39 protein-coding genes, 3 tRNA genes and 1 pseudogene (1 of these 43 running past the window's edge) are annotated in these 57,671 nt (G+C 63.9%); 24 read left to right on the forward strand and 19 right to left on the reverse strand.

Annotated features, from left to right (window positions below; translation table 11 throughout):
* The 5 genes from dnaA to gyrB all read left to right on the forward strand — a co-directional run bounded on the left by dnaA (position 1) and on the right by gyrB (position 7,541).
* Entirely contained in the window at positions 1 to 1,578 is a 1,578-nt protein-coding gene (gene dnaA, locus CAFEL_RS00005; RefSeq protein WP_194559922.1) for a chromosomal replication initiator protein DnaA, read from the forward strand.
* Between the two features lie 766 nt (positions 1,579 to 2,344).
* Positions 2,345 to 3,529: a DNA polymerase III subunit beta gene (dnaN, locus tag CAFEL_RS00010; protein ID WP_194559923.1), complete on the forward strand. Its 1,185-nt coding sequence runs from the start codon at positions 2,345 to 2,347 to the stop codon at positions 3,527 to 3,529.
* Between the two features lie 3 nt (positions 3,530 to 3,532).
* Complete coding sequence (recF, locus tag CAFEL_RS00015) at positions 3,533 to 4,714, forward strand: DNA replication/repair protein RecF (protein ID WP_194559924.1); 1,182 nt, start codon at positions 3,533 to 3,535, stop codon at positions 4,712 to 4,714.
* A complete protein-coding gene (locus CAFEL_RS00020; RefSeq protein ID WP_194559925.1) occupies positions 4,698 to 5,294 on the forward strand; it encodes a DciA family protein in 597 nt (198 codons plus the stop codon). Before recF ends, CAFEL_RS00020 begins: the two co-directional genes overlap by 17 nt.
* A 147-nt stretch (positions 5,295 to 5,441) precedes the next feature.
* Complete coding sequence (gene gyrB, locus CAFEL_RS00025) at positions 5,442 to 7,541, forward strand: DNA topoisomerase (ATP-hydrolyzing) subunit B (RefSeq protein WP_194559926.1); 2,100 nt, start codon at positions 5,442 to 5,444, stop codon at positions 7,539 to 7,541.
* Positions 7,542 to 7,562: 21 nt separating this feature from the next.
* Here gyrB and CAFEL_RS00030 read toward each other — a convergent pair whose 3' ends face one another.
* From CAFEL_RS00030 to CAFEL_RS00040, 3 genes are all read right to left on the reverse strand, one after another.
* The gene (locus CAFEL_RS00030; RefSeq protein ID WP_194559927.1) at positions 7,563 to 7,997 is read right to left on the reverse strand and encodes a DUF6918 family protein; all 435 of its coding nucleotides are present in this window, start codon (positions 7,995 to 7,997) and stop codon (positions 7,563 to 7,565) included.
* Between the two features lie 159 nt (positions 7,998 to 8,156).
* Positions 8,157 to 8,594 carry a hypothetical protein gene (locus CAFEL_RS00035; protein WP_194559928.1) on the reverse strand — a complete coding sequence of 146 codons (438 nt, stop codon included), beginning with the start codon at positions 8,592 to 8,594 and terminating at the stop codon, positions 8,157 to 8,159.
* Between the two features lie 10 nt (positions 8,595 to 8,604).
* On the reverse strand, positions 8,605 to 10,461 hold the full coding sequence (locus tag CAFEL_RS00040) for a YPDG domain-containing protein (RefSeq protein ID WP_194559929.1): 1,857 nt from the start codon (positions 10,459 to 10,461) through the stop codon (positions 8,605 to 8,607).
* A 123-nt stretch (positions 10,462 to 10,584) separates the two neighbouring features.
* On the opposite strand from CAFEL_RS00040, the gene CAFEL_RS00045 reads away from it, so the two are divergent.
* Positions 10,585 to 11,580, forward strand: coding sequence for a putative endonuclease domain-containing protein (locus CAFEL_RS00045; protein ID WP_194559930.1), 996 nt, complete (start codon positions 10,585 to 10,587; stop codon positions 11,578 to 11,580).
* A gap of 55 nt (positions 11,581 to 11,635) precedes the next feature.
* Here CAFEL_RS00045 and CAFEL_RS00050 read toward each other — a convergent pair whose 3' ends face one another.
* Entirely contained in the window at positions 11,636 to 11,908 is a 273-nt protein-coding gene (locus CAFEL_RS00050) for a TetR family transcriptional regulator (protein ID WP_194559931.1), read from the reverse strand.
* Entirely contained in the window at positions 11,905 to 12,117 is a 213-nt protein-coding gene (locus tag CAFEL_RS00055) for a hypothetical protein (protein WP_063937092.1), read from the reverse strand. The genes CAFEL_RS00050 and CAFEL_RS00055 overlap by 4 nt, the downstream gene beginning before the upstream one ends.
* Before the next feature lie 60 nt (positions 12,118 to 12,177).
* Here CAFEL_RS00055 and gyrA point away from each other — a divergent pair, with 60 nt between their 5' ends.
* Together gyrA and CAFEL_RS00065 are read left to right on the forward strand one after the other, a co-directional pair.
* Positions 12,178 to 14,727, forward strand: a complete 2,550-nt coding sequence (gene gyrA, locus CAFEL_RS00060) for a DNA gyrase subunit A (RefSeq protein ID WP_194559932.1) — start codon at positions 12,178 to 12,180, stop codon at positions 14,725 to 14,727.
* A 3-nt stretch (positions 14,728 to 14,730) separates the two neighbouring features.
* Positions 14,731 to 15,075 (forward strand): DUF3566 domain-containing protein, encoded by a 345-nt coding sequence (locus tag CAFEL_RS00065; RefSeq protein ID WP_194559933.1) that lies wholly within the window; start codon positions 14,731 to 14,733, stop codon positions 15,073 to 15,075.
* A 431-nt stretch (positions 15,076 to 15,506) separates the two neighbouring features.
* Here the strand turns inward: CAFEL_RS00065 and CAFEL_RS00070 are convergent, their stop codons facing one another.
* The gene (locus CAFEL_RS00070; protein ID WP_194559934.1) at positions 15,507 to 16,607 is read right to left on the reverse strand and encodes a zinc-dependent metalloprotease; all 1,101 of its coding nucleotides are present in this window, start codon (positions 16,605 to 16,607) and stop codon (positions 15,507 to 15,509) included.
* A gap of 387 nt (positions 16,608 to 16,994) precedes the next feature.
* On the opposite strand from CAFEL_RS00070, the gene CAFEL_RS00075 reads away from it, so the two are divergent.
* The 7 genes from CAFEL_RS00075 to CAFEL_RS00105 all read left to right on the forward strand — a co-directional run bounded on the left by CAFEL_RS00075 (position 16,995) and on the right by CAFEL_RS00105 (position 30,488).
* Positions 16,995 to 17,068, forward strand: a tRNA-Ile gene (locus tag CAFEL_RS00075).
* 18 nt (positions 17,069 to 17,086) lie between these two features.
* Positions 17,087 to 17,159, forward strand: a tRNA-Ala gene (locus tag CAFEL_RS00080).
* A gap of 166 nt (positions 17,160 to 17,325) precedes the next feature.
* Positions 17,326 to 19,071, forward strand: coding sequence for an RNA/DNA-binding domain-containing protein (locus CAFEL_RS00085; protein WP_194559935.1), 1,746 nt, complete (start codon positions 17,326 to 17,328; stop codon positions 19,069 to 19,071).
* A gap of 153 nt (positions 19,072 to 19,224) precedes the next feature.
* Entirely contained in the window at positions 19,225 to 20,034 is an 810-nt protein-coding gene (locus CAFEL_RS00090) for a phytoene/squalene synthase family protein (protein ID WP_194560174.1), read from the forward strand.
* Complete coding sequence (crtI, locus tag CAFEL_RS00095; RefSeq protein WP_194559936.1) at positions 20,031 to 21,560, forward strand: phytoene desaturase family protein; 1,530 nt, start codon at positions 20,031 to 20,033, stop codon at positions 21,558 to 21,560. The genes CAFEL_RS00090 and crtI overlap by 4 nt, the downstream gene beginning before the upstream one ends.
* Positions 21,561 to 21,825: 265 nt before the next feature.
* Positions 21,826 to 25,836, forward strand: coding sequence for a hypothetical protein (locus CAFEL_RS00100; protein ID WP_194559937.1), 4,011 nt, complete (start codon positions 21,826 to 21,828; stop codon positions 25,834 to 25,836).
* 323 nt (positions 25,837 to 26,159) lie between these two features.
* Positions 26,160 to 30,488 (forward strand): hypothetical protein, encoded by a 4,329-nt coding sequence (locus tag CAFEL_RS00105; RefSeq protein ID WP_194559938.1) that lies wholly within the window; start codon positions 26,160 to 26,162, stop codon positions 30,486 to 30,488.
* Between the two features lie 295 nt (positions 30,489 to 30,783).
* On the opposite strand, the gene CAFEL_RS00110 is transcribed toward CAFEL_RS00105, so the two are convergent.
* From CAFEL_RS00110 to CAFEL_RS00120, 3 genes are read right to left on the reverse strand one after another with little or no spacing between them, the layout of a single operon-like run.
* Positions 30,784 to 31,221 carry a hypothetical protein gene (locus CAFEL_RS00110; RefSeq protein WP_194559939.1) on the reverse strand — a complete coding sequence of 146 codons (438 nt, stop codon included), beginning with the start codon at positions 31,219 to 31,221 and terminating at the stop codon, positions 30,784 to 30,786.
* Positions 31,222 to 31,274: 53 nt separating this feature from the next.
* Positions 31,275 to 33,368 carry a YhgE/Pip domain-containing protein gene (locus CAFEL_RS00115; protein WP_194559940.1) on the reverse strand — a complete coding sequence of 698 codons (2,094 nt, stop codon included), beginning with the start codon at positions 33,366 to 33,368 and terminating at the stop codon, positions 31,275 to 31,277.
* Entirely contained in the window at positions 33,365 to 33,979 is a 615-nt protein-coding gene (locus CAFEL_RS00120) for a hypothetical protein (RefSeq protein ID WP_194559941.1), read from the reverse strand. The genes CAFEL_RS00115 and CAFEL_RS00120 overlap by 4 nt, the downstream gene beginning before the upstream one ends.
* 96 nt (positions 33,980 to 34,075) lie before the next feature.
* Between CAFEL_RS00120 and CAFEL_RS00125 the strand changes: the two genes are divergently transcribed.
* Positions 34,076 to 34,630, forward strand: a complete 555-nt coding sequence (locus tag CAFEL_RS00125; RefSeq protein WP_194559942.1) for a TetR/AcrR family transcriptional regulator — start codon at positions 34,076 to 34,078, stop codon at positions 34,628 to 34,630.
* 12 nt (positions 34,631 to 34,642) lie between these two features.
* On the opposite strand, the gene CAFEL_RS00130 is transcribed toward CAFEL_RS00125, so the two are convergent.
* Positions 34,643 to 35,413, reverse strand: a complete 771-nt coding sequence (locus tag CAFEL_RS00130) for a hypothetical protein (protein WP_194559943.1) — start codon at positions 35,411 to 35,413, stop codon at positions 34,643 to 34,645.
* Between the two features lie 304 nt (positions 35,414 to 35,717).
* Here CAFEL_RS00130 and CAFEL_RS00135 point away from each other — a divergent pair, with 304 nt between their 5' ends.
* From CAFEL_RS00135 to CAFEL_RS00155, 5 genes are all read left to right on the forward strand, one after another.
* Positions 35,718 to 36,668 (forward strand): methylenetetrahydrofolate reductase, encoded by a 951-nt coding sequence (locus CAFEL_RS00135; protein WP_194559944.1) that lies wholly within the window; start codon positions 35,718 to 35,720, stop codon positions 36,666 to 36,668.
* The gene (gene metE / locus CAFEL_RS00140; RefSeq protein WP_194559945.1) at positions 36,665 to 38,923 is read left to right on the forward strand and encodes a 5-methyltetrahydropteroyltriglutamate--homocysteine S-methyltransferase; all 2,259 of its coding nucleotides are present in this window, start codon (positions 36,665 to 36,667) and stop codon (positions 38,921 to 38,923) included. The genes CAFEL_RS00135 and metE overlap by 4 nt, the downstream gene beginning before the upstream one ends.
* Positions 38,924 to 39,143: 220 nt before the next feature.
* Positions 39,144 to 40,109, forward strand: a complete 966-nt coding sequence (locus CAFEL_RS00145; RefSeq protein WP_194559946.1) for a DUF559 domain-containing protein — start codon at positions 39,144 to 39,146, stop codon at positions 40,107 to 40,109.
* Between the two features lie 154 nt (positions 40,110 to 40,263).
* On the forward strand, positions 40,264 to 40,785 hold the full coding sequence (locus tag CAFEL_RS00150) for a peptidylprolyl isomerase (RefSeq protein ID WP_194559947.1): 522 nt from the start codon (positions 40,264 to 40,266) through the stop codon (positions 40,783 to 40,785).
* 73 nt (positions 40,786 to 40,858) lie between these two features.
* Entirely contained in the window at positions 40,859 to 41,527 is a 669-nt protein-coding gene (locus CAFEL_RS00155; RefSeq protein WP_194559948.1) for a rhomboid family intramembrane serine protease, read from the forward strand.
* 220 nt (positions 41,528 to 41,747) lie between these two features.
* Here the strand turns inward: CAFEL_RS00155 and CAFEL_RS00160 are convergent, their stop codons facing one another.
* From CAFEL_RS00160 to CAFEL_RS00200, 9 genes are all read right to left on the reverse strand, one after another.
* Positions 41,748 to 43,157: a hypothetical protein gene (locus CAFEL_RS00160; protein ID WP_194559949.1), complete on the reverse strand. Its 1,410-nt coding sequence runs from the start codon at positions 43,155 to 43,157 to the stop codon at positions 41,748 to 41,750.
* A 359-nt stretch (positions 43,158 to 43,516) separates the two neighbouring features.
* Positions 43,517 to 43,792 carry a cell division protein CrgA gene (crgA, locus tag CAFEL_RS00165; RefSeq protein ID WP_194559950.1) on the reverse strand — a complete coding sequence of 92 codons (276 nt, stop codon included), beginning with the start codon at positions 43,790 to 43,792 and terminating at the stop codon, positions 43,517 to 43,519.
* A gap of 42 nt (positions 43,793 to 43,834) precedes the next feature.
* Positions 43,835 to 45,910 carry a Stk1 family PASTA domain-containing Ser/Thr kinase gene (gene pknB / locus CAFEL_RS00170; protein WP_194559951.1) on the reverse strand — a complete coding sequence of 692 codons (2,076 nt, stop codon included), beginning with the start codon at positions 45,908 to 45,910 and terminating at the stop codon, positions 43,835 to 43,837.
* Positions 45,911 to 47,452, reverse strand: a complete 1,542-nt coding sequence (locus CAFEL_RS00175; RefSeq protein ID WP_194559952.1) for a serine/threonine-protein kinase — start codon at positions 47,450 to 47,452, stop codon at positions 45,911 to 45,913.
* Entirely contained in the window at positions 47,453 to 48,907 is a 1,455-nt protein-coding gene (locus tag CAFEL_RS00180) for a penicillin-binding transpeptidase domain-containing protein (RefSeq protein WP_194559953.1), read from the reverse strand.
* Positions 48,904 to 50,256 (reverse strand): FtsW/RodA/SpoVE family cell cycle protein, encoded by a 1,353-nt coding sequence (locus tag CAFEL_RS00185; protein ID WP_194559954.1) that lies wholly within the window; start codon positions 50,254 to 50,256, stop codon positions 48,904 to 48,906. The genes CAFEL_RS00180 and CAFEL_RS00185 overlap by 4 nt, the downstream gene beginning before the upstream one ends.
* On the reverse strand, positions 50,253 to 51,608 hold the full coding sequence (locus CAFEL_RS00190; RefSeq protein ID WP_194559955.1) for a PP2C family protein-serine/threonine phosphatase: 1,356 nt from the start codon (positions 51,606 to 51,608) through the stop codon (positions 50,253 to 50,255). The genes CAFEL_RS00185 and CAFEL_RS00190 overlap by 4 nt, the downstream gene beginning before the upstream one ends.
* Entirely contained in the window at positions 51,605 to 52,054 is a 450-nt protein-coding gene (locus tag CAFEL_RS00195) for an FHA domain-containing protein FhaB/FipA (protein WP_194559956.1), read from the reverse strand. Before CAFEL_RS00195 ends, CAFEL_RS00190 begins: the two co-directional genes overlap by 4 nt.
* 10 nt (positions 52,055 to 52,064) lie before the next feature.
* On the reverse strand, positions 52,065 to 52,949 hold the full coding sequence (locus tag CAFEL_RS00200) for an FHA domain-containing protein (RefSeq protein WP_063938651.1): 885 nt from the start codon (positions 52,947 to 52,949) through the stop codon (positions 52,065 to 52,067).
* 179 nt (positions 52,950 to 53,128) lie between these two features.
* On the opposite strand from CAFEL_RS00200, the gene CAFEL_RS00205 reads away from it, so the two are divergent.
* The 3 genes and pseudogenes from CAFEL_RS00205 to CAFEL_RS00210 form a co-directional block, all read left to right on the forward strand.
* A tRNA-Leu gene (locus tag CAFEL_RS00205) sits at positions 53,129 to 53,212 on the forward strand.
* Positions 53,213 to 54,341: 1,129 nt separating this feature from the next.
* Positions 54,342 to 55,403: pseudogene (locus tag CAFEL_RS11265) on the forward strand (DUF6923 family protein); the annotation flags it as partial.
* A 21-nt stretch (positions 55,404 to 55,424) separates the two neighbouring features.
* Positions 55,425 to 57,671 carry the beginning of a hypothetical protein gene (locus tag CAFEL_RS00210; protein WP_194559957.1) on the forward strand. It continues 6,288 nt past the right edge of the window, so the window shows 2,247 of its 8,535 coding nt (coding positions 1-2,247); its start codon is at positions 55,425 to 55,427; the stop codon falls past the right edge of the window.

The following is a 57,671-nucleotide window of genomic DNA, read 5'->3' on the forward strand; positions in this document are numbered from 1 at the left end:
TTGGCGGACCAACACCTCGAGGACCTGTGGCGCGGCGTCGTCGACGAGCTGCTGCGCCTCTCGGAGCAGGCCACCTCGTCCGTACCCACGCTTACCCCCCAACAGCGCGCCTACCTGCGGCTGATGAAGCCGGTCGTGCTTGTCGACGGCTACGCCCTCCTCTCCGCACCCCACCAGGCCGCGAAGAATGTCATTGAGGAGTCCCTGTCTCCCCACATCACCGCGCTGCTGTCGTCCCACACCGGCCAGCCCTACGCCCTGGCCGTCTCCGTGGCCGCGCCCGAGCCGGAACCCGAACCAGAGCCTGAACCCGTTCAGTCGCCAGCACCCTCGCCGGAGCCGAGCTGGCAGCCCACCCAATCCCACGTCGAAGCGCCGGCGGCGGGGGAGCAGATCCCCATGGGCCTTGACGAATTGGCGCAGATGCATGCTGCACAGGTGGCGGGGCGTCGTCGAGAAGCAACTGCGCACCCCACCGTGGACCCAGTGGACCGCCGCATCCCCCGCGAGAAACCAGCGCACGACCCGGACCGCGAAGCTAGCCTGAACCCGAAGTACACCTTTGAAAACTTCGTCATCGGCTCGTCCAACCGCTTCGCCAACGGCGCCGCCGTCGCCGTCGCCGAAAACCCCGCCAAGGCCTACAACCCCCTGTTCATCTGGGGCGGCTCCGGCCTCGGCAAAACCCACCTTCTGCACGCCGCAGGCAACTACGCGCGCGTGCTGCAGCCGGGACTGCGCATCAAGTACGTCTCCTCCGAGGAATTCACCAACGACTACATCAACTCCGTGCGCGACGACCGCCAGGAATCCTTCAAGCGGCGCTACCGCAACCTGGACATCCTCATGGTCGACGACATCCAGTTCCTCGAGGGCAAAGAAGGCACCCAGGAAGAGTTCTTCCACACCTTCAACGCTCTGCACCAGGCAAACAAGCAGATCATCCTGTCTTCCGACCGGCCGCCGAAGGAGCTGACCACGCTCGAGGACCGGTTAAGGACACGCTTCATCAGCGGCCTGATCACCGACGTGCAGCCGCCGGACCTGGAAACCCGCATCGCCATCCTGATGAAGAAGGCGGCCGCGGACGGCACCCAAGTCGACCACGCAGTGCTCGAGCTCATTGCCTCCCAGTTCGAGTCCTCCATCCGCGAGCTCGAAGGCGCGCTGATCCGTGTGTCGGCGTACTCGTCGCTGATCAACGAGCCGATCACCATGGAAGTCGCCCAAGTAGCGCTGCGCGACATCCTTCCCGACGAAGGCGACGTCAACATCACCGCCGACGCCATCAAGGATGCCGCCGCCGAGTACTTCCAGGTCTCCCTGGACCAGCTCACCGGAGCCGGAAAGACCAGGCAGGTCGCCCACGCGCGCCAGATTGCTATGTACCTGTGCCGCGAGCTGACCGAGCTGTCCCTGCCGAAGATCGGCGACGAGTTCGGCGGCAAGGACCACACCACCGTCATGTACGCGGACCGCAAGATCCGCAAGGAAATGACCGAAAACCGCGGCACCTACGACGAGATCCAGGAGCTCACGCAGGTGATCAAGAACCGCGCCCGCATGCGCGCGCGGTAGGTCGGGGCCAGCGGTCGACGGTTCTCCGGCAGTTTCGCACCTCACGCACGAGTTTCCAGCTACAAGGACCCAGCTAATCGCCTTCTGAGGGCGAAAATCGAGGTGCCACTAGCTGGATCCGTGGATTGGGGGACACCAGGGGAGGGGAGGAACGGCCCCGGGACCTACATTTCCGCAGACCCTGGGATCCAAAGCCTGGGAATGCGCAAAAATCGCACGATCCCAGGCTTTGGGTCCCAGGGTTTGTGGTTTCGGCCTGGCGGGAAGCAACAACAACCACTTCTGTACCACTCTCCACAGGCCTGTCCACACCTGTGTAATTACACTGATGTAGTTTGGCCAAGTAGATCACAGTGTAACCGGCATCACACGCTCGAAGGTTGGGGACAGCGTGTGCATAACCGGTGGATGAACGCGGTTCCGCTTGTGTAATTTCGACCGCCCCGGAAAACAATCCACAGGGGACCCGACTTATCCACAAGTTATCCACAACCCAAATCACACAGGCGACACGCCGTGCGACCGGCACAAAACCGGTCCAATCCACAGATTCCCCAAGACCTACTGTTGTTCCCCTCTTTACTTCTTGTAATTCAATCTGGAGAAAGAGAGGGTGTGCAATCTTCGGCGCGGCCCTGACATTCGGCGGCGAACCGGAGGTGAAGCGTCGATAGGCAGAGTGCGCGCGGGTGAATCACAAATGTAGAGTGGTGTCCGATCTGGCTCTGCCCGAAATGCCAAACATGCCAAAGGAGACTGCGCAGTCATGGACAACAATGTGTCGTTTCGCGTCCATAAGGATGAGCTCGCGGACGCTGCGGCGTGGGTCGCGCGCAGCCTGCCCACCAAGTCGACGCAGCCGGTGCTGCGCGCGGTTGTGATTACGGCCGACGACAACGGCCTGGAGTTCGCGGGCTTCGACTACGAGGTCTCCACCCGCGTGCGCATCGGCGCTGAGGTCAACGAGCCGGGCCGCGTGGCGGTGGCCGGCAAGCTGCTCGCTGACATCGTAGGCACCATGCCTAACGACGCCATCGAGGTCTCCACCGATTCCAAGGTGATGACGCTGAAGGCGCGTTCCTCCCGCTTCGAACTGCCGCTGATTGCGTTGGACGATTACCCGCAGTTGCCGCACCTGCCGGAGGTCACGGGCCGAATCTCTCCGGCGGCGCTCACGGGCGCGGTGACCCAGGTGGCCTCCGCCGCCGGCCGCGACGACACGCTGCCGATGCTCACCGGCATCCACCTGGAAATCGACGGCGAGAATGTCACCCTGACGGCCACGGACCGTTTCCGTCTGGCGCAGCGCCACCTGACCTGGGAGCCGACCAGCCCGGACGTCAAGGCGGACTTGCTCGTCCCGGCGAAGACGCTGCTCGACAACGCACGCACGCTGGACACGTCCATCGACGATCCGGTGGAGCTCGCCGCGGGCGCTGCCGACAACATCGGCGGCGACGGCCTGTTCGGCCTGCACACCGGCAACCGCGAAACCACCACCCGCATGCTGGACGCGGATTTCCCCAACGTTGCGCCGCTGCTGCCGAAGACGCACACGGCGATCGCGTCGGTGGAGGTCGCGCCGCTTTTGGAGTCCATCCGCCGCGTCAGCCTGGTCGCGGACCGCAACGCGCAGCTGCGCATGCACTTCAAGGAGGGTGAGCTGACGCTGTTTTCCTCCGGCGCGGATTCGGGCGCCGCCCAGGAAACGCTCCAGGCAGCGTTCACTGGGGTGGATGAGCTGCTCATCGCGTTCAACGCGGGCTATCTTCGCGACGGCCTGTCGGTCATCGGCACCGACCGCGTCGTGTTCGGCTTCACGGAAGCCTCCCGCCCGGCGATCATGATCCCGCAGCCGGAGGAGCTTCCGGAGCGCGGCGAAGACGGCACGTTCCCCACACCGGACACGCACTTCACTTACCTGCTCATGCCGGTTCGCCTGCCGGGCTAGCCCATGCACGTCCGCGAGCTTGATCTGCGTGATTTCCGCTCGTGGCCCGAGCTGAATCTCAAGCTTGAGCCGGGCGTGACGGTTTTCGCAGGCCGCAACGGCCACGGCAAAACCAACATCGTCGAGGCGGTCCATTACTCGTCGAAGCTGTCGAGCCATCGCGTATCGACGGATGCTCCGCTCATCCACGCCAACGCCGAGAACGCCCGCGTGTCCGCCACCACCGTCAACGACGGTCGCGCACTGACCACGCACCTGCTGATCAAGGCGCACGGGGCGAACCAGGCCCAGATCAACCGCACCCGGCTGAAATCCGCCCGCGAGCTGCTGGGCGTTTTGCGCGTGGTGATGTTCTCCCCGGAGGACCTGCGCCTGATCACCGGCGAGCCGGCGGAACGCCGAAAGTTCTTGGACGACCTCGCAGCACTGAGAACCCCGCGCCTCGGCGGGGCCCGCGCGGACTACGAGAAGGTGCTGCGCCAGCGAAACGCTTTGCTGAAAAGCTCGAACATGGCGCTGCGCCGCGGCTACGACGACGAAGACGGCGCCAGCGCGCTTTCCACGCTGGACGTGTGGGACGGTCAGCTCGCGGCGCTCGGCGCGCAGGTGGTGGCGGGCCGGCTCAGCCTCGTCGATGAGCTGTCCGAGCGCATCACCGAGTCCTACCAGTCCGTCGCGCCCGAGTCGCGCCCCGCATCGGTGGCGTACAGCTCCACTCTTGACCGCGCGGTGACCGAGCTCGCTGGCGGGCCCTCGCGCGACCCGGCGGTGTTTGAGGCCGCCATGCTCGCTGAGCTGGGCCGTCGCCGCAAGGACGAGATTGACCGCGGCGCCACCCTCGTGGGCCCGCACCGCGACGACCTGGCGCTCAAGCTCGGCGACCAACCCGCCAAGGGCTACGCCTCCCACGGCGAAACCTGGTCCTACGCGCTGGCGCTCCACCTCGCCGAATACCAGCTTCTGGCCAGCGAGGGCACCGACCCGGTGCTGATCCTCGACGACGTCTTCGCCGAGCTCGACGCCAAGCGCCGCGAGCGCCTCGTGCATGTCGCCGCCGACGCTGAGCAGGTCCTGGTCACCGCCGCGGTGGGCGACGACCTGCCCGGTAACCTCGACGACGCCGTCGCCGCGCGCTACGCCGTGACCATGCAGGACGGGGTGAGCGCCATTGAGCGATCTGATTAAGCGCAGCTTCGACACCGTGCGCGCCACCGCCCGCAAACGCGGCCGCCCCCTGCCGGACCTCTCCCACCAGGGCACCAGCACCATCCCGCGGCGCAACAAGCCATCGCTTCACGACGGACCAAAGGCGGGCATCACCGTGCCGGGATTAGATGTGCCGGAGGAACGTCGCAAAGCAAATGTGCGAGGCATCCCCACGGGCCTGGACGGGCGCGCATTGCCGCGCAGCTACAAGGTCTCCTCCTTTTCCAACCTGCTGGGCTCAGAAATCCGCAAACGCGACTGGACCGAGAAGATGGCGCACGGCTGGGTCATGGGGCACTGGGCCGAGCTGGTGGGCGAGAAGATCGGCCAACACACGCACGTGGAGATGATCAAGGGCGGCGAAGTGCACGTCAGCTGCGATTCCACTGCCTGGGCGACGCAGATGAAGTACATGCAGCGCGAAGTGCTCGCGGCGATCGCGGCGCAGGTCGGGCCGGACGTGGTGACCAAGCTGCACGTCTACGGGCCGAAGACGAAGAGCTGGCGGTATGGCCCGCTGCACGTGAAAGGCCGCGGGCCGCGCGACACGTACGGGTAACGGCCAAGCGAAAAACGCGCGTGAAACGCCCTCTCGCGCGTTGGACACCTCCCCGTTATGGCCCCCTCACCGTGTAATATAGGACGGGTTCAACGGGCCTGAATTACACATTCGGCCCACATTTACGCATGGAGGAGCTTCCCGAAAGTGGCAGAGCAGCAACCCCATTACGACGCGTCATCGATCACCATCCTCGAAGGCCTGGAGGCGGTGCGCAAGCGCCCGGGCATGTACATCGGTTCCACCGGTGTGCGCGGCCTGCACCACCTGGTGTGGGAGGTCGTGGACAACTCGGTCGATGAGGCGATGGCGGGCTACGCCGACCGCGTCGACGTCACCCTGATGGAGGACGGCGGCGTCGAGGTCGTGGACAACGGCCGTGGTATCCCGGTGGAGATGCACCCGACCGGCGCCCCGACGGTGCAGGTGGTTATGACCCAGCTGCACGCCGGCGGCAAGTTCGACTCGGAGTCCTACGCGGTCTCCGGCGGCCTGCACGGTGTGGGCATTTCCGTGGTCAACGCGCTGTCCACCCGCGTAGAAGCGGACATCAAGCGCGACGGCAAGCACTGGTACCAGCGCTTCAACATGGCCGTGCCGGACGAGCTGGAGGAGGGCGGCAACGCCCGCGGCACCGGCACCACCGTCCGTTTCTGGCCGGACGCGGAGATCTTCGAGACCGTCGATTTCAACTACGACACCATCTCGCGCCGCCTGCAGGAAATGGCCTTTTTGAACAAGGGCCTGACCATCACGCTGACGGACCAGCGCGTCACCGACGAGGAGCTTGAGCTCGAGGCGATCGCCGAGGAGGGCGACACCGCAGCGGCTATCGACGGCGACTCGTTCGACGACTCTACCGAGACCGTCGACGCCACCGAGGTGGACCAGGACGGCGACGGCGACACGGTGGAGCCGGGCGACGAAGTCGCGCCGGACGTGAAGAAGAAGCGCGAAAAGAAGGTCACCTTCTACTACCCGGACGGCTTGGTCGACTACGTCAAGCACCTGAACAAGTCCAAGACGGCGATCCACCCGACCATCATCGGCTTCGACCAGAAGGGCGACGGCCTGGAGGCAGAGGTGGCGATGCAGTGGAACGGCTCCTTTAAGGAGTCTGTGCACACGTTCGCCAACACGATTAACACGCACGAGGGCGGCACCCACGAGGAGGGCTTCCGCGCCGCGTTGACGTCGTTGATGAACCGCTACGCGCGCGACCACAAACTGCTCAAGGACAAGGAGCCCAACCTCACTGGCGACGACTGCCGCGAGGGCCTCGCCGCCGTCGTCTCCGTGCGCGTGGCCGACCCGCAGTTTGAGGGCCAGACCAAGACCAAGCTGGGCAACACCGAGGTCAAGGGCTTTGTCCAGCGCGCGGTGAACGAGAACATCTCCGACTGGTTCGACGCCAACCCGGCCGAGGCCAAGGTCATCGTGAACAAGGCCGTGTCCTCCTCCCAGGCCCGCCAGGCGGCCCGCAAGGCCCGCGACCTGGTGCGCCGCAAGTCCGCCACCGACCTGGGCGGCCTGCCCGGCAAGCTCGCGGACTGCCGCTCCAAGGACCCCACAAAGTCCGAGCTGTTCATCGTGGAGGGCGACTCTGCAGGCGGCTCCGCCAAGGGCGGCCGCGACTCCATGTACCAGGCCATCCTGCCGCTGCGCGGCAAGATCTTGAACGTGGAGAAGGCCCGCATGGACCGCGTGCTGAAAAACGCCGAGGTCCAGGCCATCATCACCGCGCTGGGCACCGGCATCAACGACGAGTTCGACATCGCCAAGTTGCGCTACCACAAGATCGTGCTGATGGCCGACGCCGACGTGGACGGCCAGCACATCGCCACCCTGCTTCTGACCCTGCTGTTCCGCTTCATGCCGGAGCTGGTGGAAAACGGCCACGTCTTCTTGGCCAACCCGCCGCTGTACAAGCTGAAGTGGGGCAAGGGCGAGCCGGGCTACGCGTTCTCCGACCGCCAGCGCGACGAGCTGCTTGCGGAAGGCCTGGAGGCCGGCCGCAAGATCAACACCGACGACGGCATCCAGCGCTACAAGGGCCTGGGCGAGATGAACGCCAAGGAGCTGTGGGAGACCACCCTGGATCCGGACACACGCATCCTGCGCAAGGTAGAGCTTGAGGACGCCCAGCGTGCCGACGAGCTGTTCTCCATCCTCATGGGCGACGACGTTGCGGCCCGCCGCAGCTTCATCACCCGCAAGGCGAAGGACGTGCGCTTCCTGGACGTCTAAGCGGGAGCGCTTTAGACGTCGTTAAGCAAAACGCTCCACGATCTCGCCGAGCTGCGGCAACGACGGGCCCACGATCTTCGCGGCCTTGCCGCGCAGCGTGGAGTACACCTTCTTGATGGCGCCGGGCATGGAATCCGCCTGCTTGTCGCCTGCGTCGAGCATCGCCTTGACCACGTCGTCCTCGCGGCCGGAGAGGAACTCGCCGAAGCCCTGCTGGCCGCTGGCCTGGTAGGCGGACCAGTAGGGGTTGAGCTCCTCGACGATCTGCGGGAGGAACTTGTTCACGCCCTTGGAAATGGCGTCCGCGTCGGCCTTCTTACCTGCGGCGACAGCCGACTTTAAGGCCATGCCGGTGAGGCCGGACTGGCGGGCGACAGTGTCGTCCACAAGAGTGGTGATCTCCTGGACAACCTGGGGGCGCTTGGCTGCGTCGAGCAGCTGGGAAAGATCAGTCATGGCCATCAGTTTAACGGGAAAAACGGCCGGTGCGGGACCGGCCGTTTTCGGTTGCAGCTCTTCCACCGCAGCACCTCTCTTGCCACATGTGTCACATGGCTCTCGTGGGTTCACTGCAACCACAACGGGCACAACCGTAACACAGGGTGTGTGGCGGAGCTAACGCTGGGGGAGGTACTCCTCGAGCTGCGGCAGGTACTGATCCGCGTAGGACTGCACAAACGCCGTGATCTCCTTCGCAGGAATCAGGCGGTTGCCTTCCGACGAGCCGGGCACATGCGTCAGATTAAACTGCTCCGCCAAGTTGTCCACCGCCTCGCGCGCCTCGGGCACAAAATCGACGATGAGCTGCACCGCGACCGCCGTCGCCGCAAACGCGATAGCCAGGGAGATCGGAGCCGAGCCCGTGTAGGACCCCTCCAGCGCGCGCTTTTCCGGCGGGTTGATGTCCTTGTCATAGTCCGGGCGGTAGTTCGGCTTGGACGAACCTTTCGAGCTTGCCGAGGACAACTGCGAAATAGCGGTGTCCTGCGCAAAGGCGGGGGAGGGGGCGGCGAGCAGGGCGGCGGCCGCCAGCGCCGCAACAGTTTTCTTCATGGGGAACATGTTAGGCGGTGGGGAAAGGCAAGTCGGGCCAGAGTCCCATCTGTTCCAACTGAGGCTTGGCGGCGAACGCCAACCCGCCCAGCGCCGCCAGGACACCAATCACAATGGCGATGATGCCGGCGGTGCTGGAGCCCTCGTCGGCTGGGGTCGGCGATGGGGTTGTGGGTTCTGGTTCCGAGGTGGTCTCCGGGGCCGGTTCGGGTTCTGGCTCCGGTGTGGATTCCGGCTCGGGCGTGATCTCCGCTTCCGGCGCGGTGACCTTGAAGTTCGCGCCGACCATGGTGTCGGAGCCGTCCTCGAATACGACCGCCAAGACCAAGTGGTGTGCGCGTATGGAGGTTACGGCGTCGGGTTTTGCGGAAATGGTCAGAGCACCGGTGCGGGAGTCGACGCTGACGTCGTTGCCGTCCCGGTCGGCACCATTGAGATGTTTAAGAGTGACTACGCTGCCCTCCGGTAGGCCATCTGGGGAGTAGCTGACGGTCTCGCCGGGGTGCAGCTCCACATCCGGGTAAGTCACATGAGCGGTCTCGGACTGCGGGTTCTCCGGTTTCACCAGGAGGAACGGAGCCACGAGGTACTTGACGGAGCCGTCCGGGAAGTGTGCAGCCACATCGGCCTCGAAAGCGATGTTGGGCTTGGTGTTGTTCGGGGGAGTCACGGTGAGCTCACCGGTGGTGCGCGCGACGTCGACAGTCCAGCCCGGCACGAATTCCCCATAGTGCTCGAACCAGGTGCCCTCCGGGAAGTCGCCTTCGAGCTTCGCAGTGAATGGCCCCGGCGTGGGTGCCTCCACCTTCTGGTACTCCAACTCGGCCCGCTCGTTGTCCCACAACCCAGGCTCACCGATCTCGAACACCGCGGAACCCAGGCCCACGCTTTCGTCGTCGTAGGTAACCTCCACCGGGACGAAAAATTGCGAACCCGAGGTCTTAATGGGCCGCTTCGGGGTCATCGTCACTTGGCCTGTTTGCTTATCGACGTCCACGTCGAAGCGCTGGGTCAGGCTCGGCACTAAGTCGTCGCGAAGCTTGAAGCTGTCAACGCCTCGGGTTGAGCCCAAGAACTCCGCGAACTCGGACTCGTCGCCAGGCATGATGCGGTACTGCCACTGCGGCCGGATCCGGTTGTCATAGAGGTAATTGAAGAAGTCAGAGAGATCCTCGCGTCTAAGTTCCTCGAACGACTGCTCATCAACGTCCATCGTTAACAGCAGCACAGGCAGGGTGGCTTCCGATCCATCTGGGTAGTGCACCGTCACAGCCGCAGCGGTGTTGGAGCGGAAACGCAGGGAGTCTGTCTGCGTCACGGTGAGGGTGCCCTTGTCGTCCACCTCGACGGAGTAGTGCTCCGGCGCGACGACGGAGAACGTGGTGCCCTCGGGGACCTCACCCTGAAGGGGCTCCGCAACCTCCTGGTCAAGCGATGTGTATACCGCGTAGTACTCCACCGGGTACTTCTGGGCCATCTCGCCGAGCTGATCCACCACGTCCACCTGCACCGTGCGCTGTACGGTGCGAAAGCCGTCGCTGACCGCGACGGTGAGCATCGTGCGCTCGCCGGGGGAGACGTCGTCTGCGACACGGATGGTGACTTCGCCGGTGCGCGGTTCCGTCGTAAAGCTATAGCCCAAGTAGTCACGTTCGCCGGAGAAGCGCACGTCGCTCGAGAACTCGCCCTCCGGCTTTACCTTCACCTCCCCGCCCGGGGTGATGCGGACGTCGGGCCAGCTCAGGGAATCGATGCTCTGGACCTGGGTGGTCTCCGCGAGCGCGTGGGGGACCGTTGCGCCGCCGCACACCAACGAGGCGGCGGTGGCGAAGGCGACGGCCGCACGGCCGATCTTTTTGGCAGACATGGGAAGCCTTTCGGGAAACAATGCGGGATGCGCAGCAGTATACGCCTTGAGCTGGGGAAAGCACGACAACTCAGTCCCTGCGCGAAAAGGAACCGCCGGGTGGCTGCGAGCGTCTAACTAGCCATGACCCACCTTTACAACGGCATGACCACCACTGCCGGCGCGTTGCTCTACCCGAACCCAGGGCGTCTCCTGCCTGGAATGGCCAGCGTGAACGGGGAGTTCCAGGTGCCGCGACACGTGCTGCGGCCAGACAGTATTGTCATCCGTGATTCCGTCCGCCACCCTCGCCGGGTGCGCTACCAGGTGCCGGCAAAGTACCGCGCGGTGGCGCACGCGCTCGCACATCCGGGCACAACGCTCGCCGGTTTCGGTGCGCTGGCCTTGTACGGGCTGCCGTACCTGGTGGACGCGCACGACACCGTCTTAATCTCACCCACCCTCCACGCGAAAAAACGTGGCAGCACGTTTGAGCCGGCCCTTGTGAGAAAGCAGCTAGAACCAGGTGAACTGTGGCAGATGGAGTGCCGCGACGAGCTGATCACGGTCGCCGCGCCGCCCGTTGCTGTCGTACAAGCGCTGCAGCTCATTCGGTCCCGGCAGTGCGCGTGGCCCGTCATCGCCAGCGAGGACGAGGAGGTGTTTGTGCGTGCGGTCCAGCTTGTCGACGCCTCCCGCCGCTTCCTCGCCCTCACCCCAGAAGCGATCGCCGTCGCGGGCAAAGGCCGCGTGAACAACAGGTGGCTCGCGTCGGTGCTGAAGGCTTCGAGCGCGCTCGCAGATTCGCCGAAAGAGACTGAAATGCGTCTCATTGCTCAGGAGGTGGCCCGTCAGTTCGGGCTGAAACTGGAGGAGCAGGTGGAGTTCTGGGCGAACGGCAAGCTAGTTACGCGCGCTGACCTGGCTTTCCCCGAGGCGAGAATCGCGCTGTATTACGACGGCCGCCACCACGACGGTGCCAGCACCCGCCTGCGCGACACCAGCATCGACCTCTACCTGACCTCTATCAACTGGCGGCCACTGCGCTACGGCACGAACATGCTCAGCGGCCTGGTCGGGCACTTGGAGGTGGTCTTGAGGGAGCGCGGATTCGCAAAAGTTGACGAGCCCAAAATCTGACCTGGGGGTTCGCACGCGAATTTCGGGCGGATTGTCAAACTTTGCGAGCGGTTGCTTATCGACGAGCATCCGCCCACCTCCGAAACACCTCCGCCACGACAGCAGCGAACCCCTCGTTGGAGGACGACAGCGGCGAAAGCGCCACCACGGCCTTAGAAAGCGCCGCGGCGGCCGCCTCCACCGAGTCGAACACGGCCACGCCGTGGAGCCGGGCGCCGGGCACGGCGGCGCAGGCGGCCAGGGCAGCGAACGAGCGGACCTGGCAGCCGTGGAAGGAGCAGTACTCGTCCGCGATGGCCAGGAGCTGCTCGGGGGAAAAGCCTCTCATCCGCGCGCCTGCCTGATGCGCGATTCCATTCCGGAATAGGACGGGATGAGGGAGCGGGCGAGGTCGGTGACGTGGGCGTCGTCAAGCAATCGCGATGCTGCCGCCACCACCGCACGGCGCGCCGCCTCCTGCTTCGAGCACCCCCACGCTGAAGCCAATAACACGAGCGCCTTGTCCTCGTCTGCGGTCAACCGAAGCGTCATAGCCATACCACTTTGATACCACGCGGCTAGCGTGAAAAGCCGCAGAAGCCCGCTAAACTCGACCGTATGGCTGATGACACCACTGGCGGCATGGACCGCATTCAACCAATCGACATCAACGAGGAGATGCAGACCAGCTACATCGATTACGCCATGAGCGTGATCGTGGGTCGCGCGCTCCCCGAGGTGCGCGACGGCATGAAGCCGGTGCACCGCCGCGTGATCTACGCAATGTACGACGCGGGTTTCCGCCCCGAACGCTCCTACGTCAAGAGCGTGAAGGCCGTCGGCGAGACCATGAGTAACTACCACCCGCACGGCGACAGCGCCATCTACGACACCCTCGTGCGCATGGCGCAGCCGTGGTCCATGCGCTACCCGCTTGTGGACGGCCAGGGCAACTTCGGTTCCCCGGGCAACGACGGCCCGGCCGCTATGCGTTACACGGAGTGCAAGCTCACCCCGATCGCCATGGAGATGGTGCGCGACATCCGCGAAAACTCCGTGGACTTCGCCCCGAACTTCGACTCCAAGACCCAGGAGCCGACCGTCCTGCCGTCCCGCGTGCCGAACCTGCTGATGAACGGCTCCAACGGTATTGCGGTGGGCATGGCCACCAACATCCCGCCGCACAACCTGAACGAGCTGGCGGAGGCCATCTACTGGATCCTGGAAAACCACGACGCCGAGGAGAAGGAGACCCTCGACGCCGTGATGGAGCGCGTGAAGGGACCGGACTTCCCCACGGCGGGCTTGATCGTGGGCGACCAGGGTATTAAGGACGCCTACGCCACCGGCCGCGGCTCCATCCGCATGCGCGGCGTGACGGAAATCGAGGAGATTGGCAACCGCCAGGTCATCACGATCACCGAGCTGCCGTACCAGATCAACCCGGATAACTTCATCCACAACATCGCCGAGCAGGTCACCGCCGGCAAGATGGTGGGCATCTCCAAGATCGAGGACGAGTCCTCCGACCGCGTGGGCATGCGCATCGTGGTCACGCTCAAGCGCGACGCGGTGCCGCGCGTGGTGCTGAACAACCTGTACAAGCACTCGGCGCTGGAGACGAACTTCTCCGCCAACATGCTCAGCATTGTCGACGGCGTCCCGCGTACCCTGCGCCTGGACCAGATGCTGCGCTTCTACGTCAAGCACCAGATCGAAGTCATTGTCCGCCGCACCCAGTACCGCCTGGACGAGGCCGAAAAGCGCGCCCACATCCTCCGCGGCCTAGTCAAGGCGCTGGACATGCTGGACGAGGTCATCGCCCTGATCCGCCGTTCGCCGACCGTGGACGACGCCCGCCAAGGCCTCATCAACCTGTTGGACATCGACGAGATCCAGGCCAACGAGATCCTGGCCATGCAGCTGCGCCGCCTGGCCGCCCTGGAGCGCCAGAAGATCATCGACGACCTTGCCGCGATTGAGAAGCAGATCGCGGACTACAAGGACATCCTGGCCAAGCCGGAGCGTCAGCGCGCGATTGTCGGCGACGAGCTCAAGGAGATCGTCGATAAGTATGGCGACGAGCGCCGCACCCAGATCGTCGCCGCCACCGGCGACGTCACTGAGGAAGACCTTATCGCCCGCGAAAACGTGGTGGTCACCATCACCTCCACCGGCTACGCCAAGCGCACCAAGGTGGACGCCTACAAGAGCCAGAAACGCGGCGGCAAGGGCGTGCGGGGCGCCGAGCTGAAGCAGGACGACGTGGTGAAGAACTTCTTCATCTGCTCCACCCACGACTGGATCCTGTTCTTCACCAACTTCGGCCGCGTCTACCGCCTCAAGGCCTACGAGCTGCCGGAAGCGGGCCGCACCGCCCGTGGCCAGCACGTGGCCAACCTGCTGGAATTCCAGCCGGAGGAAAAGATCGCGCAGATCATCCAGATCCAGACCTACGAGGACGCCCCCTACCTGGTGCTGGCCACGCGCGACGGCCGCGTGAAGAAGTCCCGCCTCACCGACTACGAATCCGCCCGCTCCGCCGGCCTGATCGCCATCAACCTCAACGAGGGCGACGCGCTCATCGGCGCCTCCCTTGTCGGCGAGGACGACGACCTGCTGCTCGTGTCCGAGCAGGGCCAATCCATCCGCTTCTCCGCCGACGACGAGCAGCTGCGCCCCATGGGCCGCGCCACCGCCGGCGTGAAGGGCATGCGCTTCAAGGGCGACGACCAGCTGCTGGCCATGACCGTGGCCAAGGACGGCGAATACCTCCTCGTGGCCACCTCCGGCGGCTACGGCAAGCGCACCGCCATCGAGGAGTACAACGCGCAGGGCCGCGGCGGCATGGGCGTGATGACCTTCAAGTACAGCCCGAAACGCGGCAAGCTCATCGGCGCCCTCTCGGTTGCGGAGGATGACCAGATCTTCGCCATCACCTCCGCCGGCGGCGTGATCCGCACCGAGGTCGACCAGATCCGCCCGTCCTCGCGCGCAACCATGGGCGTGCGGCTGGTGGACCTCGCCGACGGCGTGGAGCTTCTGGCCATCGACCGCAACGTCGAGGACGAAGGCGAGGAGGAAGCCACCGCAGTCGCCACCGGGCAGAAGACCATCGAGCAGGCGCTTAGCGACGACAGCTCCGACGCCGGCGAGGACAAGGAGTAGCCCGTGGCCGTCCGCAAAGTGACCGTGCGCCACATCGGCGCCGGCTCCACCTTCAAAGTGGCAACGCTGCTGGCCTTCTTGGGCTTCATCGCCTGGATGGCCGCTTGCTTACTGGTCTACTACGGGCTGGAGCGCGCCGGGGTCATCGAGTCCATCAACTCCCTGATCGGCGGTGTCGGCGGCGACCAGGTGGTGGACATGAAACTGGCCATGTCCGCCGCGGGCCTGTTCGGCCTGGTGGGCTTTTTGTTCCAGGTGATCATGGCCCCGCTGACGGTAATCATGTACAACGCCATCGCGGACCTGGTCGGCGGCGTCAGCTTCACCATGTCCAACCGGGCCAAGTAGGGGTCCCGGTTCCAAAACCCCCTTGTCGATACCTCGATGTCGATGGTTCCTGGTCACAGGGTTGAGCCCTGTTCCGGCGGTTTTTCGTCGAGAAGCTCTGACCTGCAACTATCGACCTCAAGGTATCGACTTCGCCATTCCACCCTTCCTCGCTTGCGGACTCCGCATTGCGGACAACCCCGGTGACCCCAACTATTGGTGCACACCAACAATCGGGGCTGCGTCGGGACGGCGGTTCGCAAAAGTTAACGGCTCGATTTCGCGACCTGGGGAAACGCGACGCCAAAACGGCCCGATTGTCAGCTTCTACGAATCCGAGCCTCCACGACTCCGCATTGCGGACAATTCCGGTGACTCCAACTATTAGTCCGCACCAACGAAAACACCCCGGCAGAAGCGGGGCGTTAGCGGAACTGAAACTCGCCTAGAACCTAGAAGGGGAGCAGGCCGTTCATGGCGGCGAAACCCGCACCCGCGATGCCCAGGACGGCCAGGGCTGCGGCGACGGAGCCGACGATGGCGGCGACGTTCACATCCGTGGCCTTGGCGGGAGCGGCCTCCGCGGAAACCTGCTCGACCTCGGCGGCCCCAGAAGCCTGGGCTACCGGCATCGCACCGTGGGAGACGGTGCGGGCGCCGAGCTCGAGGGCGTCGCGGCCGATGCGCGGGGTGTCCAGGACGAGGGCGTCCCAGTCGGCGGGCACCTCGACGGGGCCGTCCGGGCCTTCGGCGGTGTAGGGCTCCTCGGAGTAGTTGAAGTGGGTGAACTGGTGGTCGTAGTTCATCACGGACTGGTACTCCGCTGGTGTGGCCTGGGTGCGCGGCAGCTTGCGGGTGACGTCCACGGAGCCGTTGTGGCGCAGGCCCAGGGTGTGGCCGAACTCGTGGAGGATCGCGTTGCGGAGCTGCTCGTCGCTGTCGATCTGGTCGTTGTTGGCGACGAAGAAGGCGCTGTCGCCGACGAGGGCGACGCCGGTGGTGTAGTCGCCGCGGTCGATCTGGTCGCCGATGATGCCTAGGCGGAAGGCGTTGGAGCGGTCGCCGAGGTAGGTGTCGATGTCCTGGAGCAGGCGCACGCCGGCGATCTGGTCGGCGAAGTAGTGCTGCGAGTAGGCCACGGTTTCGCCGCCGTGGAACTCGGTGTAGTTGGGGATGTTGGTGTAGGTCTCGCCGGCGTCGATGTGCAGGGCGATGCCGTGGTCGTCGAAGAGGTCGACGATGTCTTGCAGCGCCTCCGCGGACGGCGCGAAGGACTTTCCGTTGTGCTCTTCCATCCAATTGAGCTGGAGGAAGACATCGGGGCGGTTGGGGTCGACGCCCCAGTCGGGGAGGGCGAGCTCGGTGCCGTCGTGAAGCACGATGCCCTCGGTTTCCCAGTCGTCGGGGAGGCCGTCGTTGTCGGAGTCGATCGCGTATTCGGCCGCCTCGAGGTCAACGAGTGCGGTGGTGTCCGCGGCGGCGGCCGGCTGGAGGCCGGTGAAGGCGAGTGCTGCTGCGAGTGCGGCGGCGAGGGCCTTGGTCTGTGCGCGCATCTCGTTGCTCCTTTGACGTTGTGGTGGACATGGGCTGCTTCGATGTCCATGACTTTATTGAAGGAGTTTGCGCAGGTAAACCGGGGTAAGATCGTTCAACACTTGGTTCGGATTGTTCAACGTTTGGCAAGCCCCCAGAGCCCGGATTGTTCACCAATCAGCCCCCTGCCAAACACCGCGCGCGAGCCCGAAACGCCCGCTCACCAGCAGAGATGCGCAAAACCCAGGAAAACCCGGATTGTTCACCATTTTCCGCCGCGCCTACCCCCGCCTGTTACCCCTGCGTGCCGGGGCGTGGAACGTCGATAAGCAATTGCTCTTTTATGGGCCGTACGCTGGCGATTTGGAGCTGTTGTGGGTGCTCTGTAATATTCCTATTCGTTCCAAGGGCCTATAGCTCAGTCGGTTAGAGCGCATCGCTGATAACGATGAGGTCGCAAGTTCGATTCTTGCTAGGCCCACGGTACCCTCGGGTACGCGGGGCATTAGCTCAGTTGGTAGAGCACCTGCTTTGCAAGCAGGATGTCAGGAGTTCGATTCTCCTATGCTCCACAGAATGGCTCCCTCCAGTTGGAGGGGGCCTCTTTGCTTTGCGACGTAAGCTTCGCACTTTCCACCGTAAAAGTGAGAAGACTTTCGCATTTTCCCTACCAAAGTCAGAATAAAACTCCGAAATAGCAGGTAGACAAAGTGCGAAAGTGCGAATATTGTGCGAGTTATGTCCTGGACTGAGCGACGGTTGCGTGAAACACTTTCCCAGTTGCGTGCGTTTGGAGACGATACGACCCTGGTTGAGTGCAAAACAGCAGGTGGGGGAGTCCCCGAGCAGCTGGGCGAGACGCTGTGCGCGTTTGCGAACATGCCACAAGCTGGCGCAATCATTCTCGGGGTGAGTGAACGGCGTGGGTTCGAAGTCACCGGTGTCGCCGAGCCTGCGCAGATGGAGAAATCCGTGGTGAACGTGAACCGCAGTGCGGTGACGCCGGCGCCACAGTTGGAATTTTTCCACCACGTGCTTGACGGGAAGAACGTAGTCGTTGTGGAGGTCACGCCGCTTCTGGCTTCAGAGAAGCCGGCGAAGTTCGAGGGCAAACCATTTTTGCGCCAGGCAGACGGCGACTACGTGATGAATTCGAATGACTTGAAAATGCTGTCGCTGTCGGCGCTGACTGAGACCCAGCAGACCCACTTCGATTTTGCATCTTTGCCAGGAACCGATTCCGCCCTGCTTGACTCCAGCGTGCTTGACACATACGTGAAAACGGTGCGTGCTTCTCGGAGCCGCATAGCCAAAATCGACAACGTCGATCAGTTACTGCAGGTCACTAACGTTACGGACAACCAGGGCAACGTTCGCTTTGGCGGTTTGTACGCGCTGGGTTACCTCCCGCAGGCAGTTGAGCCAGCACTCGGAGCGACAGCGGCGGTGCGGCTGGCTCGAGGGGAGGGAGCGGGCCGAAACAGGAACCTGACTGAGATCGAGGGCCCGTTGCCCGTAATGCTGGCGGAAGCGATGGAATGGATTCAGCGAAATGCGGATACCGTGAGTCGTTACACCGAAACCGGCCACTTAGTTGATCAGCCGGAGTTTCCCCCGAGCGCTATCCGAGAAGTGCTAGCGAACGCTTTGGTGCACCGGGACCTGGGGCCCTCTGTCGACGTGGGCAAGAAGGTGGAGATCAGGCTCACGGAGCGGATGCTCATAATTGTCAGCCCAGGCGGTTTGCGGGGCCTATCCGTTTCACAGCTTGAGGCGCCTTCATTGACTAAAGCCCCGGTAAACAAGCGTCTGTACGAGATCGCGCGTTACCTCCGCACGGACGACGGGGAGCGTGTAATTGAGGGCGAAGGTGGCGGCATTCAGGAAATCCTGACGGCAATCCGGGAGGCTCGAATGCCGAAACCTAAGTTCGTAGACAACGGTGTCGAGTTCAAGGTCCTCTTTCCGCGCGGATCCCGTTTCACGGAGGAAGAGGATGACTGGTTGGAGGGTTTGCAGCGTGACGGGCTGCGATTGAGCCCGACTGAAGAGGACCTTCTGGTGGACCTGCGGAATCACGGTGGCGCCACGCTTTCCGGCATCCTGCAGCGCTACTCGCCTTACAGTGAGCAGTCATGCAAGAGGATGCTGGGCAGACTCACGGAGACAGGGGTGCTCCAGGAAACTGACGGCCGGTACGCCTTGCCAGGAGCCCAGAGCGACACACCGGGGTTCGAGGCCCCTGGCCCGGACATCACCGCCGCTTCTCACATTGATGATCTGGCTCCCCTTGGCAAAAACGTTCCCGCCGTCTACCGGGCTTTTACTCCTGGCGCACAGGTCACGTTGAAGGAGTTGCAGACTCAGACGGGTCTCTCGGCGGCGCAACTGCGTTATGCCCTTGAACCCCTTCTCAACCACGGGCACGTGGTCATGCTCGGTGGTCAAGGCCGTCGGGGCACGACGTATCGGTTGAACTACTGAGACTTTCGCACTATCCGCTACCAAATTCAGGATGAAACTCCGAAATGGCAGGTAGACAAAGTGTGAAAGTGAGAAGCGGCATGCGGCCTATCCCGTCGCACGCCCACGGTAAGCTGCCAAGGCGTGAACACCTTCCTCTCCCGCTTCGACGCCATGGCGGACAAGGCGGCGGCGCAGGTGATTGCGCAGTATTCCACCAGTTTTTCCCTTGCGGTGCGCACGCTGCCGAAGCCGGAGCGCACCCACATCCGGAACCTCTACGCGGTGGTGCGCATCGCGGACGAGATCGTGGACGGCACCGCCACCCAGGCCAACGAGTGCCCGGAAACAGCCCTTGACCTGTATGAGGAGCAGGTTCTGCACGCGCCGAGCCACCGTTTCCACACGGATCCGGTGCTGCACGCGTGGGCGCGCACGTTCCGCGAGTGCCGCCTCAATCCCGAGCATATGCAGGTCTTTTTCGCCTCCATGCGCGCGGACCTGACGCAGACGGAATTCACGCCGCAACAGCTGGATACCTATATATATGGCTCGGCCGAGGTGATCGGCCTAATGTGCCTGGACATTTTCCTGCGCGGCCGCGACACCCCGCACCGCCGCGAGTTGGAGGAGGGCGCCCGTGCGCTCGGCAGCGCGTTTCAGAAGGTCAACTTCTTGCGCGACCTCGGCGAGGATAGCCGCGCACTCGGTCGCGCGTACTTCGGCACCACGCTTGACGACGACCTAAAGTCCACCCTCACCAGCCAAATCGCCGACGAACTCGACCGGGCCCGCGAGGCCATCCCGCTGCTGCCGCCGGCAGCCCGCGGGGGAGTGGCCGCTGCCGAAGCGCTGTTCCGTGAGCTCAACGCCCGCATCGAGGCCACCCCGGCAGCCGAGCTGCAGACCACCCGCGTCCGCGTTCCCAACCACCTCAAAGTAGCGCTCACAGCAAAAGCGCTAGCGAACACGAGGAAGCCATGAATAAGCAACCGAAGTCAGCCATCGTGATCGGCGCCGGCGTGGCCGGCATGGCCACCGCGGCGTTGTTGGCCCGCGAGGGCATCGACACCACCGTGGTGGAGAAGCTGCCCACCCACGGCGGCCGCGCCGGAAACGAGACCGTCGACGGCTTCCGTTTCGACACCGGCCCGAGCTGGTACCTGATGCCGGACGCGTTCGAGCACTTCTTCGGCCTTTTTGGCGAGCGCACCGAGGACCTTTTGGACCTGAAGCCGCTTGCACCCGCCTACCGCCTTTTCCCGGAGAGCGGCGAGCCCATCGACGTCCACTCCGGCCGCGACAACGCCGCGAAGCTTTTCGAGCAGCTCGAACCCGGCGCCGGCGCCAAGCTCGTGGAGTATCTGGACAGCGCCGAGGAGACGTACGACCTGGCTATCCAGAACTTCCTCTACACCAACTTCCGCTCGCTGGCGCCGCTGAAGCGCATCCGCGGCCAGTACGCCCGCCTCGCGCGCTACCTCACGGAGCCGCTGGACCGGTTCGTGGCAAAGCGCTTCACGGACACGCGCCTGCGCCAGATGCTCACGTACCCGTCGGTGTTCCTCTCCTCGCACCCGAGCCGCACGCCGAGCATGTATCACCTGCTCAGCCACACCGACCTGACCCAGGGCGTGCTGTATCCGCAGGGCGGTTTCGCGGCGGTGATGGACGCGCTTTTCAACCTCGCCGTCGAGCAGGGTGCGCGGTTCCGCTTCAACTCCGAGGTCGCGGCCATCGAGGACAGGGGCGTAATGCTTATCGACGGCCAAAGGCTCCCCGCCGACCTCACCATCTCCGCCGCGGACCTGCACCACACCGAAACGCGCCTGCTGCCGAAAACCAAGCGCACTTACGACGAGTCCTGGTTCGCTCCGCGCGACCCCGGCCTGGGCACTGTGCTGGTCATGCTGGGTGTCGAAGGCGAGATCCCGGAGCTGGCACACCACAACTTCCTGTTCAGCGACGACTGGTCCGACGACTTCGATGCTGTATTTAATGGGCCGGTTGCCAGCCGGCCGCAGGGAGCGTCGCAGTCCATCTACGTGTCGAAGCCGTCGGCGACGGATCCGGGTGTCGCGCCTGCCGGCCACGAGAACCTGTTCGTGTTGGTGCCGGTGCCCGCGGACCCGTCGGTGGGCCACGGCGACATGTACCGGGGAGAGGCCTCGGAGCAGGTGCAGCGCATCGCCGACGCGGCTATTGAGCAGATTGCGGCGAGGTGTGGGGTTGCGGGGTTGGGCCGGAGGATCGTCGTAAAGCAAACGCTCGGTCCTGCTGATTTTGCCGAGCGCTACAACGCCTGGTCCGGCGGATCGATCGGGCCCGCGCACACACTGCGGCAGTCCGCGTTTCTGCGCGGCTCCAACAAGAGCCGGAAGGTGGAGTCGCTGATGTACGCCGGAGCGACCACGACGCCTGGGGTGGGCGTACCCATGTGCTTGATATCCGCTGAGAATGTGCTCAAGCGGGTCCGCGGCGACAGAAGCTCGGCTCCGCTGGACCACTGACCGTAGGTTTGTTGAGGAATCGGTGTTTTTGTGGTGAAGATCACTCAACTTATTTGTGTTTAAAAGTTGGACAAAGGTCGAGGTCAGCGGGGTGGAGTTATGAGTTTTGTCTTAATATCTGGACTTTTATGGCTTTCAGTGGGGTTAAGGACTTCTTTTCGCCGGTTCATTGCGATTGAATAGGGGTCTGTCAGTTTTGGGGTCCGTGTTCAGGAACTCTCCAGGCTGCTTCGAATATCTCCCTAGACGTTGAAGGACTATGACGTTGCATAACGCAAACCTGAAAAAGCGCATCATGGCCACCCTGGTCTCCGGTGCCGTCGCATTCGGTGGCGCAGCCGTTGTCGCTCCCGCCGCAGACGCAGACACGCGCATTACTAGCCAGTACTCCGCCCTCGACTCCGCTGTGGAGCAGGCAGTCGTCGACTACAACAAGCAGCAGGCGTGGGACGACAACGCCCGCCTGGCTGGCCAGTACCAGACCCCGTTCGGCCCGGGTTGGTGCATCGACGCCCACCTGTCTACCCCGACGGCCAGCACCGCATACGAGGTACGCAAGCTCGACGGCACCTCCGGCTTCTACGGTTTTAACGGCGACATGGGCGGCGACCTCAAGATCGACGAGGATATTGAGCGCGCAGCCATCAACCTGACCAAGCTGATGCTCACGGACCTGAAGCAGGGCAAGTACGCCGACGCGAAGGCCAAGAACACCGCACTGCAGGCGCTGCTGTCCAACAACAAGCAGACCCTGAACGACCTGCGCGGCTGGGTTGCCGGCAACCGCAACGTCCACGTGCCGGGCGTGAAGCCGGTGACCCCGGAGCAGTTCCTGCAGTGGACCGGCTTCGAGGTGCGCAAGAGCTACTTCGAGCAGACCGGCCAGGCCAACTACTACCTTGCGCTGAACGACACCGCTTCTTCCCGCCTGGACGTCAAGGATGGCGAGTACGTCACCATCCTGCTGCCGCGTTCCTACAACGTGTACGAGGACCTGTCCAAGGAGCCGACCAACCAGCGCATCGTCACCATCGCGCAGCCGGGCCTCGAGGGCTTCGAGCCGGACGTGAAGGAAGAGCCGAAGCCGTCGACCTCCACCACGACCACCGTGGCTCCGGGGCCGACCGTCACCGAGACCGCCACCGCTACCGCTGCGCCGGAGACCAAGACTGAGTCCACCACTGTCACCAGTACCCAGCGCGAAGAGAAGACCACCACCAAGGAGGTCGAGCGCTACTTCCGCCACTACGACTACGCCTTCGACTTCCGCACTGGCGAGAAGACCGAGGAGATCGAGGTCAAGAACCTCGGCTCCTGGGACATTGACTTCGTCGACGATTCCAACGGCCTGGTCGACGTGACCAAGGAGGTGCGCGAGGACGGCACCGCCATCCTCAAGATCACCCCGAAGAAGGAAGGCCGCGGCAAGGTCCGCATCGTTGTCGTGGACAACGAGGGCAACCGTCACGAGTACGTCATCGACGTGGTCAACGACTCCACCACTGTGGAGACCACCGGCGAGGTCACCGTGAACAACCACTACTTCAACGTGGGTGTTTCCGGCGTGAACCAGAACATCGACATCCCGGCAGGCTGGGACTACGAGATCGTCGAGGGCAAGGGCCTGGTCACCACCGAAGAGAAGGACGGCAAGCTCAACGTCAAGATCAACGACGGCGTGCTCAAGGGCAACGTCAAGATCGAGGTGTTTGAGAAGGACGACAAGGGCGAGAAGACGGGCAACAAGAACGTCTACGAGTTCAACATCGACGCCACTTCCGACAAGTACACGCAGATCCGCGTGATCGGTAACGCCAACTCCTACAAGCTGGACATCGAGGCGGACATCCCGAACAAGCCGGAGATCGTCTCCGGCGAGAACCTCGTCGAGTCCATTGAGAAGCGCGACGGCTCCTGGATCATCACCCCGAAGCCGAACGCCGAGGGCAAGGTTGTGCTCAAGGCTGTGGACGCCGACGGCAACACCTACACCTACACCCTGGACATCAAGCCGGGCGCTAACGTGCTGGTCGACGTTGAGACCTACCGCATCGAAGAGGGCACGACTGTCGACGTCAAGGCCGGCAAGGACTGGGAGCTGATCCCGACCGGCGGCGACGAGGCCAACTGGGAGATCGTGAAGACCGACGGCGGCTTCAAGATCAACAACAAGGTCAACGGCACCGGCATCTTCAACCTCTACGCTCCGGACGAGAACGCTAAGGACGGCCGCGTCCTGGTCGGCGTGTACACCATCGTGGCGAAGCCGAAGGAGCAGAACGAGTACAAGGTTCCGAAGTTCACCCAGGACCTGGAGGACCGCAACACCGCGCAGTTCAAGCCGGGCAACGAGGGCAACACCTTCGAGATCGTCGAGGGCGAGGACAACGCCACCCTGATCAAGACCGAGGATGGCAAGTTCCGCGTGCTGCCGAACCCGGGCTACGAGGGCGAGATCGTCGTCGCTGAGAAGTCCCCGAACGGCAAGACCGTCGCCGAGTGGACCCTCAACGTCACCAAGGGTGACGTTGAAGAGCAAAAGATTGACGCTGAGTCGAAGGACGAGCTCAACATCTCGGTGAAGAACCAGCGCATCGTCAAGGGCGAGCACCTCATCGACCGCATTGAGGACGGCAAGCTCTACTTCAAGGAGGGCGCTGAGGGCCAGGTCATCATTGAGAACCTGAACTCCCGCGACCTGCCGTTCCACCGCTGGACCATCGACGTCACCCCGTCCACCCCGCGTGAGGAGAACATCAAGCTCGAAGGGTCTTCGAAGCTGACGCTCACCATCCCGGAGGGCTCCGACTACGAGGTCACCGACGACTCCCTGGTCGACGTGACCGAGGACGGCAACAACATCATCGTCACCCCGAAGGATGGCGGCACCACCCAGGTCAAGATCAAGAACGACCGTGGCGTCTACGTCATCTACAACATTGACGTGGTCCCGGGCGGAAACGGCAAGGGCGGCAGTTCCGAGTCCCGCGAGCAGAACTTCAAGCTCACCGAGGACGGCAGCTTCACCATCACCCGCATCAACAAGAACGAGATTCGCGTTGAGGACGGTGAGGAGCACGTCAACGTCAAGTTCGACGAGAAGACCGGCAAGTGGGTCCTGACCCCGAAGGGTAAGGACTCCGTTGGCAAGACCGTCACCGTGGTCGAAGTGAACGAGAACGACAAGGTGGTCAAGCGCCACACGATCGAGATCGTGGAGCAGCCGACCCCGCTGAAGTTCGTTGAAGAGCGCGTTGTTTACGAGCGCGACATCAACGACAAGATTGTTCCGGGTAAGAACAACACCCTGCACGTCGTCCGCGGCAAGGACCTGATCACCAACGCGGCGCCGGACTCCAAGGGCCAGCTGTTCATCCAGCCGACCGAGGACAAGCACGGCACCATCATGGTGGAGGAGCGCGATTCCGAGGGCAACCCGGTCCGCCTGGTTGAGATGGAGATCCCGCGCGCCTCTGAGGGCCTGACCCCGCCGGACCTCGACGTCAAGGGCACCCCCGACAAGGGCATCGACATCAACGTCAAGGGCGGCGAAAACTCCGTCGAGGTCTACGTCTGCTACAACGACGACTGCACCAAGAAGAAGCGTCTTGAGCCGGGCAAGGAGATCGAGGTCGGCGAGGACGGCAATCTGCACGTTCTGCCGGGTGCGCACCTTAACGGCGGCAAGAAGCTCATGGTGGTTCCGGTTGAGAACGGCAAGCTCAACGACAAGGAAAAGGTGATTATCAACATCACCCAGCAGGACACGACGGTCCAGGAGCAGGGCTCCTCCAGCGAGCTGGACGGCAAGTGCATTGCCTCCCTGGTTGGCCTGTCCGCACCGTTACTGCTGGCCATCCCGGTGGGCATCCTCTCCCAGGTCCAGATCCCGGGCCTGGAGGGCGTGTCCGCGCAGATCAACAACGCTATGCGTGAGGCCAACGACCGCATCCAGCGTGGCCTGGGCATCTACAACGAGGATCGTGCGCAGCGCGCAGCTGGCTTCCAGAACGCGTTCCAGGGCGTCAACACCGAGCAGCTCGGCATGGCTGCCGGCGCCCTTGGCGCGATCACTGTCGGCCTGCTGATTGTTGACCAGGTCATGCGTGCCTGCGGTCAGGAAGAGTCCACCTCCTCCTACCAGCTGGGTAAGGCAACTGACAGCGACTTCTTGATGTACGGCTCCTCTGGCAAGCCGTCCAAGACTGAGGCTGACAACAACAAGGGTGAGAAGGCTTCCTCTTCCTCCTCCGATGAGCAGGATTCCGCCAAGTAAAACCTGCCTTTAACCTGTAAACCCGGTGCCAAATCGGCACCGGGTTTTCGGCATTTCAGCACCGCATTTTCGGAGAAACAGCGTTTTTGTGGTGAAGATCACTCAACTTATTTGTGTTTAAAAGTTGGACAAAGGTCGAGGTCAGCGAGGTGGGTATATGAGTTTTGTCTTAATATCTGGACTTTTATGGCTTTCAGTGGGGTTAAGGACTTCTTTTCGTCGGTTCATTGCGATTGAATAGGGGTCTGTCAGTTTTGGGGTCCGTGTTCAGGAACTCTCCAGGCTGCTTCGAATATCTCCCTAGACGTTGAAGGACTATGACGTTGCATAACGCAAACCTGAAAAAGCGCATCATGACCGCAATGGTCACTGGTGTTATGGCTACGGGCGCGGTCGTATCCGCTCCGCTCGCCGAGGCCGCAAACGAGAACACTTCCAGCCAGCAGATCGTTAACGCTTACGAGAAGCTCTCCGGCGCAGATCTGGCCCGCTACGACCAGATCCGTCAGCAGACCGTGTCCGAGGACCAGGCGATCGACCTGCTCCCGTCCAGCGTTGGCGCAGGCTGGTGCATCGACTGGGGTCTCGGTAACCCCTGGGATAGCGGTAACTACGAGGTGCGCAAGCTCACCGGTGCGTCCGGTCGCGTCGGCGATGGTGACCGCATCAGCAAAGACGTTCACATCGCGGCCATCAACGTGGTGAAGGAACTGCAGAAGGACTACAAGGCTTACGCAGCGGGCGACAGCTCCAAGGCAGACACCATCAAGGCCAAGAACGAGATTCTGCGCGCCCTGCTGTCCAACCAGCTGGGCTACCTGAATCAGGCTCGCGAGGATGTAAAGAAGTTCCACAACTCTCAGTTCGAAAGCCTCACCGGTTTCCGCATCGATCGCCACGATGCGCCGAAGGGTGAGCCGAACTACTACCTGATCAAGCTTGACCGCCACGACGAAATCGCAAAGACCGTCAAGCCGGGCGAGTACGTCACCGTGCTTGTGCCGCTGGAGTACGACTTCAATATCGTTCCGAGAAAGTCCTTCCAGCGTCTGATCCCGGTCCCGCAGCCGGGTCTGGAGGAGGACCCGAAGCCGACGCCGGACCCGAGCGAGGAGACTTCCACGCCGAAGACCACGGAGCCGATCGTAGAGACGGTCACCATCACCGAATCGCCGGTGACCACCACGGTTGAGCGCCCGCAGGAGGTCGTTACCACCGTGACCCAGCCGGGCACGACTGTCACCCAGCCGGGCACGACTGTCACCCAGCCGGGCACGACTGTCACCCAGCCGGGCACCATTGTGACCCAGCCAGGCACCACCGTCACCGAACCGGGCACGACTGTCACCCAGCCGGGCACGACTGTCACCCAGCCGGGCACGACCGAGCCCCGTCCGGAGCAGGTCACCACTGTCACCTCCACCAACACTGCCGTGACCGAGACCGTGACCACCACGATCACGCCGGAGCCAAAGACCACGACGACCACGGTCACCGACGTCGAGAAGTACTTCGTTGAGAAGTACTACGAGCGCGTGAAGGAAGTTTCGGAGTACTACTACTTCGCAGGCTTCACCTACGGCGAGAAGTCCAAGGTCATCGAGATGCCGGAGAAGATCGGCGACAAGTGGACCTTCGAGATCATCAAGGGCTCCGACATCGTCGTCGTCGAGCGCTCTGAGGACGGCAAGCTCGTCATCACCCCGCGCGAGGACTTCGAGGGCGAGGGCGAGGTTGAGATCCTCATCACCGATGACAAGGGCAACCAGCACATCTACCGCATCAAGGTCACCGACACCGTTGCTGTGAAGGATTCCCTCAACGTCAAGGTGAACAACTTCTTCTACACCTTGAACGCTGGTAGCGAGGACCGCATCACCACCATCCCGTGGAAGCCGGGCGAGAAAATCGACTGGGGTCTGGGCTACGACAAGGACGGCAACCTCATCCAGCCGGAGCACGGCGAGGTTGAGATCCTCGAGGACGAGGAGAAGGGCACCGTCACCGTCAAGGCTGGCGAGAACTACACCGGTAACGTCATTGTCCGCATTACCGAAGACAGCGGCGAGGTTCGCGAGAACATCGTCACCGTGGAGAACAAGACCTCCAAGTTCGACGTCACCCGCGAGATCCTGAACACCTCCACCGCGAAGATTGAGAACCGCGGCGGCGACTACAAGATCCTCGGCGATGGCGAGGACAAGGTCACCATCGAAGAGGACGGCGACGTCTGGGTTGTCACCCCGAAGGATGGCGCAACCGGCGACGTTGAGATCGTCTTCACCGACGAGAACGGCTTCGAGTACAAGTACACCCTGAAGCTTATTGAGGATAAGAACTCCGGCCCGACCGTCACCCAGCGCGATCTGGAGTACAAGTCCGAGGAGCCGGACACCCTCCACATCGAGTACATCGAGAACCACACCGCTGAGATCGTCGCAGGCGACGACGTGGCGAAGATTGAGAAGAAGGGCGACAACTGGGTTGTCACCCCGACCAACCCGGAGGGTGGTCAGGCGACCGTCCACATCAAGGACGAGAACGGCCGTTTGGTAGCTGTCTGGATCGTCGACATCGCGCCGCAGCCTGAGCAAGATGTTGAGAACCAGGAAGTTAACCGCACGGTTAACGATCGAGCGACCGTCGAGATCTCCCGCGGCTCCATTGACTACAACTGGCTCGAGGTCACCGAGGGCAGCGAGTACCTCACCGAGGGCGCTGACGGCTCCGAGCTCGGCGACAAGGAAAACCTCAAGCTGAAGTTCAAGCCGGTTCCGGAAGGTGAGACCCGCACCGTCAAGGTTGTGGAGTACGTCAAGACTGCCGACGGCGAGGAGCCGTTGCCGGTCAAGACCTACACCTACACCGTCGAGCCGTCCCCGGTCCGCGAGATGGACTACTCCATCTCCGCAGATAACGAGCTGAAGCTCTACGGCAACAAGTTCCGCGTCGTCAAGGGCGGCGACCTGTTGGCTGAGCAGCCGGAGAAGGACGCCTCCGAGATCAAGGTGACCCCGAAGCGCGACGCAAAGGGCACCCTGGTCATCGAGAACGTCTCCGACGACGGCTACGTCTTCGAGCGCTACACCTTCCAGATCACCCCGGGCCGCAGCGCCGACGTGACCCCGAAGAACACCACCATGGGCTGGAACCAGACCGCGACCATCGCGTCTGAGGACGGCGAGAAGGTCGAGGTTCTCGAGGGCGAGGATCTCGTGGACGTCACCCGTGAGGGCGACAAGCTGCTCGTCACCGGCGAAAACAAGAAGAAGACCGGCAAGGCGCTGATCCAGGTCAGCGACGAGCGTGGCGTGTACGCGAAGTACGAGATCACCCTGACCGAGCCGAAGCGCAACGGCCTGTACACCTACAAGATCTCCACCTCCACCGAGTTCCAGGCCACCCTGGTCAACGAGGAGAACAAGTTCCAGGTGATCAAGGGCGCCGACGCGTTCGAGGCACCGGAAGAGAAGAACGGCCAGTGGATCCTGCGTCCGAAGGCTGACAAGGTCGGCGAGACCGGCATTGTTGTCGAGTACAACAAGGCCGGCGAGGAGATCAACCGCTACAAGCTGGAGGTCGTCGAGTCCAAGACCACCGGCGCACGTCAGCAGTCCGACTTCCTCATCGAGGGCGACGCCAAGGAGCTGAAGAAGCTGGACGAGGGCAACAAGGTTGTTGTTGTCAGCGGCAACGACCTGGTTGACCTCAAGGACAACGGCGGTTCCGTCGAGCTGACCGCGAAGAACGGCTCCGCAGGCAAGGTGGTCCGTGCCGAGGAGCGCAACTCGAACGGCAACCTGGTCCGCACCATCTCCTACGCTATTTACCCGGAGGGCACCCGCACCGCCGAAGGTAATGTGATCAGCGAGAACAACGACCTGCCGGTTGTCATCGACAACAGCATCAAGAACGACTCCCCGGTCAACGTCACCTTCCCGGAGAATGTCGACAGGATCATCTTCACCAAGGGCCGTGAGTACTTCGAGGAAGGCGAGAAGGGCGTCAAGATCACTGACGAGGGCGTGACCCTGGTTCCGCGCAAGGACCTTGAGGACGGCACCTACAAGGCGACCTACCTCCTGGTCGGCCCGGACGGCCAGGCCTACGGCGAGCGCGAGATCGAGATCAACGTCAACGTTGAGAGTGGCACCCGCGTCGAGCAGAAGGGCTCGTCCGCTGAGCTCGACGGCAAGTGCATCGCCGGCATCGTGGGCCTGACCGCTCCGCTGCTGCTGGCTATCCCGCTGGGTATCCTCTCCCAGGTCCAGATTCCGGGCCTGGAAGGCGTGTCCGCACAGATCAACGGCGCTATCCAGGATGCGAACAACCGTATCCAGCAGGGCCTGGGCATCTACAACGAGGATCGTGCGCAGCGCGCAGCTGGCTTCCAGGCGGCGTTCAACATCCAGAATCCGGAGCAGCTCGGCATGGCAGCTGGTGCCCTGGGCGCCATCTCCCTGGGTCTGCTCGCAGTCGACGGTGTCATGCGCGCCTGCGGTGCAGAGGAGTACACCTCCTCCTACATGATCGGCAAGGCCATCGACAACGAGACGCTGATGAACGGCTCCTCCGGCAAGTCGGACAACAAGTCCACCGACAAGGCTGAGGACGAGGGCAAGGCTGAAGACTCCTCCAACAAGGAGAAGTAAGCCCCCGAAGAGCTGATGCCCACCAGGTCTACCCTGGTGGGCATTTCTCTTGCCCCCAGCCGCGAGCTTTACCCGCCCCGTCGAGGGCGGGTTTTCGTTTCTGCAGGAGGATGCTTACCCCAGGATGCTTACTTCTCGACGAACCACCGGCCTCGCCCCGCAACAGTCCCGATAAGTAAGCATCCTGAGGTAAGCATCTAGCGCCTCGTTACCGGCGGCGTCGCCACGACAGGAACGCGAAAACCCCGTGCCGGTCGCCTAGACGACGGGCACGGGGTGGCAGCGCGCGTGGCAGCTACTTACGCGGAAGGGCGGCCAGCGCCAGGCCGATGCCTACGAGCCAGGAGTCCTTCGCAATGGCGAGGCCTGCGCTGGACGGGCGGATGCCGTCGTCCTCGGTGTACTGGTCGTTACCGAAGTACATGGAAAGCAGGCCGGCACCGAACGCGGTCAGGCCCAGGCCGGCCAGGCGGTTCGGGATTAGCGGGCACAGAAGCGCCGCGCCCAGGGCGGTCTCGGCGGAGGCGAGGCCGGTGGCGAAGGTTTCGGCGTCGATCTGGCCCAGCTGCGGGATGCCGTCGGTAGCCATGTCGCGCAGGCCCTCGGCGCCTTCCTTGTCCACCTGGAATTTGCCCAAGCCGGAGTTCAGGATCAGGGCGCCGGTGGGGATGCGCAGCGCCGCAGACGGCAGACGCAGGTTGATCTTGTCCTTGTTGGATTTCTTGAAAAACATGGGTGGGGTCCTTCGATCTATCGGGAAATATTGTGCCCCGCCCATGGTAGGGGCTAAACGGACAGCTCGGGGTGGAGATCCTTCATGTGCCAGGTTCGGCGGGCGTACAGAGCCACGCACGAGATGACCACAGACATCGCGCCGACGAACAGCAGCACGGTCACCGCGGTCCACATGCGCGGGTCATAGGACGGGGTGCCGAACAGCGCGTAGCGCACCAAATCCACCGAATAGCGCATCGGGTCCCAACTGTGCACCCACTGGATGAACTCGGGCTGCACCTCCGGCGGATACAAGCCGTTCGACGCCACCAGTTGCAGCGACATCAGCGCCATGGTGGCCAGGCGCCCAGGGGCGGGGCCCAGCGCGGTGTTCAGGGCCATGATCGCGGTGACGAACACCCAGGACACCAGCACCAGCACGCCGAGCAGTGACAGCGGGTACAGCGGCTCGACGTCCAGGATGAACGTCTGCATCACCCAGAGGGCGACGGACTGGAAGAAGCCGATGATGAACGACGGGATCATCGTGTACAGCAGCATGCGCAGGGGGTTGGTGCCCGAGTCGATCGCGCGGCGGCTAAACGGCGGCATGACCATGTACATAATCAGCACGCCGAACCACAGCGACAGCGACAGGAAGAACGGGCTGAGGCCCTTGCCGAAGAAGGCCAGGCCGTCGCCGGTGTTTTCGGTGTGCACCGGGTCCGCGGCGGCGTCGATGGCCTTGTTCAGGCGCTCACCCTCCCAGCTCGGGGCCTTTTCGGCGCCGTCGGAAAGGCTCATGGAGAGCTCGCCGGTGCCATCGGAGAGCTTGACCAGGCCGTCGTTGAGGTCGCCCAGGCCTACCACCAGCTGGTTGGAGCCGGCGGCTAGGCGCGAGGTGGCGTCGGTGGCGGTGTTCGCCGCAACGACCAGTTTGCCCGTGCCGTCCTTCAGCGTGGTCACGCCGGCGAGCAGGGTGCCGGAGCCTTCCTGCAGGCGCTTCAGGCCGTCCGCGAGCGTCTTCGCGCCATCGACGGCGCTATCGACGCCGCCGCGGTACTTCGCGTTCGGGTCCGACAGCTGGTTGGCCAGCTCGTGCGCGCCGGCCTGCAGCTGCATTAGCTGACCCACCAAGTTATTCTCCGTGACCGCCTGCAACGGGCCGGCGTTGATCTGCAGCTGCACGCCGCGCGCCTGGTCCGCCAGCTCCTTGCTGCCCGGGATGGGGGAGCGGTCCAGGTCCGCGATCACGTTGTTCAGGTTTGCGTTGATGTCGTCCAACGCGGCCTGTAGCTCGTTGATCTTGCCGGCAAAGCCGGCGATTTTGTCTACGCCGCCGGCGATCTGCGTGGCGCCGTCGCCAAGCTGCTGCGTACCCGCCTGCAGCTGAGTCAGCCCGTTGGAGAGCTGGTCGGCGCCGCCGGAAGCGGTGGTGATGCCGTCGTTGAGCTGGATCGCGCCATCCTGCAGGCGTGCGACACCGCCGTCGAGTTTGTTCACCGCGTCCGGCATCTGCTGCACCTTGTCGTTGAGCTGCTGGATGCCGTCGTTGAGCTTCGTGCCGCCCTCGTTGAGTTGCTCCGAGCCGTCGTGGGCCTTGTTCGCGCCCTCGTCCAACTGCTCGGCGCCGTCCGCGGCCTTATGCACGCCGTCCGAGAGCGTATTGATGCCCACAAACAGCTGCTCAACCACCTTGCCGCCCACGGAATTCGACACGGCAGAGCCGATCGCCTCCGCGGCCTTCTCGCCCAGCATGGTGGGGATGAAACCGTTGGTCTCGTTCAGCGTGATGTTGATCTTCGCTGAACGCGGGTCATCCTCCTTCACGCTGGTCACAGCCTCAGAGAAGTCCGTGGGGATCTCTAAGCCCAGGTAATACTTGCCGCTGGCGATGCCGTCCTGGGCCTCCTCGGCGCTGACCACCTGAAAGTCCAAGGGGCGCTGCTCCAGCAGCTCGTCCACAACCTGCTGGCCGTTTTCGCCCTCGTCCGAGTTCACCAACGCGACGGGCAGCTTGTACAGGTTGCCCAGCGGGTCCCAGTACGCCCAGGGGAACAGGCCGCCGAACAGCAGCGGCAGCAGGCAAATCGCCGTGATGGCAAGCGGGGGAAGCTTGCCGTGGGCGAACTTCCGGAAGTCGGATCCAATGTGCAGGCCGCTCATAGCCCCTCCTCATTCACCGTGTTCACCATGACGGGCAGGTGCACCGCGACCCCGCGCAGATCATCCAGCAGCTTGCGGCGGATGTCCATCTTGCGCACCTGGTCCACATCGTCCACGATCAGCATCTTCGCGTCCGGGCGCGAGATTAGCGCCAGCAGCACGCGCAGGCGGAAACGGTCCGTCGGGCCGATGTCGCCGACGTGCGCCGTCAGGTCGATGTCTTCCAGCTGCAGCGGCTCGAGCCACTTTTCCACGTTGTCGTGGGACTTGATGGCCTCGGACGTGTGCGGCGTGCGGGCGAAAAAGCCCTGCGACCACGCAATCTGCTCGCGCACGACGTCGCGGATGCGCACGAGGCGGTCCAGCCCGTCAATCTCGGTCACGCCTGCGAGCGCGATCTGCTTGAAGCGCTGGCGTGTCCTGGTCTCTTCTCCGTCGAGGAGGATCGTGCCGGAGTGCGGGTTGAAGCGCCCCGCCAGCGCGAGGCTGAGCAGGGTCGAATCGGACTCTCGCCGCGTGTTCAGCAGGGTCAACCCCCGACCGATGTCGAAGTTTTCCGGGGTGTCGCCCTTGCGGAGCACGAGGTCTTGCGTGCTGAGAATGGGGGTCATGCGGTCCCTTAACCGTAGGGTGGACTATCATTTAACTCGTGATATGGTGCTCCCAAAAATAGTCACTGTCAAACCCAAAAAGGGGGCTGGTCAACAATGCGTGCAGACGCCCGCGCGAAACGCGACCAGATCGTCACCGCTGCGCTGGCACAGATTGGTACCCGCCCGAACTCCGAGATCACCCTCGAGGGCATCGCGGCGGACGCCGGCGTGGGCATCGCTACCCTTTACCGTCACTTTCCCACCCGCGCCGCGCTCTACGACGCCTGCGCGATCGTCTTCCTCGAACGCATCGAATCACTCCTCGATGACGCCCTCGACGGCTTCGAAGACAATCCCACCGAACACTTCGAATCCTTCGTCTGGGCGCTCGTGGAATCGGGCGTGGGCATCCTCGCCACCGCCCTGGCCGCCGATAGCTCCGACGACGGGCTCGGCGCGCGGCGCGACGCGTTTATGAGCAAAGTGCAATTGCTTATCGACGCCGCCGCCCCCCACGGCATCATCGCCCCCGGCCAGTCACCCATGCAGCTGGCAACCGAGCTCGTCGTGGCGACGCGGCCGCTCGCCACACCGCTCGCGGACATCCTTCCGGATGTGCGCGACCGCCTAGTGCGCCACCTCATGGCGGGCTGGCGCACCACGGTGTAAGGGTTCGCGCGCCTAGTCCTCGCGCAGCTCGTGGCGGCCGCCGTCTGCGCTGCCGTCGACGGTGTCCTCCACAGAGTGCTGGGCGTTGGTGGCCTTGCGCTGGTCGTCCGCCAGGGTGTCCAGGGTGGTCAGGCCCTCCCCGCCGAGGTCTTTGCCGGAGGTGGCGTCGGAAAGCTGCTGCTCCTCGCCCGGCTCATTCGGGAACACGCCGCCCTCGATGCCCTCCTCGCGACGGGCACCCGGGCGGTCGGCCTCCGTACGCGTCGAGTACACGATGGTGGAAGAACCGCGCGTGTCCGTCTCCGTGCGGGTCGGTGCCGGGCGGTCCGTCTTCGCCGGCTCGTCCTCGCCCGCGAGCTTGTCCTTGAGGAAGAACTCCCAGGCAGCCCACGCGCCACCGGCGAGCGCGGCGGCGCCCAGCGTTGTGCCGACGACCTTGCCAAACCCGCCCTTCTTCTTTTTCTTTGCGGTCTTCGCGTGCTTCTCCAGGAACTCCTGGCGCTCCTTGCGGCTCGGGGCGGCGTCCGCGAACTGCTTGCGGCGGCGGTCCAGACGGTCGTGCGCGTCGCGGGTGATCTCGCCGGCCTGCGCCCGGGCGGTGCCGTAGAGTTCCTCCAGCTGATCGGCGTCGAACTTCTCGTGGATATCGTCCAACTTGCCGTCCTTCAGGTTGTCCAGCAGGGACTGGTAGATGTCGCGCTCGCGCTTGTCGCTCTGGTCGCGCAGGTACTTCCACGCCTGGTTGGCCAAAGCGGCGGCGAAGCCGATGTTCTTCAGGTTCACGGGTAGCTCCTTGTGTTGCGTTTGTAAGTTTCGGGTGGTTACGCGGCCCAGGGTAGCGAAATCCGCCGTGCCTGCTCGGAAACCGGGGAGCGCCCCACACCACGCGGACCAAGCGTTACGCAAAAGTGAACAGCTTGGTCCGTTTTGCGCGATTAACATTCACGATAAATAACCCCGTACGCAGCACAGACGGCACTCAAAACCGATGACGCATTGTGGCGGCTACGTGGCGTCAATAAGTTTCAAGGCACCGTTTAAACACGGTGCAACGAAACACATCAACCCAGCCGAGAAAGGTCCTGCCATGTTCGAAGCCTCTCCTTCGACCAGGCTTTCCGCCTCGGCGCCGCTGGACCGCGAGGGCTCGCAGCTGATCCGCCGCCCCCGCCCGAAACGCCAGCGCACCGCCCTGAGTTTCGAGATCATCCCGCCTCGTCCCACGGACGACCCGGAGAAGATCGACCAGCTCATCGCGGGCCTGGCGGAGTACAAGCCGGATTACGTCTCCGTGACCAGCTCGCGCCGCAGCGAGTGGCTGGAGGGCACCGCCGCCGTGATCTCCCGCATCGCGGAGACCACCGATCTGCGCACCATCGCGCACCTCGCCTGTACCGCGGGCACGCGCGATGAGATGGCGGAGTGGGTGCGGGTGCTTATCGACGCCGGCGTCCGCGGGTTCCTCGCCCTGCGCGGGGACCTGCCGGAAGAGGGCCTGCCTGCGGACCACCTGCAATACGCCACGGATCTGCTTAACCTGATCCAGGACGTGCAGGAGGAAGAGGCGTTCCGCCTCGCCGCCGGCAAGCTCGCGCTCTCGGTGGCCTGCTACCCCAAGGGCCACGAGGAGTCGCGCAACTTCGACCACGACCTGGACGTGCTGTTGACCAAGCAGCGCCTGGGTGCGGATTTCGCCATCACGCAGCTGTTCTTCGAGGCCCAGGACTTCCTGGATTTCGTCGAAGTGGCGCGGCTGGCGGGTGTGCGCATCCCACTGATCCCCGGCATCATGCCCATGACCTCGCTGAAGCGTGTCCGACGCATGGGGGAGTTGTCGGGGCTGGAGGTGCCGGTAGGCGTCGAGAAGCAATTGCTCGAAGCGGACGACGAGTACGAGGCCGGCATGCAGCTCACCGCCAACCTGGCGCGCGAGATTCTGGATGCCGGCGCGGGCGGACTCCATGTGTACACGCACAACAACCTGCAGGTCACGCGGGACTTTTTGGACCGCATCGGAATAGATAAAGGACAACAATGACCACCTTCCCCAAGGCCACCATCGAGGGCTACCCCCGCATCGGCGCGAACCGCGAGCTCAAGCGCGCGCTGGAGAGCTACTGGGCGGGCCGTATCGACGCTGAGACGTTCCGCTCCACTGCACGCGCCCTGCGAGTGAACAACTACAACCACCTGCGCGACCTCGGCCTGACCGAGGATTACGCCATCCCGGCGGACGTTGCGCTCTACGACCAGGTGCTCGACACCGCCCTGACTGTCGGCCTCGTGCCGGGCGGGGTGGACCTGGACGAGGAGTTCGCGCTCGCCCGCGGCAACGACACCCGCGTGCCGCTGGAGATGACCAAGTGGTTCGACACCAACTACCACTACCTCGTGCCGGAGATCGAGGCCGGCCAGGAGATTAAGGCTGTGCCGGAGCGCATCCTGCGCATCGTGGAGGAGGCCGCCGAGGCCGGCCACAAGGTCCGCCCGTTCCTGGTCGGCCCGGTCACGCTGATCGCGCTGTCCAAGCCGGCCGAGTGGTCGCTGCTGCCGTCGCTGGTGGAGGCGTACACCGAGGTCTTCGCCGCGCTGAAGGACGCCGGCGTGGAGTGGGTCCAGATCGCCGAGCCCGCCGTGGTGGCCGACCTGTCCACCCCGGACGCGGAGATCGCCTCCTACCTGCGCGAGGCTTGGTCTGCTTTGCTGGGCCGCGAGACCCGCCCGAACGTGTACCTGACCACCCCGTACGGCTCCGCCCGCGAGGCCCTGCCGGTGCTCGGCGAACTGGGCGTGGAGGCGCTGCACGTGGACCTCTCCCCGTGGACCCTCGAGGCCGACGCCGGCTACCCAGAGCGCGTGCGCGAGGCGATCCCGGCCGAGACCCACCTGGTCGCCGGACTTATCGACGGCCGCAACGTCTGGACCGCCAACCTCCGCGAACGCACCGAGGTGCTCGAGTCCCTGGGCCGTTCCGCTGATTCGGTGTCCGTGTCCACCTCCACCTCCCTGCAGCACGTGCCGCACACCCTGAAGGCCGAGCGCAACATCCCGGTCGAGGTCGCCCCGTGGCTGGCGTTCGCCGACGAGAAGCTCGCCGAGATCCAGGCGCTTGTCGCCGGCTCGGACGAGGCCGTCGAGGCGTTCGCGCAGTCCGACCGCGCCGTGCGCACCCGCGCAGAGTCCACCACCATCCACAACTCCGCCGTCGTCGACCGCGTTGCCGCTCTGCCGGAGGGCGTCGTCAAGCGCGAGCCGGCGTTTGAGGAGCGCAATAAGGTCCAGCGCGAAGAGCTCGGCCTGCCGACGCTCCCGATCACCACGATCGGCTCCTTCCCGCAGACCACCGAGATCCGCAAGGCGCGCGCGGACCACCGCGAGGGCACCCTCTCCGACGCCGAGTACACCGAGGCGCTGAAGACCGAGATCAAGCAGGTCATCGAGCTGCAGGAGGAGATCGGCCTGGACGTCCTCGTCCACGGCGAGGCGGAGCGCAACGACATGGTGCAGTACTTCGCCGAGCTTCTCGACGGCTTCGTGGTCACCGAAAACGGCTGGGTCCAGTCCTACGGCTCCCGCTGCACCCGTCCGCCAATCGTGGTCGGCGACGTCTCCCGCCCGGAGGCCATGTCCGTGGAGTGGTCGGCCTACGCGCAGTCTCTGTCCGACAAGCCGGTCAAGGGCATGCTCACCGGCCCGGTGACCATCCTGGCCTGGTCCTTCAAGCGCGACGACGTGCCTTTGAGCGTCTCCGCCGACCAGATCGGCGTCGCGCTCGCCGACGAGGTCGCGGACCTGGAGAAGGCCGGCATCAAGGTCATCCAGATCGACGAGCCGGCACTGCGCGAGCTGCTCCCGCTGCGCGCCGACGACCGCGCCGCCTACCTGGACTGGGCCCAGCGCGCGTTCCGCCTGGTGTCGTTGAACGCCAAGCCTGCGACCCAGATTCACACTCACCTGTGCTACTCCGAGTTCGGCCAGATCATCGAAGCCGTCGCAGGCCTCGACGCGGATGTCACCTCCATCGAGGCAGCCCGTTCCAAGATGGAGCTGCTCGAGGACATCGACGAGACCTTCCACTCCGAGATCGGCCCCGGCGTGTGGGACATCCACTCCCCGCGCGTGCCCTCGGCCGAGGAGATCGCCGGCCTGCTGCGCGCGGCGCTGAACCACGTGCCCACCGAGCGCCTCTGGGTCAACCCGGACTGCGGCCTGAAGACCCGCGGGTACGCCGAGGTCGACCCCTCCCTGCGCAACCTGGTCGCGGCGCGCGACGAGGTCGTCGAAGGGCTCTAGGTTCGGCTGGCGCCGCGCCGCGCCGGGCGGGGCGGAGCTGACGTCGTCAAGCAATAGTCCCCGCCCTCCTTGCCCTCGCCGCCCTCACCCCGCGAAAGTCGAGTACGGGAGGTCGAGTACGCCCTCTATTCGGGCCGGACTCGACCTCCGCCGCTCGACTTTTGGCGGGGCTCTTTCGTTTCCGCTGCCGACGCTGTACCGTGAGCGAAACGGGGGGAATATGAACAGGAAAAAGCTAGCGCAGCTGCTGGTTAGACCGGGGGAGTCGGACCGGCAAGCGTGCATCAAGTTATCCGCGAACAAATTCATCGCAGAGGTGGAATGGTCGCGGCTGAAACACCACGAGCAGGAGTTTCTCAGCTGCTACGCCGTCGGCGCCGCGAGCCGGAAAGCGGTGCTGGTGGGGCGCTCCGCCGCAGTCGTGCACGGCCTGTGGACGCTGCCCGCCCCAAACGCGCCCGTCCTGCTGGCCATCCCGGGGCAGAAACCGCCCGCCAGGGCAAGCTGGCCGGATGGAGTCGAGTACCGCAGCCTGCGCATCCCCGAAGAAGATGTGGTGGCCATCGAGTGCGCGACGCCCGGCGACGTCCTCCGGTTAACCAGCCCCGTTCGCACAGCCGTCGACGTCGCGCGCCTGCACGGGGTAAGAGCAGGCGTGGTCGCGATGGATTCCTTGTTTGTGGGCAAGCCACCGCTGGAGCAGGAACGCATCCAGGCCGAACTCCACGCGACGATCAAGCGGCTGGCCGGCAAGAAGGGGATCGGGCGGGCACGGCAAGCGTTGCGCTGGTCGTCCACCAAGTCCGAGTCGCCGTACGAGTCTCTCCTGCGCGTGATCCTGCGCGAGCGGAACATCGTCGTCCGCGAGCAGATGTGGATTGGCCGTTACGTGCGCCCGGACCTGCTGTGGGGGCAGCTGGCGATCGAGATCGACGGGCTGGTCAAGACGGCGAAGAAAGACGAGGAGGCGGCGAAGAAGGTGTCGCGCGACCAGCTCCTGCGCGAAAACTGGTTACGGAAGCAGATCTACGAGGTCGCCCGCTTCGAGCCGTTGGATATTCTCCGGGACGAGGAGGCCTGCGTCCGGGAGATCCTGGAGCTCAAGGCCCGCTCCGGTCTCTTCGGCGAGCCGAAAGTGCCGGCCACGGTGTTCAGGCCCGTGCATGGGGAGCACTGGCGGAGGTAGGGGCGCTATACGCCGCCGGAAGTCGAGCGGCGGAGGTCGAGTACGGCACCGAATCCGGGCGTACTCGACCTCCCGGACTCGACCTTTAGGGCGGTGAGCCCAACCCCGCACCCGCCCACACCCCGCGCGGCGGAACCCGCGTACCCTGGAGCGTATGACTCAAAAGACTCAGACGATGACTCTGCATACCAATCACGGCGACATTGTGATCGACCTGTTCGGCAACCACGCGCCGAAGACGGTCGAGACGATTACGGGCCTGGCCACCGGCGACCAGGACTACTCCGCCAAGAACGCCAAGGGCACCACGGATGGCCCGTTCTACGACGGCGCGATTTTCCATCGCATCATCCCGGGCTTCATGATCCAGGGTGGCGACCCGACCGGCACCGGCACCGGCGGCCCGGGCTTCCAGTTCGCCGACGAGTTCCACCCGGAGCTGCAGTTCGACCGCCCGTACCTGCTGGCCATGGCTAACGCTGGCCCGGGCACGAACGGTTCCCAGTTCTTCATCACCGTCGACGCGACCCCGTGGTTGAACAACCGCCACACCATCTTCGGCGAGGTCACCGATGAGGCCTCGAAGAAGGTCGTCGACGAGATCGCGAACGTGGAGACCGGCCGCATGGACCGCCCGGTCGAGGATGTCGTGATCGAGTCCGTCGACATCGCCTAAGCCAAAAGCGCCACAAGCGCCACAAGCGCCGCGCCCCCGCCACCGTGCGGGGGCTTTTTCGTACCCTGATCCCATGCCCACTCTCCGCAACTTGCCCCGCACCGCCCCCGCCACGACCGCGATCACGGCGATCTGCACGCTCGTCTTTTTCGTCGCCGCGCTGCAGGCTCGGTCGCTCACGGACGTGGTGTGGGATTCGGCCGTTGGCTCCAGCACCATCCTCTACGGCCCCGAGGTGTACGGCGCGGGCTACCTCCGCGCGCTGACGGCCGGTTTCATGCACTTGGATGTCACGCACCTCTTCCTGAACATGTTCATGCTGGTCCTGGTGGGTGCGGAGGTGGAGCGCTTCCTCGGCTCTGGTCCGTTTGTGGTGGCTTGGGTCGCGGGGGTCCTTTGGGCGTCGGCAAGTGTGCTTGCATTCAGCTTTACGACGCCCACGGCCGGCGCTTCCGGCGCCCTCTACATGCTGATGGCGCTTTTGATCGCCATTGCTTTTCGACGTTCCACCGACCTGCGCGCGCCCCTCGCCCTGGTGGCGGTGAACGTGGCGTACACGCTGCTCAGCCCGGGTGTTTCGCTGTGGGGGCACCTCGGTGGTTTGGCGGCGGGGGCGGTGATGGCGTGGCCGTTGACGTCGCAAAGTATGCGCACCCGCTGGATCACGGCAGGCGTCGCGCTTGCCGCGGCGTGTGTGGCGATTTGGGCGCTGACGATCCCGTCGACGCTGCCGGTGTACTAGTTATCCACAGTGGTTGTCCACAATGTGGATAACTACACGCGTGTAACTCCTCGAACGACACGTCGAACGGCCAAAATGACACGCCGACGGAACCTGGCATTTTCGAAAGAAAACCAGCACATTTCACAGCCCTGTGGAGTTGTGCACAGAGTTATCCACAGGTGTGGATAGAAAACGCCCGTTGAGCCTGAACTCAACGGGCGTTATCTGGCGGGGAGTGTTAGAACACGCCGCGGATCTTCTTGCCAAAGTCGGAGACGGTCACGTCGCGGGAGTCCACGTCCTGGTCGTTGTAGAAGGAGGTGTCGCCAGCGAGGCGGCCGGTCTGGGTGACCTTCATGTAGTTGTAGAGGCGGCCTTCCTTGGTGTTGCCGTCGCCGAAGGAGAATGCGCCCAGCAGCATCTCGTCGCCTGCGAGGATCGGGTTGGACAGGGTGACCTCGAAGGTGCGGATGCCGCGGTCGTAGTCGTAGCCCAGGTCGCGGATGTGGGTGCCGTTGTACTGGGTGGTGGTGATCAGGCGGTCAACGCCCTCCGGGCCTGCCTCGGTGCCGACCTCGACGCGGAAGGTTAGGGCCGGGAACTCGCCCCAGTAGCGCTTCGCGCCGGTGTTCTTCAGGCGCAGTGCCACGGAACCAGCGGCGCCGGGGACCTTCCAGGAGGAGGCGGTGAAGTACGGCTGCAGGTCCAGGTCGCGCTGGGCATCTGCCTGCTTATCGACGACTTCGTTGACCTCGTCAGCAGCGTTTTCCTCGACTTCGTTGATGACCTCGGCACCTTCGTTTGCGATGTCGTTGTTGGTCACGTCGGTGGCTTCGTCGTTGTCGACCGCGGTGACGTCGTCAAGGTTTGCGCCCGTCTCGATCTTCTCGACGTCCTCGTTGTACGCCGGGTTCGGGTTCTCCACGGTGTCGGTGACCTGTGCGCCCTTGTTCGGTGCCCAGGAGCCGGCCGGGGTGGAGTAGTTCTTGACGCGGACCTCGTTCTTTACCGGCATGTTGGCGATCCAGGCGGTCGGGGTTGCCCAGGTGCCGTTCGGGCGGCAGCGCTGCTGGGTACCGGTCATGGTGACGGTGCGGAAGCCGTAGGTTGCCTCGCCGGTGTTGCCAGCCGGCACGTCGTACGGGCCGATCTTCTGGCCGACGGACCAGGACAGGGAACCGGAGACGTCCCAGCCCAGGGACTTAGCCAGGGAGTAGCCGATGTTGCCCTGCAGGCCGTCCTTGGAGCCGGAGCCGCCGAGCGTCAGGGTCTCCGTCTTGGAGCCGTTGACGGAGGCGGAGATGGTCTGGGTGCGCGACAGGTCCTGGGACAGCGGGATGGCGTTGTCGGACAGGTTGGTGGTGGAGATGGTGCCCACCGGCAGGAAGTTGTCCTTCACCTTGTAGACGATGGTGCGGTAGTCCTCGGTGGAGTTGCACACCGGGCGCGGGTTGAGGATGTTGGCCTTCAAGTGGTCCGAGCCGCGGTAGGTGTGGATGATCGGCAGCGCGGAGTTCGTTGCCGGGGTCTCCGGGTAGGACTCTTCGAAGGTCTGGGCGGTGGCGGTGATGCCGGAGCCTGCGATTGCGACAGCGGCGACGGCTGCGATCGCGGCCTTGGCAGCACCAGCGATGCGGGATGCGCGCATTTGGCGTTCCTTTCGGGGAAACAATTGTGGATTTTTCAAGGGACGGGCTTCTCAACCTCTCAGCGAGGAGCTCTCATATAACACCTAGTCACTTGCCAAGGAAGTGTCATAATATTGTTGAACAATCCACCCATTCTGGGGTCAAACTAAAGTAGTTGTCATGTCACAAAAGCCTGGTTGCCAGCATTATCACTGACTATTTAGTGAAAACCCCGTGCGCAATCTATCGGTCTATTTAAATGCAGTCATGTGTCGCTCAAAACCGGCCGCGGACGTCTAACCCCCAACAACGCAAAAATCGGATTGTGGCAAATATTTGCCACAATCCGATTTCACACATCCCCCCGGAAAAGTGGGGGCTATCGCCAACCCATGGTCATCAGCAGACCCAGGATCATGCCGGCGAAGCCGATGGCGTAGTTCCACGGCCCGAGCTGGCCGAGCCAGTCGATCTGGTCGCCAGCGAGGTAGTAAAGGATCAGCCAGGCCAGGCCGAGGAGCATCAGCCCGAACATGATCACCTTGTACCACATCGGGGTGCCGCCGGTGTTGACCTTCACCGGGGTGCGGGTGGTGCCGGCGGAGGTGCTGCTAGCTGGGCGGATGGGGTCTTTAGTTACTTTTGCCTTAGGCATGTGCGCTCCCTTAGTGTGTGCGGGCCATAGCGTCGTCGACGCCTAAAGCCCTAGCTCGCGCTGCACGTTGCGCAGCGCGGTGTTCGCGTTCTGGGGTTGAACTGTATCAGCCTGCCGTGCGGCCGCGTTATTCTGCGGAATGAGTTTGCCCGCATCGAACTTCCACAGGTTGTAGCCGATGGCCTGGTCCTTGCGGATGGTTTCGCCGGCGGCGACTTCCTGGTGGCCGATCAGCCCGTCGTCGACGAGCGCGCCGGTGGGCACCGTCGGGCCGGGCACGAAGCGGCCGTTCCAGCCGGCGTCGTGGAGCACCTTTTCGGCCTCTTCGGGGCTCTGGCGGGTGATTTCCGGCATTTTCATGAGCATGCCGTTGGAGACGCGCAGCTCGATGGTGGTGCCGGACTCGACGTCGGTGTTTTCGCCGGCGACGGCGAGCACCTGCCCCTCTGGCTTGATCGAGTCCACGCTGGTGACCGTGGATCGCAGCTGAAGGGAGGACAGGGTTGCGGTGGCCTGCTCGACGTTGAGGCCCACCAGGGACGGCACCTGCACCATTTCCGGCCCGGAGGAGACGGTGATGGCGATGCGCGAGCCCTTGGCAATCTGGGTGCCGCCGGCGGGCTGCTGCGACGTGATGACGCCTTCTTCGATGCTGTCGGAGGATTCGCGGCGCACGTTGGGGTTGAGTTCCAGCCCGGCCTTCTTCAGCTCTTCGATGGCTTCTTCGGCCGTCAGGTTGGTCACGTCCGGCACGTCCGTCATTTCCTTGCCGGAGGAGACGGTCAACGTGATCTGGGTGCCGCGCTTGAGTTCGGAGCCCGCGGCGGGGTTGGTGGAGATGACGTTGCCGCGCTTGATCTCGGGGCTGGGCTCTTCCATCACGGAGACTTCGAAGCCGAGGTGCTCGAGTTCGCGGACGGCGTCGTTGCGCGGCATGTCCACGAGTTCGGGTACGGGCACCATTTCCTCTTTGACCACCTCAGCGCTGTCGTTGTTCGCGGAGAAGTAGTCGTAGACGAACCAGCTCACGGCCACTGCGAGCAGCAGGCCGAGCAGCGCGGAGAGCCACTTGAGCCAGTTGGAGGAGGTTTTCTCGTTGGCGGCGCGGTGGTCGGCGTAGCGCGTGTGCCCGGAGGCGGATGCTTCTCTGCGCACCACAGGTTCGCGCACCACGTCCCCAACCACAACGGTGTGGTCCTGGGACGGCGAGTCCACGGCGTGGGAGCCTGCGTCTTGTTCGGCGGCGGCGAGGTGGTTGCGGGCGGCGGTGGTGACGTTGCCGCGCTCTAGAAGCGCGAGGTCAGCGCCCATTTCGTCGGCGGTCTGGTACCTGTCGGCGGGATGTTTCGCCATCGCGGTGAGGATGACGGAGTCGACGTTGACCGCCTCGTTGTCCGACAGCGGCGCGGCGATGCGCTCGGACGGCGGCACCGGGTCTTCCTGCACGTGCTGGTAGGCCACGGCGAAGGGGGATTCGCCTTCGAACGGCGGCACCCCGGTGACGGATTCGTACATCACGCAGCCAAGTGCGTAGACGTCGCTGCGCGCGTCGGCGGCTTTTCCGCGGGCCTGCTCGGGGGAGAGGTACTGTGCGGTGCCGATGACGGCGGAGGTTTGCGTCATGGCGGAGGTGGAATCATCCAACGCGCGCGCGATGCCGAAGTCCATGACCTTCACGGCACCGGTGTTGGTGACCATGATGTTGGCGGGTTTGATGTCGCGGTGGATGATGCCGGCGTCGTGGCTGGCCTGCAGCGCCCGGGTGACCGGCAGCAGCAGTTTGGCTGCGCGCTCGGGGGACAGCGGCCCTTCGTTGCGCACGATGTCGCGCAGGTTCATGCCGTGGACGAGCTCCATCACGATGTAGGGCACGTCCACGCCGGAGGTTTCCACGGAGCCGGTGTCGTAGACCGAGACGATGTTGGGGTGGTTTAAGCGCGCGGAGTTTTGCGCTTCGCGGCGGAAGCGTTCGCGGAAGTTTTCGTCGCGCGCCATGTCGATCTTCAACATCTTCACGGCGACTTCGCGCCCGAGGGACACGTCGGTGGCGGCATACACGTCCGACATGCCGCCGGTGCCGATGATGTCGCCGAGTTCGTACCGGTCCGCGATCAGCATTTACCTGCCACCTCCGAGCAAGCTATCAAGGTTGGGCAATTCTACCGCAGGGGCCGGTGAGTTCGTGTCCTCGGGCTGATTGCCTATCGACGTCGCGCCTTCCGGTGTTCCAGCCTGCTGCGTAGGAGTCGCCGCGGACGGCTGCTCCGGCACCTCAATCTCGGCGGACGGGGCGGACGGCTCCGCAGGGGCCGGGGCGTTGTCGGCCTCGGACTCCTCGAAGCGCAGGGTGCCCGGGTTGCGCGGCTCTGTGACCGTGGTGCGCTCGCGCTCCGTGGTGGTCTCGGTGACCGGCTCTTCTTTCTCTTCCTCCGGCGTCGGCGTGGTCGCGCTCATGGTGGGCCGCGGTGTGGTGGGGGTGCCGCCGCCGGTGAAGCGGTCGAACACGCCCTCGGTGTACGCCCAGGCCGCGCCGCCGGCCAACAGCGCGAGCAGCAGGATTACCGAGATGATCGGCCCTGCCTTGGAGGACTTCTTCTCCGGTTCGTGTTCGCGCGGCGCTGGTGTCGCGGCGCGGGAGGGGGCGGGGGGAGCCGGAGGACGTCGAGAAGCAACGGCTCTTGCTGCGGACGGCGGGTAGGCGCCCTCCGGGCGGGAGGTGCGCTCCTCGGCGACGCTGGCCAGCATCTGGGTGGATGCGGTCGCGGACGGCTCGGTGGCAACCACCTGGGTGTGGCCGCCCGGCTGGGCGGGGCGCAGGCCCTGGCGGACCTGGGAGATGGCCAGCTGGAACTCGTTGCCGTCGCGGAAGCGCTGGCCGGGGTCCTTGCGCAGCGCGATCTCGATGAGCTCGCGCGCGGGGGCAGAGACCGAAATGGGCAGCGCGGGCGGCTCGGCGGAGACGTGCGCGAGCGCCACGGACACGGAGGAATCGCCGGTAAAGGGGCGTTTGCCGGAGAGCAGCTCGTAGCCCACCACGCCCAGCGAGTACACGTCGGACGCCGCGGTGACCTTCATGCCCTGGGCCTGCTCGGGGGAGACGTACTGGGCGGTGCCCACCACCATGCCGGTGCGGGTCAGAGGCACGGCCGCGGCGGCCTTGGCGATGCCGAAGTCCGTGATCTTGACCTGCCCGTGCTGGGTGAGCATGAGGTTGCCCGGCTTGATGTCGCGGTGCACCAGCCCCATGCGGTGGATCACGGCCAGGCCGTGGGCGGCCTGCTCGAGCACGTCGAGCGCTAGCGCCTCATCCAGCTGGCCCTCGCGGGCGATGAGGTCCGCGAGCGACTCGCCGCGGATGTACTCCATGATGATGTAGCAGACGGTGGAGCCCGCGTCGGTGTCTGCCTCGCGGTAGTCGTAGGTGGCCACCACGTTGTCGGAGTTGATGCCCTGGGCGGACAGTGCCTCGTTGCGGAAGCGGGCGAGGAACTCCGCGTTGGAGCTGTACTCAGGCCGCAGCACCTTTATGGCCACCTCGCGCTCGTTGGCAAGGTCGTCTGCCAGCCACACGGTGGACATGCCGCCGTGGCCGATGATCCACTGCAGCTGGTAGCCGTCGCCGACGAGCTGTTGCAGGTCCTCGCGGTTTTCGGTGTTCATCTACTCTGCTCCTTCCACGGGTGCGGGGGCGGCGGGTGCTGCGCGCAACACGGCGCGTCCGATCGGTCCGGCGACTTGGCCGCCGGTAGCGGCCTCGCCGAGGTTGCCGCCGTTTTTTACCACCACGGCAACGGCGACGTCCTTGGCCGGGTCGAACGCCACGTACCACACGTGCGGGGCGGCGCCTTCGGCGTGCTCGGCCGTGCCGGTCTTAGAGGCGAAGCCGTTGCCGTCGTAGCCGAAGGTCCACCGCTCGGACGCGAACATCAAGTCCGTGATCGTTGCGGCTTCTTGTTCCGTTACGGCCTCGTTCAGCTCCACCGGCTCGGTTTCGTGCAGGACTTTGCCGTCGGCGTTGCGCACCTGCCGCACCACGTGCGGTTCCATGCGCTTGCCCTTATTCGCGATGGTCGCAGACATCATCGCCGCCTGCAGCGCAGTCATGGTCACGTCGCGCTGGCCGATGGCGGACTGCGCCACCTCGGCCCCGCCGGGCAGCTCGCCCAGCGAGCCGGCGGCGTTGGGCAGGCCCAGGTTGTAGCGCTCGCCGACGCCGAAGCGGGCGGCGGCGTCGCGCAGCGCATCCGGGCCCATAGCAAGGCCCATCTGTACGAACGCGGTGTTGCAGGACAGGGCGAACGCGGTGCGCAGCGGCACCTGTCCGCCACCGGCGCAGGCCTGGCCGCCGTAGTTGGTCAGCGGGATGTTGTCCGTGCCCGGCAGGATCGTCTGCGCCTCGCCGGTCAGCGGCGACTCCGGCGTGAAGCCGTTGCGCAGGCCCGCGGCGGTGGTGACGATCTTGAAAATCGAGCCCGGTGGCAGCTGCTCCTGCGCCGCGTGGTTTAGCAGCGGATTCGCGGGGTTGCCGGTGGCTTCGGCCCAGGCGCCCTCGGCGGTCGCCGGGTTGGCAATGCCGTTGGGGTCGAAGCTGGGGGTCGAGGCCATGGAGAGCACTTCGCCTGTCGACGCCCTCACGGCCACCACCGCACCATCAAAGCCCGGTTTGGCCAGCTGGTCGTACGAGAAGGCCTGCAGGTTCGGGTCCAGGGTCAGGTCGACGGTGTCGCCCTTTTTGCCGTCCTCGAGACCGGTGCGCAAGAAACGCGAGGCGGTGCCGGAGTCGCCGGTGAGATCGCCGTTGTAGGTGGCCTCCATCTGGGAGGTGCCGAACTGGTCGGAGACAAAACCGACGATGGGCGCGAACGAGAACGGCATGTTGGGGTAGGCGCGCTGGTAGAAGCCGGTTTCCTCGTCGCGGTGGCTTTGGGCCAGCACGGTCTCGCCCGCGACGATGTCGCCGCGGTTGGTGCGCTTGAGGTCCATGAGGATGCGGGAGTTGTGCTGGTTCTGTGCGTACTCGTCTTCGCGCAGGCCCTGGACCACGGTGAAGTTGACCAGTAGTGCCGCGATCATCAGCAGCGCGACCACGGCGCCGTAGCGGATGGACTTGTTCATCGTGCACCCACCGCCTCAGGACGCGCGGTGCCGGCGGCCACGGCGTCGTAGTTCGCGGGGCGGTTGGCGCTGTTGGAGATGCGCAGCAACAGGCCCAACAGGATGTAGTTGGCCATCACAGACGAGCCGCCGGCGGACATGAACGGGGTGGTCAGGCCCGTCATGGGCAGCATGGCGGACACGCCGCCGGCGACCACGAAGATCTGGATGACAATGGTCAGCGCCAACCCGGACGCGAGCAGCTTGCCGTAGGAGTCGCGCGCCTGCATGGCGGTGCGGAAGCCGCGGGTGATAAACACCGCGAACAGGCACAGCACTGCGGCGATGCCGACAAAGCCCAGCTCTTCGCCGATGGCGGCCAGGATGTAGTCGGAGTGCGCCACGGGCACCAGTTCCGGGTGGCCGTAGCCCAGACCGGTGCCGGTGATGCCGCCCCAGCTCAGGCTGATCAGGGCGTTGGCGGGCTGGTTGCCAATGCCGTCGAAGTCCGCGAACGGGTCGATGAAGTTGGACACGCGCTCCTGGATCTTGGAGCTGACCTGGTAGACGGCGTAGCCGCCAACGGCCACCAAGCCCACGCCGATGAACAGCCAGGACGCGCGGCCGGTGGCGAAGTAGACCATGCCCAGCACGGTGGCGAATAGCAGAAGCGCCGGGCCGAAGTCGTTGGAGATGGCCATGATCAAAATCGCGATCGCCCACACCATAAGAATCGGGGCGAGGTCGCGGAGGCGCGGGAAGGTCATGCCCAAAAAGCGCTTGCCGGCCACGGTGAACAGGGCGCGCTTCTGGGCCAAAAGTTGGGCGAAGAAGATCAGCAGCAGGATCTTGGAGAACTCGCCCGGCTGGATGGAAAACGGGCCCAGCCACAGCCAGATGCGCGCTTCCTCGTAGCCCGGGGGTTGCGGCCACACCAGCGGCAGGGCCAACAGGATCAGGCCCACCAGGCCCAGCAGGTAGGAGTAGCGCGACAGGGATTTGTGGTCGCGGATGACAATCAGGGTCAGCACCATCAGCCCCACGCCGACCAACGACCACAGCATCTGGCGCTCCGCCAGCGGCCCGTAGCCGGGGCGCTCGGCCAGGTCGAGGCGGTAGATCATGACCAGGCCGACGGCGTTGAGCAGCGCGACTACAGGCAACATCACCTGGTCCGCGTACGGCGCCAGAAAAGCGATGGCCACGTGCGCGATGGCGTAGACGCCCATGAATCCGCCGATGATGTAGAGCATTTCGGTGGACAGGGTGCGCCCTTGGCTCGTCTCTAAGCCGAAGAGCATGAGCGCAAGGAGCCCTGTGGCGAACAACAGGAGGAGCAGCTCGCGGCTGCGGGATACTAGGCGGCTCATCGCACCTCCCGGCAGGTGTCTTCCTCGGCGCTCTTCTTGTCCGTGCAGGCCGGCAGCGCCTCATCCGCCAACTCATTCAGCTTGGCTAATACGTCGTCGTAGGAGCCGGTGACGTCTTCGACCTCGCGCTTGTCCTTGGGCAAATCGGAGGTGGAGAAGATGCTGCAATCGCCCGGTTTGGAGTCCTTGGAAATCACGCGCAAATCGCCCTTGGTGTTCAGGCAGGCGCGCTGGATGTTCTCGGTTTTGGTGTCCGCGAACAGGTTGTCGCGGGTGGTGTGCTGCACCACAAACTCGCCGGAGTCCTGCACCTTTAGCGCGTACTCGTCGGTGGCGCGGGACTGCGACCACAGCACGCCCGCCACCGCGAGCACCAGCAGAAGCACCAGCGTTGCGACGACCCAAGGCCATACCGACGACGGCTGCTTCTTCCCGCCGCCGCTAGTGTGGTCCTCCTCGTCGTCGGAAGCGTCCGCGTCCTGGAGCTTTGCCCGGTTGTGGTCCGGGGTGATGGTCTCGGACTTGCGCAACAGCGCTGCGGCGCGGGACGCCGCGGAGTCCGGGTGGGAGGACTCGTAGCCCGGGTCCAGCGCGCCGGCCTTGACCACGGCGTGGTTCTCGCGGGCGTTGTTCTCGGTGGCCTCCACGACCTCCGCCACCACGACGGTGACGTTGTCCGGCCCGCCGGAGCGCAGCGCCAGCTCGATCAGGCGGTTCGCCGCCATCTCCGGGGTGCCGTCGCCGAGCGCGAGCTGGATGGTCTGCTGGGTTACCGGGTCGCTCAACCCGTCGGAGCACAGCAGCACGCGGTCACCCGGCTGGACCTGGATCAGCTCCAGGTGCGGCTCCACGGCCCGGCCGGTGTACGCCTTCAAGATCAGGGACTTCTGCGGGTGCGAGGAGACGTCCTCGGGCGCGAGTTTGCCGCCGTCCACCAGCGACTGGACAAAGGTGTCGTCGACGGTGAGCTGCCGCAGTTCGCCGTCGCGAAGCAGATAGCCCCTGGAATCGCCCACGTGGATCAGGCCGAGCTCGCGGCCGTTGAACATCGTCGCGGTCAGGGTGGTGCCCATGCCGGCCTGCTCGGGGTGCTCGGCCACAGACGCCTCGATGGAGGCGTTGCCGTCCTCGGCCGCCGCGCCCAGAAGCGCGAGCATGTCGGCGTCCTCGGGGTCGCGGTCCAGGTGCTCCATGTGCTCGACCATGAGCTGGCTGGCCACCTCGCCGGCGGCGTGGCCGCCCATGCCGTCCGCAAGCACCAGCAGGTGCGGGCCCGCGTACGCGGAGTCCTCGTTGTTGCCGCGGACCAGGCCGCGGTCGGACACGGCCACGAAATCTAGCGCGAGCTTCACGGCATCAGCCTCACAATCGTGCGTCCCATCTTCATGTCCGTGCCCACGGTCACCCGCTCAGGCTGATCAATGCGCACCCCGTTGACGAAGGTGCCGTTGCGCGAATCCAGGTCCTCCACGAACCAGTCGCTGCCCCTGCGGAACAGGCGCGCGTGGCGCGAGGAGGCGAAATCGTCGCCCAGCTGGAAATCGTTGTCTCCCGCTCTGCCAACAGTCAAGTCTTCTAAGCTGGCAATTTCCATGTGGGAGCCTTGCAGCGGCCCCTCAACTACCGCAAGGGTGCGCGCTTTCTCCCTGGGGGCGGGGGCGGAGGCACTTGCTTGACGACGCACCGCGCCACCCGCCGACACCACATCCTTCCTCTGCGTCCACATCACCAGGAAAATGAACACCCAGAGCAAGGCCAAAAGGCCGAAGCGGGCGCTGAGGATCACCGTCGAGTCCATGGCATCCCTTCTACGGGCGGAAATATTCGGTGCTGGGGTGCGCCACCGAGTCCGTGAACTCCGGCTGGTTGGCGCTGGCCTGCGGCTGGTCCTCGCCGCCGATGATGCGGACCTCAATGCTGGAATGACCCAGCGTGATCACGTCGCCGTCCGCGAGCATCCAGTTCTCCACCGGCTCGTCGTTGACCGTCGTGCCGTTGGTGGACTGCAGATCCACCAGCACCGCCACCTGGCCGTCCCAGGTGATCTCCGCGTGCTGGCGCGAGACGCCGGTGTCCGGCAGGCGGAAGTCCGAGTCGTTGGAGCGGCCCAGAATGTTGGAGCCCTCGTGCACCAGGTAGGTGCGCGACGAGCCGTCTTGAAGCAGCAGGCTCACCGTGGCCGCATCGGTGTCGGCAGCGGCCTGCGGCTGGTTGGCGTTAGGTTCGGACATTGCATCCTCCTTCAATTGCGAGCGCGAGGCCTTGCGCTTCTTCGGCTCCGCCACAATGGCGTCGAAGCCGCTGACCACATCCGGCATGGTGTCGATATACGAGGACACCCGGAGCTGGCCAGTGCGCAAACCCGACTCCTCCGCGATACGCACAACAACAGGGCCGTCGAGGAACCACTGCTTGTTGCGCACGTAGCGCATAAGTTGATCGGCGAGGTCCACAGGAAGATCGCGGTTCTGCGACAGGTTCTCCAAGTCCTTCGAAGACACACCCACCGCGTACACGTTCGGGGCGACATACTCGTCCCTGTCCGTAACCACCAGCGAGTCCTGGGCTTCTTGCTTGACCAGCTCCTCAACCTCTTCAGGCACAACCTTGCCGCCGAAGAGCGCCGCCATGGAATTGTCCAAGCCGCGCTGCAGGGAACTATCCAGCTTTGCCAGCCTGTCCATCACTGCCATTTCCTGCGCACCTCCTTTCTTCACATCAGAATTTAAGTAACCCGGACAGTATAGGTGCCGCACCCGACACGACCTATCCGCGCAGCGTGTCGGCCCCGTTATAGATACGGGGTAAAAGGTGGTGTGCGCTGGCGATTTGTAGTTTTTGTGAGGTGCGTTCTATATTAATCAAGTCGCCCGCCCGGGTGGCGGAATTGGCAGACGCGCTGGCTTCAGGTGCCAGTGTTCGCAAGAACGTGGGGGTTCAAGTCCCCCCCCGGGCACAACATGTTGTCTCGAGACACCGTTCCTACGGTGTCTCGAGATTCTTCGTTTTCGGAGTGCCCCGGGGCGGGGTGATTAGTAGGGTTCGGAGTGGTTGTGGGGGCGAGATTCCTGTGGGATTCGGCGGACAGCTGGTTGCCCCGGGCTCGGTGGGGTGCTGCCGAGGTGGGCTGATGTGGCGTGAGGCTGTCGTGGCGTTGCTTCGCGGCCTCAGGGAAGCGCAGGCAGGGGCCATCGCTTTTCGACGAGCGTTCCGCTGGTGCCCGGGGCCGATGCGAACGAGGTGCGGAACGATGTCTCGTGACATGGTTTTTCGCCGCCGTGGGGCAATCCCGGCAGCAGATGTGCCCACCGGAACGATGTGGTGAGACATCCCCGCAGGATGAACCGGAACGATCTCATGAGACATGCGGAACGATGTCACCGAACCAGACACCCCCGGGCACAATGTGTTGTCTCGAGACAATCGTTCCTACGGTGTCTCGAGATTTTCGTTTTTGAAGTGCCCCGGGGTGGTCAGTGGGGTTTACCCGTGAATTCTTCCAACGGTTAACAGGCGAGAGGGTGCAAGCGAAAAACCGCTCGCAAAAACCTTGCAGGTACATTGCCTCTGGATTAATGTTGCATGTGTTTCCGCTGCATAACCCCCTTGAAGGAGTCTCCGTGAACGACCGCAGAAAAAATGTGCCGAAGCGTAGGCAGCTTCGCAGATTCGGTACCGCCGCAGCTACGATCGCACTGGCTTTGGGCCAGGCTGTAAGTGTCGAATTGCCGACGCTCGGGGCGGCTCAAATCGCGAACGCGGCATCCTCGAACATCATCCAAAATACCGAGAATGTAGTGAAAACGAGGGTCAAAAATTCTTGGCTCGCGCTTTTTACGGTGAATCACATAAGCGCATCGTCGGATGGGAGAATTCAGGGTTTTCGCCTAGATGCACCGCAGGGCGAAAAATTCCTCAATTCGGGAACCTACACCGTCGAAATTCAGGGGCAGGCAATCCCGATGAAAGTCGAACCATATGAGGATTCGAGTGGCAGTCACCTTTTAGCCACGCTTCCGAGCCCGGTCACCTTGAGGCAATCTGACACCGTTTTTGTTAAATACCAGGGAAGTGATCAGGATGCGATGCCTTCTCAGATCACTGGATTTGAATATTATTTGGCGCCAGTTGCGCATAGCCGGCAACCGCTGAACCTCACGAACGCTTCGGGCGGGGGAGACCCGCTCTTCAGCACTGAAGATGCTTGTGTAACCGGCGGCGAGGTGGAGAAGACTGATGTAACTACGTGGATCTCCACTAGTTATTTCGGCCAGAAAACCACCACCCAAACGGCACAACGCAATCGGACGTATATCCGATACCGTGACATCGGATCTTCCGAGTTCACGGAGCTTCCAAAGGGAGACTCTGACTGGGTCTACAACTCGCTCGCGTATAACCCCGCCGACGGCTACCTCTACGCCATTTCCCAGGACAGGCCCTTAGACGGCTCAGATGCGAGTTACTGGAGTAGGAATATCGACCCGAGCCGAATCTACGGCACCCTTTTGAGGATCAGCCCAGTTACTGGCGAGGTTGCGCCTGTGGGTGAAATTAAGTTGGGTTCAAACCTGAATGACCCAATCTTTGAGCAAGACGCCCATGCTGGTTTCACCAATGGTGCTTTCGACGCCGACGGTAACTATATTTTTGCAAACAATGCGTCAAATGGCAGTGGGCGCATTTACCGACTTTCTGGGTCTGTTGGAGAAGATAATCTATGGATCCCCTCCAACAATTCATCGTACGTCACCGCAGAAGCTACAACGCTTTCAGGAGCACGCCCCCAGAACTCCAATGACTGGGCGTTTGCCGGTCTTGAGCAAAGTAAGTTCATCTGGTCGATTAGCTCCACTTATGATAAATCGGCACCCCGGAAACAGACGCTGTTTAGAACCGACACCGAGTCCGGAGTGACCGTTTCTTGGGATATCACCGACCTCGGTTTGCCAAACGGGGCGTACGGCAATGCATGGACCTATGGCAACGGAAATTTGGGGTTCAGTGAAAACAGCGCTGCTAAAGCGTTCGAGATTCACGTAACGAATCCTGAGATTGAGCTCACGGGCAGTAATGACGAAAATAAGTCTCAGGTAGTGGCATCGCTTGTGGGCACGGAAGAAAATTTCCCGACCGGATACAACAATGACGCAACTACAAACGCGTATGTGGTTGCTCAAAAGCCGTGTCCAGAGCCTGCAAACCCAGGTCTTGAACTCAAGAAGTTCATCAACGGTCGTGACGAGCACGCCCTGGTCAACGCCGGCGAGGACATGACCATCACGTACCGCATCACTAACACTGGTGCGACGCGTATAGAAGGCATCCTTCTCAAGGACCAGGTGCAAGAAAACAACACTGAACTGCAGCAGGCCGTCAACGACCAGCTGGGCTCCGACCCGTTCGATCTGGAGCCGGGGGAGTCCCGAGACGTAGAAGTTACAGTGAAGGCCCCGGTTGGCCGTCACGACAACACCGCGCGCTTGGAGGTCCCGCCGACAGTCACCCTCACGACAGTTCCGGAAGACGACGCTTCCTCTGACTCCCCGCAGCTAGAGCTGCTCAAGGAGATCAAGCGCGAGGACGAGGGCGAGGACGCATGGCGTGATGCTGAGGAGGCCGATGACGCGCTGCCGATCGGCAAGGGCGAGCGTATGCAGTTGCGTTACACCGTGCGCAACACCGGCTCAGTCGCGCTCAGTGGAGTGGACGTGGTGGACAAAGTCACCCGTCTCGACGATGGCGATGCCGACGAGTACACCAAGCTAATCAACGCCGAGCTGAAAACGGTTGGTCGCGGCCTAAAGCTGGAGCCGGGAGATGAGAAAGCCGTCGTAATTACGGTTGCGGCGCCTGGTGGCTACCACGTCAATGAAGCGTCCGCGACTGCCCAGCCAGTGACGGCGACCGAAACTGTGGTTAGCTCCGTTCCAGGAACGACGAATGAGAACACCACGGTCCCTGGCACGTTAACTACCGAGACTACGGTAGTGGAGCGTGTGCCGAACACGCCGACCAACAAGGCGCAGTCCACTCCCACCAGCGAGGTGACCCCACCCCCCGTCGTCGAAAACCCGCAGTTCTCGGTTGAGAAGCTGAGCAACCAGTCCGCCATCAACCTGGAGCGCAACCAGGATGGCAAGTACGCCTACACGGCGGAGTACACCATCATCGTCAGGAATGACGGCAAAGGCGACGGCGAGCACGCTGACATCTATGACGTGCCGCTGCGCGGTGTTGGTTTCGAGCTGAACTCCGTGCAGGTCGATGGCCAGGACGCGCCGCTGCAGAATGGCCGCTACAAGATTGCGGATGGTGCAGCTCTCGCAGCAGGCGAGTCCAAGACGTTCACCGTCACCGTCTCCGGCACTATCTCCGATGCTGCGGCAGGCAACCTACCGGCTGCCTACGGCCAGTGCGACGCCACCGGCGCGGACGCGACGAAGAACTCCGGCCTGCTCAACGTAGTCAACATGGACGGCGACTCGGACGGTCCGGACAACAACATTGTCTGTACGCCGGTTGAACTGCGTCGTCTGAACATCGAGAAGCGCATTGATGGCCGTGGAGAAGCCGTCGTGAAGCCGGGCGAGCCGATGGACATCTGGTACCGCGTCCGCAACACCGGCAACGTCACGCTCCACGACGTGAAGCTGTCGGACAACGTCCAGGAAAACAACAAGGCGCTGCAGGAAGAGATCACCAAGCAGCTCAACGGCCAGGACACCTTCGACCTCGAGCCAGGCGAGATCCGCGACGTGCACATCTCGGTTAAGGCTCCAAAGGGCGAGCACGTCAACGAGGCTCGCGCCGACGTCCCGCCGACCACGATCCCGCCGGTGACGCTCCCGCACACTACGGTCCCGGGCAAGCCGGTGCCGTCCACTGCCGTGTCCACCACGGCGAAGGCGAAGTCGCCGAAGATCACCATCAAGAAGTACGTCAACGGCCACGACGACGGCACTCCTGTACTTCCGGGCGAGGACATGGAGATCCTCTACCGCGTGGTCAACGAGGGCAGCATGCCTGTCGACGGCATCCGCGTCGTCGACAAGGTCACCCAGGCCACCGATAAGCAGGGCCTGCAGGCGGCAATCAATGCCGAGCTGGCGAAGGAGCCGGCGTTCAAGCTGGAGCCGGGCGGCGTGAAGGAGATCCGTATTACGGTGCCGGCACCGGCCGGCGGCCACGTGAACGAGGCCGTCGCCACCGCACCGGTGACCGTTCCGGGCACCACGGTTCCGCCGGTGACGGTCCCGCCGATCACGAAGCCGAGCACCACCATCCCGGGCTCTACCGTGCCGGGCACCACCGTTCCGTCCACTGTGGTCACCGTGACCGCGCCGCCAGATGAGGGCCGCTCGGAGTCGCCGCAGCTGGAGATCACCAAGTACATCAACGGCCGCGACGAGGGC

Origin of the sequence: Corynebacterium afermentans subsp. lipophilum, from assembly GCF_030408375.1 — a bacterium.
Classification (GTDB): Bacteria; Actinomycetota; Actinomycetes; order Mycobacteriales; family Mycobacteriaceae; genus Corynebacterium; species Corynebacterium lipophilum.

Excerpts from the sequence above, each read along its gene's own strand:
- crgA (WP_194559950.1), bottom strand. The coding sequence starts at position 43,792 with ATGCCTAAGGCAAAAGTAACTAAAGACCCCATCCGCCCAGCTAGCAGC.
- recF (WP_194559924.1), top strand. The coding sequence starts at position 3,533 with ATGCACGTCCGCGAGCTTGATCTGCGTGATTTCCGCTCGTGGCCCGAG.
- CAFEL_RS00145 (WP_194559946.1), top strand. The coding sequence starts at position 39,144 with ATGAACAGGAAAAAGCTAGCGCAGCTGCTGGTTAGACCGGGGGAGTCG.
- CAFEL_RS00180 (WP_194559953.1), bottom strand. The coding sequence starts at position 48,907 with ATGAACAAGTCCATCCGCTACGGCGCCGTGGTCGCGCTGCTGATGATC.
- pknB (WP_194559951.1), bottom strand. The coding sequence starts at position 45,910 with ATGCTGATCGCGGACCGGTACGAACTCGGCGACATCATCGGCACCGGC.
- CAFEL_RS00110 (WP_194559939.1), bottom strand. The coding sequence starts at position 31,221 with ATGTTTTTCAAGAAATCCAACAAGGACAAGATCAACCTGCGTCTGCCG.
- CAFEL_RS00045 (WP_194559930.1), top strand. The coding sequence starts at position 10,585 with ATGACCCACCTTTACAACGGCATGACCACCACTGCCGGCGCGTTGCTC.
- CAFEL_RS00185 (WP_194559954.1), bottom strand. The coding sequence starts at position 50,256 with ATGAGCCGCCTAGTATCCCGCAGCCGCGAGCTGCTCCTCCTGTTGTTC.
- CAFEL_RS00050 (WP_194559931.1), bottom strand. The coding sequence starts at position 11,908 with ATGAGAGGCTTTTCCCCCGAGCAGCTCCTGGCCATCGCGGACGAGTAC.
- CAFEL_RS00200 (WP_063938651.1), bottom strand. The coding sequence starts at position 52,949 with ATGGCAGTGATGGACAGGCTGGCAAAGCTGGATAGTTCCCTGCAGCGC.
- CAFEL_RS00160 (WP_194559949.1), bottom strand. The coding sequence starts at position 43,157 with ATGCGCGCATCCCGCATCGCTGGTGCTGCCAAGGCCGCGATCGCAGCC.
- CAFEL_RS00135 (WP_194559944.1), top strand. The coding sequence starts at position 35,718 with ATGTTCGAAGCCTCTCCTTCGACCAGGCTTTCCGCCTCGGCGCCGCTG.
- CAFEL_RS00040 (WP_194559929.1), bottom strand. The coding sequence starts at position 10,461 with ATGTCTGCCAAAAAGATCGGCCGTGCGGCCGTCGCCTTCGCCACCGCC.
- metE (WP_194559945.1), top strand. The coding sequence starts at position 36,665 with ATGACCACCTTCCCCAAGGCCACCATCGAGGGCTACCCCCGCATCGGC.
- CAFEL_RS00125 (WP_194559942.1), top strand. The coding sequence starts at position 34,076 with ATGCGTGCAGACGCCCGCGCGAAACGCGACCAGATCGTCACCGCTGCG.
- gyrA (WP_194559932.1), top strand. The coding sequence starts at position 12,178 with ATGGCTGATGACACCACTGGCGGCATGGACCGCATTCAACCAATCGAC.
- CAFEL_RS00115 (WP_194559940.1), bottom strand. The coding sequence starts at position 33,368 with ATGAGCGGCCTGCACATTGGATCCGACTTCCGGAAGTTCGCCCACGGC.
- CAFEL_RS00090 (WP_194560174.1), top strand. The coding sequence starts at position 19,225 with ATGGCGGACAAGGCGGCGGCGCAGGTGATTGCGCAGTATTCCACCAGT.
- CAFEL_RS00085 (WP_194559935.1), top strand. The coding sequence starts at position 17,326 with ATGTCCTGGACTGAGCGACGGTTGCGTGAAACACTTTCCCAGTTGCGT.
- CAFEL_RS00030 (WP_194559927.1), bottom strand. The coding sequence starts at position 7,997 with ATGACTGATCTTTCCCAGCTGCTCGACGCAGCCAAGCGCCCCCAGGTT.
- CAFEL_RS00155 (WP_194559948.1), top strand. The coding sequence starts at position 40,859 with ATGCCCACTCTCCGCAACTTGCCCCGCACCGCCCCCGCCACGACCGCG.
- CAFEL_RS00070 (WP_194559934.1), bottom strand. The coding sequence starts at position 16,607 with ATGCGCGCACAGACCAAGGCCCTCGCCGCCGCACTCGCAGCAGCACTC.
- CAFEL_RS00120 (WP_194559941.1), bottom strand. The coding sequence starts at position 33,979 with ATGACCCCCATTCTCAGCACGCAAGACCTCGTGCTCCGCAAGGGCGAC.
- CAFEL_RS00175 (WP_194559952.1), bottom strand. The coding sequence starts at position 47,452 with ATGAACACCGAAAACCGCGAGGACCTGCAACAGCTCGTCGGCGACGGC.
- CAFEL_RS00035 (WP_194559928.1), bottom strand. The coding sequence starts at position 8,594 with ATGAAGAAAACTGTTGCGGCGCTGGCGGCCGCCGCCCTGCTCGCCGCC.
- CAFEL_RS00195 (WP_194559956.1), bottom strand. The coding sequence starts at position 52,054 with ATGGACTCGACGGTGATCCTCAGCGCCCGCTTCGGCCTTTTGGCCTTG.
- dnaN (WP_194559923.1), top strand. The coding sequence starts at position 2,345 with ATGGACAACAATGTGTCGTTTCGCGTCCATAAGGATGAGCTCGCGGAC.
- CAFEL_RS00150 (WP_194559947.1), top strand. The coding sequence starts at position 40,264 with ATGACTCAAAAGACTCAGACGATGACTCTGCATACCAATCACGGCGAC.
- CAFEL_RS00055 (WP_063937092.1), bottom strand. The coding sequence starts at position 12,117 with ATGGCTATGACGCTTCGGTTGACCGCAGACGAGGACAAGGCGCTCGTG.
- crtI (WP_194559936.1), top strand. The coding sequence starts at position 20,031 with ATGAATAAGCAACCGAAGTCAGCCATCGTGATCGGCGCCGGCGTGGCC.